Annotated in this window: 36 protein-coding genes (1 of these 36 cut by a window edge); 9 read left to right on the top strand and 27 right to left on the bottom strand. The window is 69.5% G+C overall.

Annotated elements, in window-relative coordinates; translation table 11 throughout:
* The 4 genes from E1300_RS02490 to E1300_RS02475 form a co-directional block, all read right to left on the bottom strand.
* Positions 1-206 (bottom strand): hypothetical protein (locus tag E1300_RS02490; protein WP_207399435.1); only part of this gene is annotated, 206 nt, incomplete at its 3' end.
* A 90-nt stretch (positions 207-296) separates the two neighbouring features.
* A complete protein-coding gene (locus tag E1300_RS02485) occupies positions 297-791 on the bottom strand; it encodes a hypothetical protein (RefSeq protein ID WP_131755195.1) in 495 nt (164 codons plus the stop codon).
* Positions 791-10,588, bottom strand: coding sequence for a polymorphic toxin-type HINT domain-containing protein (locus tag E1300_RS02480; RefSeq protein WP_165502643.1), 9,798 nt, complete (start codon positions 10,586-10,588; stop codon positions 791-793). Before E1300_RS02480 ends, E1300_RS02485 begins: the two co-directional genes overlap by 1 nt.
* 201 nt (positions 10,589-10,789) lie before the next feature.
* Positions 10,790-13,072, bottom strand: coding sequence for a DUF8189 domain-containing protein (locus E1300_RS02475; RefSeq protein WP_131755193.1), 2,283 nt, complete (start codon positions 13,070-13,072; stop codon positions 10,790-10,792).
* A gap of 488 nt (positions 13,073-13,560) precedes the next feature.
* Between E1300_RS02475 and E1300_RS02470 the strand changes: the two genes are divergently transcribed.
* The gene (locus tag E1300_RS02470) at positions 13,561-14,436 is read left to right on the top strand and encodes an alpha/beta hydrolase (RefSeq protein WP_165502642.1); all 876 of its coding nucleotides are present in this window, start codon (positions 13,561-13,563) and stop codon (positions 14,434-14,436) included.
* 16 nt (positions 14,437-14,452) lie between these two features.
* Here E1300_RS02470 and E1300_RS02465 read toward each other — a convergent pair whose 3' ends face one another.
* Together E1300_RS02465 and E1300_RS02460 are read right to left on the bottom strand one after the other, a co-directional pair.
* On the bottom strand, positions 14,453-15,118 hold the full coding sequence (locus E1300_RS02465) for a hypothetical protein (protein WP_131755191.1): 666 nt from the start codon (positions 15,116-15,118) through the stop codon (positions 14,453-14,455).
* Between the two features lie 571 nt (positions 15,119-15,689).
* Positions 15,690-17,243 carry a tyrosine-type recombinase/integrase gene (locus E1300_RS02460; protein ID WP_131755190.1) on the bottom strand — a complete coding sequence of 518 codons (1,554 nt, stop codon included), beginning with the start codon at positions 17,241-17,243 and terminating at the stop codon, positions 15,690-15,692.
* 188 nt (positions 17,244-17,431) lie between these two features.
* Between E1300_RS02460 and E1300_RS02455 the strand changes: the two genes are divergently transcribed.
* Entirely contained in the window at positions 17,432-17,758 is a 327-nt protein-coding gene (locus E1300_RS02455) for a hypothetical protein (RefSeq protein WP_242618901.1), read from the top strand.
* A 546-nt stretch (positions 17,759-18,304) separates the two neighbouring features.
* Here E1300_RS02455 and E1300_RS02450 read toward each other — a convergent pair.
* Complete coding sequence (locus tag E1300_RS02450; RefSeq protein ID WP_131755189.1) at positions 18,305-19,231, bottom strand: SDR family NAD(P)-dependent oxidoreductase; 927 nt, start codon at positions 19,229-19,231, stop codon at positions 18,305-18,307.
* An 80-nt stretch (positions 19,232-19,311) separates the two neighbouring features.
* On the opposite strand from E1300_RS02450, the gene E1300_RS02445 reads away from it, so the two are divergent.
* Positions 19,312-19,860 (top strand): TetR/AcrR family transcriptional regulator, encoded by a 549-nt coding sequence (locus E1300_RS02445; protein WP_207399434.1) that lies wholly within the window; start codon positions 19,312-19,314, stop codon positions 19,858-19,860.
* Between the two features lie 227 nt (positions 19,861-20,087).
* Here the strand turns inward: E1300_RS02445 and E1300_RS02440 are convergent, their stop codons facing one another.
* The gene (locus tag E1300_RS02440; RefSeq protein ID WP_242618900.1) at positions 20,088-21,005 is read right to left on the bottom strand and encodes a 5'-methylthioadenosine/S-adenosylhomocysteine nucleosidase family protein; all 918 of its coding nucleotides are present in this window, start codon (positions 21,003-21,005) and stop codon (positions 20,088-20,090) included.
* Entirely contained in the window at positions 21,002-22,765 is a 1,764-nt protein-coding gene (locus E1300_RS02435; RefSeq protein ID WP_131755188.1) for an AbeC-like domain-containing protein, read from the bottom strand. Before E1300_RS02435 ends, E1300_RS02440 begins: the two co-directional genes overlap by 4 nt.
* Before the next feature lie 91 nt (positions 22,766-22,856).
* Here E1300_RS02435 and E1300_RS02430 point away from each other — a divergent pair, with 91 nt between their 5' ends.
* On the top strand, positions 22,857-23,603 hold the full coding sequence (locus E1300_RS02430; RefSeq protein WP_131755187.1) for an NUDIX domain-containing protein: 747 nt from the start codon (positions 22,857-22,859) through the stop codon (positions 23,601-23,603).
* A gap of 250 nt (positions 23,604-23,853) precedes the next feature.
* On the opposite strand, the gene E1300_RS02425 is transcribed toward E1300_RS02430, so the two are convergent.
* From E1300_RS02425 to E1300_RS02360, 14 genes are all read right to left on the bottom strand, one after another.
* On the bottom strand, positions 23,854-24,570 hold the full coding sequence (locus E1300_RS02425; protein ID WP_131755186.1) for a hypothetical protein: 717 nt from the start codon (positions 24,568-24,570) through the stop codon (positions 23,854-23,856).
* Positions 24,571-24,940: 370 nt separating this feature from the next.
* A complete protein-coding gene (locus tag E1300_RS02420) occupies positions 24,941-25,831 on the bottom strand; it encodes an HpcH/HpaI aldolase/citrate lyase family protein (protein ID WP_131755185.1) in 891 nt (296 codons plus the stop codon).
* A gap of 9 nt (positions 25,832-25,840) precedes the next feature.
* A complete protein-coding gene (locus E1300_RS02415; protein ID WP_131755184.1) occupies positions 25,841-27,472 on the bottom strand; it encodes an AMP-binding protein in 1,632 nt (543 codons plus the stop codon).
* A complete protein-coding gene (locus E1300_RS02410) occupies positions 27,469-28,266 on the bottom strand; it encodes an enoyl-CoA hydratase/isomerase family protein (RefSeq protein ID WP_242618899.1) in 798 nt (265 codons plus the stop codon). The genes E1300_RS02415 and E1300_RS02410 overlap by 4 nt, the downstream gene beginning before the upstream one ends.
* 167 nt (positions 28,267-28,433) lie before the next feature.
* Positions 28,434-28,835 (bottom strand): Zn-ribbon domain-containing OB-fold protein, encoded by a 402-nt coding sequence (locus tag E1300_RS02405; RefSeq protein ID WP_131755183.1) that lies wholly within the window; start codon positions 28,833-28,835, stop codon positions 28,434-28,436.
* A gap of 25 nt (positions 28,836-28,860) precedes the next feature.
* Positions 28,861-30,033: a thiolase family protein gene (locus E1300_RS02400; RefSeq protein WP_131755182.1), complete on the bottom strand. Its 1,173-nt coding sequence runs from the start codon at positions 30,031-30,033 to the stop codon at positions 28,861-28,863.
* Positions 30,030-30,494: a hotdog family protein gene (locus E1300_RS02395; protein ID WP_131755181.1), complete on the bottom strand. Its 465-nt coding sequence runs from the start codon at positions 30,492-30,494 to the stop codon at positions 30,030-30,032. The genes E1300_RS02400 and E1300_RS02395 overlap by 4 nt, the downstream gene beginning before the upstream one ends.
* Positions 30,491-31,093: an FAS1-like dehydratase domain-containing protein gene (locus E1300_RS02390; protein ID WP_131755180.1), complete on the bottom strand. Its 603-nt coding sequence runs from the start codon at positions 31,091-31,093 to the stop codon at positions 30,491-30,493. Before E1300_RS02390 ends, E1300_RS02395 begins: the two co-directional genes overlap by 4 nt.
* Positions 31,090-33,597: a CaiB/BaiF CoA transferase family protein gene (locus E1300_RS52120; protein WP_242618898.1), complete on the bottom strand. Its 2,508-nt coding sequence runs from the start codon at positions 33,595-33,597 to the stop codon at positions 31,090-31,092. The genes E1300_RS02390 and E1300_RS52120 overlap by 4 nt, the downstream gene beginning before the upstream one ends.
* Positions 33,584-33,799, bottom strand: a complete 216-nt coding sequence (locus tag E1300_RS02380; RefSeq protein ID WP_131755179.1) for a ferredoxin — start codon at positions 33,797-33,799, stop codon at positions 33,584-33,586. Before E1300_RS02380 ends, E1300_RS52120 begins: the two co-directional genes overlap by 14 nt.
* 3 nt (positions 33,800-33,802) lie before the next feature.
* Entirely contained in the window at positions 33,803-35,002 is a 1,200-nt protein-coding gene (locus tag E1300_RS02375) for a cytochrome P450 (protein WP_131755178.1), read from the bottom strand.
* 33 nt (positions 35,003-35,035) lie between these two features.
* Positions 35,036-35,827 carry an SDR family NAD(P)-dependent oxidoreductase gene (locus E1300_RS02370; protein WP_131755177.1) on the bottom strand — a complete coding sequence of 264 codons (792 nt, stop codon included), beginning with the start codon at positions 35,825-35,827 and terminating at the stop codon, positions 35,036-35,038.
* 52 nt (positions 35,828-35,879) lie between these two features.
* A complete protein-coding gene (locus tag E1300_RS02365) occupies positions 35,880-36,728 on the bottom strand; it encodes an SDR family oxidoreductase (protein WP_131755176.1) in 849 nt (282 codons plus the stop codon).
* Between the two features lie 31 nt (positions 36,729-36,759).
* Positions 36,760-38,211: an aldehyde dehydrogenase gene (locus E1300_RS02360; protein WP_370784333.1), complete on the bottom strand. Its 1,452-nt coding sequence runs from the start codon at positions 38,209-38,211 to the stop codon at positions 36,760-36,762.
* Between the two features lie 94 nt (positions 38,212-38,305).
* On the opposite strand from E1300_RS02360, the gene E1300_RS02355 reads away from it, so the two are divergent.
* Entirely contained in the window at positions 38,306-39,550 is a 1,245-nt protein-coding gene (locus E1300_RS02355; RefSeq protein ID WP_131755175.1) for an NAD(P)/FAD-dependent oxidoreductase, read from the top strand.
* Between the two features lie 17 nt (positions 39,551-39,567).
* Positions 39,568-40,026, top strand: coding sequence for a nuclear transport factor 2 family protein (locus E1300_RS02350; RefSeq protein ID WP_131755174.1), 459 nt, complete (start codon positions 39,568-39,570; stop codon positions 40,024-40,026).
* Between the two features lie 38 nt (positions 40,027-40,064).
* Here E1300_RS02350 and E1300_RS02345 read toward each other — a convergent pair whose 3' ends face one another.
* Both E1300_RS02345 and E1300_RS02340 read right to left on the bottom strand, forming a co-directional pair.
* Entirely contained in the window at positions 40,065-41,072 is a 1,008-nt protein-coding gene (locus tag E1300_RS02345; protein ID WP_242618897.1) for an LLM class flavin-dependent oxidoreductase, read from the bottom strand.
* Between the two features lie 55 nt (positions 41,073-41,127).
* Positions 41,128-42,564: an MFS transporter gene (locus E1300_RS02340; RefSeq protein WP_165502641.1), complete on the bottom strand. Its 1,437-nt coding sequence runs from the start codon at positions 42,562-42,564 to the stop codon at positions 41,128-41,130.
* A gap of 169 nt (positions 42,565-42,733) precedes the next feature.
* On the opposite strand from E1300_RS02340, the gene E1300_RS02335 reads away from it, so the two are divergent.
* From E1300_RS02335 to E1300_RS52115, 3 genes are read left to right on the top strand one after another with little or no spacing between them, the layout of a single operon-like run.
* The gene (locus E1300_RS02335; protein ID WP_242618896.1) at positions 42,734-44,374 is read left to right on the top strand and encodes a flavin-containing monooxygenase; all 1,641 of its coding nucleotides are present in this window, start codon (positions 42,734-42,736) and stop codon (positions 44,372-44,374) included.
* A gap of 59 nt (positions 44,375-44,433) precedes the next feature.
* Positions 44,434-45,663, top strand: coding sequence for a CaiB/BaiF CoA transferase family protein (locus E1300_RS02330; protein ID WP_242618895.1), 1,230 nt, complete (start codon positions 44,434-44,436; stop codon positions 45,661-45,663).
* Position 45,664: 1 nt separating this feature from the next.
* The gene (locus E1300_RS52115) at positions 45,665-47,374 is read left to right on the top strand and encodes an alpha/beta hydrolase fold domain-containing protein (RefSeq protein WP_242618894.1); all 1,710 of its coding nucleotides are present in this window, start codon (positions 45,665-45,667) and stop codon (positions 47,372-47,374) included.
* Between the two features lie 47 nt (positions 47,375-47,421).
* On the opposite strand, the gene E1300_RS02315 is transcribed toward E1300_RS52115, so the two are convergent.
* Both E1300_RS02315 and E1300_RS02310 read right to left on the bottom strand, forming a co-directional pair.
* A complete protein-coding gene (locus tag E1300_RS02315; RefSeq protein WP_131755171.1) occupies positions 47,422-48,225 on the bottom strand; it encodes an amidohydrolase family protein in 804 nt (267 codons plus the stop codon).
* A 7-nt stretch (positions 48,226-48,232) separates the two neighbouring features.
* On the bottom strand, positions 48,233-48,537 hold the final stretch of the coding sequence (locus E1300_RS02310; protein WP_131755170.1) for an SDR family NAD(P)-dependent oxidoreductase. The gene runs 445 nt beyond the window's last position; the window shows 305 of its 750 coding nt (coding positions 446-750); the start codon falls outside the window, past its right edge; its stop codon occupies positions 48,233-48,235.

Below are 48,537 nucleotides of genomic sequence, written 5' to 3'. Positions count from 1 at the left end.
CGGCGGTGAACCAGCCGGGACAACGCCGCCAACCACAGCCGGTCGCCGTGATCCCACTGCGGCCGACCGCCCAGCTGACGACGCAGCACCTGGTTCTCATGCCGCAGCACAAGCAACTCGACGTCCTTGGACGGATCCGACCGAACCAGCACCGCCAACAAGCCGAACAGACACCTCACCAACCGGTACAGCAACGACAGCAGCACCTCGAGATGGTCCCAGCCAGATACGTGATCCCGTAACGAGACCCCAGGTCACAGCATGAATCGAGTTTCCGAGCGGCACAGGAAATCGACTCACTCGGGACCATTACTCGCATCATCGGTAAGCAGTTCAAGCCTGAGCGACTCAGGAGCATCTTGCAGAAGCCCGTCGGCCAGCCTCCTGTCCTTCGAGGAAGGATGCTGTTTCAGAGCCCACTTGAGCAGCGCCGAAGCGTTCGGTGAGCGATAGAACTCGCCCTTATCCACGACATCGTCTACAGGCGCCGCCTTGAACCTCCGCCACTCTTGCATCGCAGTGGCAGGATCATGCAACGACTCGACCAGTTCCACGTCATCGTGTCGCGCGCTCAATCGCATGCGACCACTCCTGGTATAACCGAGCACGACTGCTCGAACCTGCTCCCCTATCGCCGGCCAGACAGCGTCCGGCATCGGAGACTTCGCCATATCTGCCCTATCGATAAATCCGTTGTGGGCCGAGTCCATTGTCCGAACGATCAGCCCGTAGTGCTCATGACCGACGACTGAACAGGCGACCAGCGTGTACTTCGGCAGTTCACTACTCATCAAGGTACGCTTCCCGGAGTCCACGGCTCCCTCGGGAACTGGTTGAACTCGTGCATGAGTTCTCGTCTAATCAGGTACTCGATCTGTTCTTCGGTCAGCCCTTCCCAAATCTCGATATTATGCTCTTCGAGCCATTTTGAGGGAACTCTGACCAAGAAGCCTTGGCCGTGACTACCGCTGTGCGTCGTCGCGAAGTCATTTACCCTCGCCTCGTTACCGAAGTGTGCTGCACCGGTGAGTTCCTCGCCACTCTCACTCAAAGAAGGGAAATGGCTGGGATTCAGCCCTTCGTCAAGCTCGCTCGAACCTCTCTCTATCGGGGAGATGCGGTAGAGATTCGTCGTCTTGCAATTGTGGACGAGGACCGGGGTGGCGCCCGCTCCTACATAGTACGTGTGGAGGTCGGTGATCGTGAGGTTGTGGACGCGCTGGTCGTGGGCCGTCCAGTGGCGAATGGCTGCGATCTGGACGAAAGTGCCCGCGCTGGTGCGGAGCCACATGCCCGGCTTTAGCTGGCCGGCGTCGACCCATCTGTGGGCGTTCTCGACCCAGAAGGGGTGGCCGTCGGTGGCGGTCACGGTGCCGGTCTTGTTGCCGTGGGCGCCGTCGGTATCGACTGTGATCTTGACGAGGGCCTTCTTGCCGTGCCCGGAGATGAGGGCTGTGACGCTTTCACTGTGCGTCTTGCCCGTCTTGGGGTCGGTGGCCTGGACCTTGTCGCCTACCTTGACTTGCTCGATGGGTTTGTAGGTGCCGTCGGCCATCAGGACGCCGGTGCCGGCGACGAAGCTGTTCTTGGCGACGCAGGCCCGTGCGCCCTTGAACAGCCATTTGCCGCCCTTGGCCGCGCCTTCTTCGCCGACGACTTTGGCGGCACCGGAGCCGCCGGCCACGAGGCTGATGGCGTCCCAGACGTAGCCGCCTGTCTTGAACCAGCCGGAGTCGGGGTCCAGGCCGACCGGTTTGGCGATCGCCTCCTTGACGCCGGGGATCATCAGGATCGGGCCGAGCGGCGTCACTTCCAAAGCGCCCAGCGTCAAGCCCATGAGGAACTCGTCCAGTTGGCGTACGGCCTCGAACCAGGAGAACTTGCCTTGGCCGCCGTGGCCCCAGCCACCTGAGCCCTTGCCTTGGTCGCCGGAGCCCTTCTTGCCGGAGCCTGAGGATCCTCCCGAGCCCCCACCTGCGTTCCCGGCCGGGGTGCGGCCGGGGTCTCTCGGAGCGCCGCCGGCTCCTGGCTGGGCCTGGGCGGCGGGGCCTTGGTCTGCCACGACGTCGCCCGCATCGTGGACGGCCCGGCGCCTGATGTCCTGCTGGGAGTCGGTGGTGTCGCGGATGACGTCGCGGTTGACGCCGGTCCTGCCCGGAGCCTTGCCGGGGAATGGCGCGATGTTGTCGTTCGGGTCGCCGTAGCCGGGCTGGCGAAGCTTCTGCGGGAGCGGCATGGCGTCTTCCTGCGCGTTGCGACGCTCCCGGCGTTTGGCTCGGTCCGTCCTCTCCTTCTGGGCTCGGCGGCGGGCCGCCTCCTGGTCGGCTCGGGACGGACCTCGGCCCGGCGCGGTCGCCTGGCCGCCGCCACCGTTTCCTGCGCCGCTTCCGCCGCCGGAGCCACCGCTGCCGGGGCGGCCTCCGGAAGGCGGCAGGTAGTCGCGTGAGCTGTTGCTGCAGCCGCCCGCGGAGGAGAGGACATGGCTGTTCCTGCCACCGCCTCCGCCGCTGCCACCAGAGCAGGCGCCCGTGCCGCTTCCGCTGTTACTGCACGGGCTGTGGCTTGTGCTGGCCAGTTTCCAGCAGGGGACGTGGCCGGTGGGATCGGTGACGTCGAGGGGGGCGCCGGCACCGTAGGTGTAGGGATTGGCGCTCACCGAGGAGGCCGTCGGGTCGAGGCTCCAGGTGTCGCGGCTGTTGAACGCGCCGGTGGACGGGTCGTACCAGCGCGCTGCCATGTTGACTTGGCCGGAGTCGGGGTCGGTGTAGTCGCCCTGGAATCCGATGCCGGTCTTGGTGCCGGTGCTGGCGGTCGGGTTCCCGAAGGGGTCGTAGGCGGTGGAGTCGGTGAGGGAGGTGAGGGCGGTGTTGGGGTCGAAGGCGCCGATGACGTCGTCGTGTTTGTCGGTCAGGGTGATGCGTTTGGTCAGCCCCTGGGCGGTGGCGAGGGGTTCGTCGGACGGGCCTCGGGCGTAGCGGGTGGTGCCGTCGAAGACCGGGTCGGTGCCGAGGCCCGCATAGGTGAAGGCAGTGCCGTTGCGGGTGGCGAGGCGGTCCAGGCCGTCGTAGGTGTAGCTGATCTGGCCGGCAGTGAGAAGCCGGTCGAAGGCGTCGAAGTCGTACGCGGTCGTGGTGCCGTTGCCGGTCTTGGAGGAGACGGTGCCGCGTGCGGTGTAGGTGTAGGTGTTCGAGCCGTCGGTGAGGCGGCGGTTGCGCTCGTCGAAGGTCGCCGGCACACCGCCCGCCTTGGTGCGGTTGCCGGAGTCGTCCCATTCGTAGGCGGTGGTCGTGGTGCCGTTCGTCCAGGACGTCAGGCGGCCAGCGTCGTCGTAACCGTAGGTCTGCTGGCCGGCGTCGGCCGTTCCGGTGGTGGTCTCGCCGGTGGTGCGGTCGTTGTCGTCGTAGGTGTAAGCGGCTGAGGCGACGACCGTGCCCTGATCGTTCTTGAGGGTGTCGGTGGACAGCCGTCCGAGGTCGTCGTAGTCGGCGGTCCGGACGCGTCCCGCACCGTAGTCGATCTTGTTGGGCTGTCCGGCGATGTTGTAGTCGAGCGTGCGGGTGGCACCGGTGATGCCGTCCTGGACGGTCTTGAGTCGGCCGTCGAGGTAGCCGAAGTTCGTGGTGCCGGCCGCGTCGGTGCGGGTGGTCGCCTGGCCGTCGCCGTTGTAGCCCCAGTTCGCCGTCCCCGACGGGCCGTCCGCTGAGAGGAGCAGGCCGCGGTCGTTGTAGTCGAAGGTGTTGGTTCCCGATCCCGCGTTGACCTTGGTGAGGCGGCCGCCGGCGTCGTAGCCGAAGGTGTGCTCGGTGGTCGGGGACGGGGTGCCGGATCCGGTTTCGGTCAGGACGCGACCGGCGGCGTCGTAGCCGCGTTCGCGCACGACGCCTCCCGGCGCGGTGATCTTGACGCGGTTTTCCGCCTCGTCGTAGCCGCTGGTCCAGGTGCGCTGTGCCGGATCGGGCTGGGCGGACGTGGCCGGTTCCACGATCGACTCGGGCAGGCCGAGGGAGTTGAAGGTGTAGAGGGTGGCGTTGCCGCGGCCGTCGGTGAACCGGCTCCGGTTCCCCGCGGCGTCATAGCCGAACGTCGTGGTGATCGTTTTGGTGGCACTCACCGGCTCGACCTGCTTGACCAGGCGGTTCAAGGCGTCGTAGCCGAAGGTCTTGGTGTGGTGGAGCGGGTCGGTGACGCCGGTGAGGTTGCCCGCGGCGTCGTAGCCGAAGCCGGTGCGGCGCAGTTCGGTGCCGTTCGGCCTGAGGTCGGAGGCGCTCGCCAGTCGTCCGAGCGCGTCGTAGTCGAGCTTGCTGGAGCGACCGAGACCGTCGCTGGTGCGGATCCGGCGTCCGAAGCCGTCGTAGCCGTACTGGGACGTGGTGCCCGCTGGATCGACCGTCTTGGTCAGTTGATCGAGGGTGTCGTAGGTCCCGGTCGTCTTGGCGCCGCTCGGCGCGGTGGTGGTGAGGAGGTTGCCGGCGTCGTCGTAGGTGTAGCGGGTGGTGAAGGCGGCGGGTGCCGGAACTCTCTCCAGTTCGGTCGACGTGACGACCCTGCCCAGGTCGTCGTAGGTGGCTTCGGTTCGGGCTCCGTTGGGATCGGTCGTCGACAGCAGTTCGCCGGTGCGGGTGTAGGTGTACTGCCACTTGGCGCGGTCGTCGTTGGTCTTGGACGGCGCGTCAAGGGTCCGGAGGCGGCTCAATCGGTCATAGGTGTAGCGGGTGTCGTTCTGCCGCGGGTCGGTGACCCTTTCGATTCGCCCGAGGGGGTCGTAGTAGGTCGTGGTGGTCGGTGTCAGGGCCGTGGTGGAGCCTGGCGGGGTGTAGGACGGCTGGATCTGCTTGACGGGCTGGCCGAGGCGGTCGTACTCGGTGCGGGTGATGGCGCCGCGCGGATCCTTGACCTCGGTCGGCTCGTCGAAGCCGTCGAAACCCGTGACCGTTTCGGGCCTGGTCGTCGTCGGTGTGGAGCCACCGGATTCGGTGGCGACCGGCGGGGACGTCACCGCGGTCTGCCGGCCGATCTCGTCGTAGCGGTAGCCGGTGGTGAAGGCGGCCTTGTCGGCACCGTCGAGATTGCCGCGCGGGTCGGTCATCGAGGTGAGCAGGTCGCGTTGATCGTAGGTGAAGGACGTGACCAGTGCGGTGGTGCCGTCGCTGACGGTCTGCTTGGTGAGGCGACCTGGGGTGTCGTACCCGTAGGTGACGGTCTCGCCGATGGCGGGCATGGCCCAGGGCACGTTGGACGGCGAGCCGACACGAGTCTGCTGGGTGATGTTGCCGCCGGCGTCGTACTGGTAGGTCACGCGGCGCGCCAGCCCGTTGGGATCGAGCGTCGAGGACTGCAAGCGCCCTACGTTGTCGTAGACGTTCTGGAGAGTGGTGCGGCCGTTCGCGGTGACCTGTTTGATGGGGTTGCCGGCGCCGTCGTACTCGTTGCTGGACAGGACGATGTCGCGTTTGGTGCCGTCGGGGTTCTGAAAGTCCTTCAGTGTGGCGGTCTTGGGCAGGTCGTCGCCGTAGTAGGTGTACTCGGTGCGGTGCCCCATGGCGTCGGTGGTGGAGGCCAGCCGTCCGGCGTAGTCGTAGGTGTTCGCTTGGACGACGAGGTGGTCGCCGGTGCCGGGTGCGCCGCCGGGGTCGCCGTCGAAGTCGCGCAAGCGGACTTCGGCCAGCATGTTGCGGGCGGTGTAGGCGTATTCGTACCGGTTGTCGGCCGCGTCGACCATCGCCACGATGTTGCCGAAGGGGTCGTGGTCGTAGCCCGTCTCGTGGCCGTAAGCGTCGGTGACGCGTTCGAGCTGGTTGTGGTCGTCGTAGTCGTAGGTGGTGACGCGTGGGTCTCCGCCTGCGATGACGTCGGAGACTTGCGTCTTGCTCGGGTTGCCGTCGGTGTCATAGGTGTAGTCGGTGCGCTGCTGCTGGGCGGCGCCGGTGACAGCGTTGGTCGTGGCGGGTTCGGTGGTGCTGGTCAGGTTCGACTGGCCGTCGTAGCCGTAGTAAGTGGTGGTCCCGCTCGGGAAGGCATCGGAGACCTCGGTTTCGGACTTCCGGCGTCCGATGGCGTCGTAGGTGTAGTTGGTGACCAGCCCTGAGGGATCGGTCACCTGCATCAGGTCGCCGGTGCTGTTGTAGCCGTACTTGGTGATGGCGCCGCGCGGGTCGGTCTCGGTATAGACGAGGCCGGAGGGCATGACGCCGCCGCCGATCGCCTGCTCGGCGCCGCTGGTGTAGGTGTACTTGAGCGAGCCGCCGCCTTCGGGATTCGTCTGGGTGAGGACGCTGCCGGCGGTGGTGTAGGTGTAGCTGGTCTTGTACCGGTTGTCGGTGGCGCTGGTGGAGCGGCCGTCGCGAAACTCGATGGGCAGGTCGTTGCGCGGGTCGGCGGGATTGGTGACGGTCGGGTAGGTGTAGCGGGCGGTGTAGCAGACGTCCTTGGCCCGGCAGGCGGTACGGGTCAGAATGTTGCCGCGGCCGTCATAGGTGAAGGTGACCGCGTTGCCGTTCTCGTCTGTGATCTTGGTCGGGTTGCCGCGGTCGTCGTAGTCGAAGGTGCGCATCCCCATTCCGTCGGCGATGACGTAGATGAAGTCCGGGACATCGCCGCTGTTGCCCGGCAGCGTGGTGCAGAAGCTCGGATCACCCGGGTCAGGGGTGGTGCACACGTAGGTCGGGGACGGGGATGGTGTCTGTGTCGGAGTGGGTTGAGGTCTGTCTTCGTCGCGGACGTCCAGCCCCATCGGGATGCCGACCCGGATGGTATGTCCGGTGAGGGCGTCGGCCTCGTACAGGTAGGGCCGGTCGGCGGGGTCGCGGACCTCGACGGCGCGGCGCAGATCGGTGTCGCCGCCGTAGACCGCAGGAGTCTTGATCTTCCAGGTGCCGCCGTTGGTGTCGGTGTACTCGGACACCCGGTCCTGTCCGACGTCGTAGGAGGTCTCTGTAGCGACCTTGCCGGACGGGAGGGTCACCGTGGTGAGCTGGTCGGCGGCCTTGCCGGCCTGGGCGTAGTGCGCGGCGACCTGGACCGGGCCGAGCGGGTGGTGGTAGACGGCGACCTCGTCGATGGTGCCGGTGTAGTAGCGCCGCGACCCCGTACCCCAGTTCGGCCAGGACGCCGGGGTGGTGGCGTAGGCGGCGCCCAGTTGGTTGTAGGTCAGGGCCAGGTGATTGGGCGTCTGACCGGTGAGGGTGCCGACGGACTTGCCGTCCAGGTAGAGGGTCTGGGTGGAGCCCATCGCCGACAGCACCGCGTGGTGCCATTTGCCGTCGTTGACCGTGGTCGGTGAGGCGATCGGGGAGATGGTGCCGCCGCTGTAGAACTGACCGTACAGCTTGCCGTCGAGGCCGGTGTACAGGGTCGGGACGCCGATTGTCGGGGTGCCGTCCACGGCTTTGTCCTGGTAGCCGAGCAGCGGCCCGCCCGATGCGGTGGCGACGTTCTTGAACCACACCTCCACCGCCAGGTCCCGGCTCTGCTTCAGGGCACCGTTCGGCAGCGCCACTTGCGACGAGGTGCCGTTGAAGGTGGTGGCGGTGTCAGTGGTGCCGGTCAGCGCACCGGCCGCGCCCTGGGTGGTGTTCTTGTAGGTCGCGGCGTCCTTGCCGAGGTTCACCGCGACCTGGCTGCCCGCGCTGGCGCCCTCGCTCTCCCCCAGCCGCCAGTAGGACTCGGGCCGGTCGTCCATCACCGCAGTCCGGTAGTGGGAGCCCGGGCCGTAGGCGTAACTGGTGCATCGGGATTCCGGTCCGCATACTTTGGTGAGCAGGTCACCGGTGTAGGTGTAGTTCCACGTCAGAGCCGTGCCGTCCACAGGCGCGGTGCTGACCGAGGCGACACGCGCACCGGACCAGGTGAACGACAGATACCTGCCGCCGGCGGCGGTCGCTTTGGACAGCTTGCCGCTCAGGGGGTCGTAGGTCAGGGTGATGGCGTGCTTGGCGGCGTCGGCGATGCTGATGACGCGGCCGTTGCCGAAGGTGAAGACGTTCCCGGCGCGGTCGGTCAGCGTCCACGTGCTCGACGACACCGTCAGCGTCGCCTGCCGGCCCGGCGGCGGGACGTAGGTCCCGTCCGGGTTCTTGCCGAAGCGGACCTGCTGCCCGTCGGGATAGCTGATCACCACGTTGCCCGAGCCGTCGCCGTCCTCGGACAGGCGCATGTCGAACTGGGTGGACCATCCGGCGCCGAAGGGTGAGTCGCGACGGGGATCCAGACTGTTGTAGGTGCGCCGCACACTCAGGTCCGGGCCGACCGAAGCGACCGAGGCGTCGGTCGCCGAGGTGGAGTAGTTGCCCGACTGCGGGTCGAACTCGCGGTCCTGTCCATGGGTGAGCTGACTGGTGAGCTCGGGCTGCGGGACGGCGGTCTGCAGCATCACCCGCGGAGAGGGGACCTCATTACCGGTGTCCTTGACGAAGACCCGCCACAGATAGGTCTTGTTCCACGACAACTTCCCGGTCGGAACCGTCCAGGCGTAGGTGGGGACGTAACCGGAGTCGAAGCAGTTCACCGCGCTGCCGTCGGCGGCCTTCTCGCAGACCTCGTACTTGTAGCTCAGCGACGACCCGGTCGGGGCGTCCAAATCCACCGCCGTCGCCCATAGCTGCGGGGTCAGCGTGGGTGCCTGATAGCCGTTGGGGGGAGACAGCTCCTGGATCACGGGCGCGATGTCGATGATCTTGATGCGCAGCCGGGCCGGAGGCACCTGCTCGTCGGTGAACACCGGGCCGCCGGCGTGGGCCATCGTGAAGTCGATCGAGTACGTCCCCGGTGGCAGCGCCTTGATCGTCGCGTCGAGTGTCGCTTTGGCGCCGCGGGCCACGTTGGCCGTCAGGTTCGCCGAACGCTGCTGGGTGACGAGCTTGCCCTTGGCGTTGTAGACCCGGTAGGCCAGGTAGTAGGTGCTGGGTGTCCAGGTCTCGGCGCCGGTGTTGGTGACACTGACCTTGACCTTGCCGTTCTGCGCCTGGGTGACCGGCGGGTTGGGCACCGGATTGGTGATCGCGTACGAGGCGTTGTACGGGCTGTGGGTGACGATCAGCCGCGGCGGATTGTCGGTGTCATGGCCGGTGAAGACTCGGGCGCCCAGATCGTCGGCCGACTCGTCGCGCACCGACAGCCCGTAGTTGGCCTGGGTGCCGTTCACCCACCGCTGGATCAGATCGCGGCCGCCCTTGCCCAGGTTGAAGGTGACCGCCTTGGTGGGGCACTGCGACTTGGTCGCGCCGAGTTCGATGTGCCCGTAGGAGAACGACGTCCGCGCGATCGCGCTCCCCACCGACGGGCCGGGGTAGGAGAAGCCGGACTGTCCCTGCCATGCCTGGGTGACCGGGCGGACGCTCGCCGGCCGAGACCGGCACGTGCCGGAGTCGTAGTTGACCATCCACAGCGACGCCCCGAAGATCCTGTGGTTCTTCAGCCGGTCGTCCAGGTTCGGGAAGCCCAGATAGGCGGCCGAGTGGGAGCCGATCGCCAGGTCCTGGCCACCGCCGACCTGCCCGGAGTCGGTGACGGTCATGCTGGTGCCCGCCGTGTTGATCTCCACGCTCGGATCGACCTTGATCGGGAAGGCACGCGCCGGATCGGCCAGCCAGCCGCGGTCCAGATCGACGCGCAGCGCCGGGACCCCGTCCGCCGTCACCAGGCTGTAGGTCACGCTGGTGGAGGTGGCCGGTCGGGCCGCCGAGTCGTTCATGAACCCGGCCGGGACCAACGCCTTCGTGTGCCCGGCTGCGTCGGTGAACACGACGTGGCCGTCCGCGACCTTGACGGACAGGCCCTTCAAAGCGAGCGGAAAGGTGAACGTCGTGGGCGCCTTGGCCGACCGCAGGACGAGGGTCTCCTTCACGCCACCCGACCCGAGGTCGAGTGTCAGGTCGGTGTCCTGCCAGGTACCGGGATAGGTGACTCCGCGCTCGTGTGCTCGCCCGGGAACCGCCGCGGCGCCTTGCAGGCCGTACCCGACTTCCTGACCCGCTCCGAGCGCCATCCGCACCGTCTGCGCGCCGCCGGTCTGGGCCGCGAGCCGGATGTCCACCGAGTCGGCGGCGTTGCGCCAGCCTTGCGTCGCCGCAGCCCCGGTTGTCGGGCTCACTGGGACGAGCCGGGTGTCGACCGGCGCCCACGAACCGTCCGGGCGCCGGTAGTTCACCGGGCGGACCGAGACTTCGGTCGACTGCGTTCCATCGGCATTCGCATAGGTACGGGCGTAGGCGTCGCGCCGGTCGGGAAGCTCTCGGCTGGACTGGGAATCGAAGCCTCTGACCGGAGTTTCGTCGGGTACCGGGGACTTCTCGACGGTCGCGGTGTTCTGCGGCGGCCTCGGCGACTTGTTGGACGCCTGAAGCGGGTACCGCGCACGCAGGCTCGTCGGCTGCCCGGTGTTCCGCGTGGTTCCCTCGACGTGCGCGCGGTTCTCCGTGGCCGAACCCCATCGCTGCTTGGGGCCGTGCGGGCTCGGTGAACTGCCGAGCCCGGCGAGCGTCCCCACCGCGCCGTCCTGGATGTTCGCGATGAGCGACAGCACCACCGCCACGACGATGAGCCTGTAGACGGTGGCGGACCGTCCACCCCGCAGGGCGCCCACACTGAGCACCGGGACCGAGACGAGACGCCCGGGTAGAGAATCCGCGCGTTGCCGTGCTCGCTCAACGGTGAAGGATCGACGCGACCGCATCATGCCCAACTCCCGACCGCCACGCGACACCGGTCCGCCGTGGCTTCGTCCGAGGTCCTGCCGCACTGATTCGTGCACGCCTGCCGGCGAAGGCCGCCTCCAGGACGGCCTCCGCGCGTCTCAGCGGGTGCTCGGTGGCTTAGGCAACGTGTGGACGGTGAACGTCGGAGCCGCGGCCGCTGAACGCGCCGCCGCGTCGGTATTCAGGAGACCGATCACGGACTGCTGGCTTGCGGTCCGATACGTGAACGCCCAACTGTCGCCATCGCTGCGCGTGTAGGTGAAAGCGGTGGGATCGGTGGCGGCGGAGGGAGCGCTCGCGTTCAGGGCGCTGATCCAATCCCTCCAGGTTCCAGCCCCTTGGACCGTCTCACCCGTGCTGTAGATCCGGTCGTCGGTGCCGCGGACCAGTACCTCGGTCCGGCCGGTCGCCGGGCTCAGGACCGCCGTCGGCGATCCGGCAGCGAGTTGGTCGCCGACCTGGTCCCATGCGGCGGGCCAGGCACCGGAGCCGTCCTGCTTCTTGGTCATGATGTGTCCGTCGGCCGACCGCACCAAGACGCGCAGGAAGCTGCCGGGGTAGAACACCACCGCGGCCGTCCCGGCGAAGCCGGGACCGCTGATCGCGGTGCAGCCGGACACGATTCCGCGGGCGTACAGAGCGGTCCGCCACACACCGGAGGTGTCCAGGAAGAACAGCTTGACCCCGCTTGACACCGGCACCGCCACCGGTGTGCTCGCCGTGGACAGGCCGGTCACTCCCAGGTTGATCCAGCCGGTGTAGGTTCCGTTCGGGGCATATTGCGGTAGTGCCCACAGCGTTCCGGCCGAGTCGACCGCGAAGGCCACCAGCGTGTCATCCTGTCTGGCTACCGTGACGTGCGAGGCCATCGGCTTGTCGACGTTCACCCACGATCCCCACGTCGCCGGATCACGTGAGGTCTGCGTCAATGTCCAGACGTTGCCGGAGACGTTGTGCGCCAGCAGTTGCAACCGTCCGTCGGCCTGCTCGGCCAGCGCCGGCTTGCCCGTGTACGCCTCGGTCCCCTGCACCGCCGTCCACTGCGTCGACCCCAGCGCGGTCGGATTGACGACGCCGTGCCTCAACTGACCGATGGCGTCGGTGTAGGCCAACTGGATCAAGCGCTCGGATCCGCCACTCGTGGCTGAGGCCTGCATCACCGCGGTAGGCGAGTCACCCTCGAATGGCACAGTTCGAGCCGACGCCGGGGAGACCGCAGCCGCTGTGGAGCAGCCGGTGGGCGTGGGTGTGAAGTAGGCGAACACATCCACCGATACCGAGACCGCCGAATCCCCCGAGTTGTGGAGGACCACCTTGCCGTCGGCGCCGAGCTTGGCCGCGATGAACCCCGCATTGTAGACATTCGGGGTGGGGTAGCCGACCGTCCATGCGCCCGCACCGGAATCACCGGATGGACGCCCTTGGACCACGCCATTGTCGGCGCTCTTGACGGTGACGTTCATTCCAACGGCCGGCACACCGGACGCCGGGACTCCGCCATTTCCCAGGGGTGCCACCGTGTAATCGGCGTTAGCAGCGATCGAGTGCTCGCTGACGATACGAGTCGGCTGGACCGGGTGCGTCAATGAAGCCGTCACGGCCGCGTTCTTCGAGGCGTAATAGCCCGAGACGTACACCCAGGCAGTCGCCGCGACCGTCCCGTTGTTGGCGATCGTCACCTTGCCATCGGACCCGACGCCCGACAGCACGAGGTTGTCCAGGTAATTGCCCGCCCGCAGCGACAGGCTGGTGTCATCCGGCTTGCTCGCACCCGACGGGTAGGCGGTCAGCGATGTCGCCGCGCTGGCCGAACCGACCAGGGTGAACACCAGATGCGAGACACCCGCGGACGGCACACCGCCAACGCCGGTAGCGGCGAAGCTATAGGAGCCACCTGCCGGGACACTGACCGCGTTGACCGTCCGGCTCGGGCTGACACCAACGTAGGTTGAGCCCGGTGCCGAGCCGGCCGCAGTCAGGGTGTAGCCGTGCACCGTCGCATAAACCCGCACTGAGGTCGCCGGGCCCGTGTTGGCCAGCTTGATCTTGCCGTCCGCGCCGACCTTGACCAGCAGCAGGTCACCGTTGTAGCCGTCGGTCACGTACCGCGCGCCGCTCACCACCGGCTGCGCGGCCCCGGACGGGTAGGCGATCACTCCACCGGCCCCGTCGCTGCCCTTGGTGGCCAGGTTCAACCAGACCGAGTCCACGCCCGAAGCCGGGATACCCCCGACACCGGTCACATCGAGCGTCGCCGTCGCCCCCTTGGCGATATCGACATAGTTCGGGAACGGGTAGCGCAGTCCATAAAACTGACCCGCTGCCGCAGGCGTTTCCGGAACGGCAGCATCAGCCGTTCGGATTTCCACTGCCGACGCCATTCCCAACACCATCACTAGGACAGCGGCAAGCCAACAACGAACACCACGGCCTTGCATGAACGGCCTCCCGCCGCCGATTCATCGCGGTGGACACCGCGGCGTGATCATGACCACGCGGACACAAGATCTCCCAGCGAACGGCTCCATACAACGTCCTGACCACATCAGGTCAAGGAGTACGAAACCGGCATCTGACCCGTTACCTCGCCACTTTGAATAAGAGTTGGTGGGTTCCACGTGAACTGCCATGGAATGCAAGGTTAACGGGATCAAAATGGGTTGCCGATGCCTGCGGGAACATCGCCCGGCGCGCCTTCAACCACCCCTACGAGGCGTCCAATAAGGGCGTAGCCAAGATCCAGAAGCGTTGGCAGAATGCATCCGATCTCCGCCCAGCCATCGCCCTCCATATGCGTGGCGGTCCGCTACGCACGGGAGTCCTACCTCGTCAGCGCGGATCCCGGACTCCTCTCACGGAAAGTAACGTGATGCCGACCAGACGTCTCCGGAAGATCGCATGCGGGATAAGTGCCCTGGCGTCGGCCGCCACAGCACTAACGCTCACCACGGGAACCGCGCAGGCGGCCGTCTCCCAGCACGACTACCAGTTCGGCCCCACCAGCGCCTACAAGCTGCGCGCCCTCTGGACACCGGTCAGCAAGGGCACCCGCCCGGCCGTACTCGTCGTCCACGGCGGCGGCTGGACGAAAGGCCGCTACAACAGCCCGGACCCCGTCAAGGTCGCCACCTATCTCGCCGCCCACGGGTTCCAGACCTTCACCGTCGACTACCGGCTCTCCCAGAACGCCAAATGGCCCGCCCAGCGCAACGACGTCGCCCTGGCCGAATCCTGGATCCGGGCGCGCGCCTCCTACTTCGACATCAACACCACCCGCATGTTCCTGGTCGGCGACTCCGCCGGCGGCCAGATCTCCACCAATTTGGGCACCTACCAGCGCGCCAACAAGCACTGGCGCGGCGTCGTCGCCTTCAGCCCCGTCGCCGACCCCCGCCTGGCCTACGACGACGGCAACACCCCCACCTCCGGTGCCGCCCAGCAGACCCTCCGCGACCAGACCCTCGCCGTCGCCGGCTGCACAACCCCCTACAGCGGCGCCTGCGCCACCAAGTTCGACGACATGGCCAGCAAGACCGCCGTCAACGCCTACGACGTCCCCATGAAGCTCTACGTCGGCGCCACCGAATACGTCAGCCCCAAACACTCCACCGACCTGTGCGCCGCCCTCAAACTCCGCAAAATCGGCTGCGCCGTTAAAACCGTCACCGGCTCCGGCCACGGCTTCGCCGGCAACTGGGACACCAACCGCTGGGACGTCGTCCTCTGGCTCCGCAGCCGCCTCTAGAACGCGGACCCCGCGCTCAACGAACAGAGCCAGCGGCGTGACGGCGCCTGCGCTCGTATCTCCGGTACTCCTCAGCCAGGCGGTGCAGCGAGCGCGCGGACTCCTCCGTCGACACCGGCCCGCCGCCCTCGACTACGATCTGGCGGCCCAGATAGCCGTCCCATATGCGGATCATGGATCCCAGAGATTCGAGCAGCAGCGCCCGAGTGCGAGTGATCCGCCGGTGCAGCACAAAAAGGCGCAGCGAGTCGTACAGCGCGGCCGCTCGCTGGAAGAACCACAGGACCCGAAACAGCGCGGCCATCTCTTCCACCGACAACTCAACGGCCTGATCCGCCGCGTCGGCGCCCACTGCCTCAAAGGCCATACCGACGGTATGCCGATCCTCAGTGATCGGCGCCGTACCGGATTCGGCGGCCAGTACAAGTACTCTCTCGTACTGGGCGCGTCGGTCGGAAGTGAACCTGAACCCCGCGCCCACCGCGACGCCGACCAGCCCAGTGCAGACGGTCACCCAATTCGCCACTACCGACTCCCGGATACGGGACGGCACGCCTGTCCTACCGTTGAAGGCCATCCTCTCTTGAGGCACTACGCTCCACCAGATCGACGCCGAAACGGCCGGGACCGGACTCCTGCACTGCTCGTCCTCACATCGGAAGGACCCAGAGCCGGCGACCATGTCGGCTCGTTGTCGGCTCGGCGGTTTCGAAACGGCCTGGCACGGAGCGGGATGTGGCGGCACAGGGATGGTGCTGGATGCGGACAGAGCGGCACAGTCTGATAGTGAGAGCACTGTTCTGATACGAGAGCAGCCGACTTTCAATCCGTAGGGTGTCGAGCCGCCGGAGTTCTCTGCCGGCATCCGTATTCATGCAGGTAAAAGGCGGCATCATCCGGCAGGCCGCTTCATCGACACGAACCAAAGGCGACTGACGCTGCAAAGGCCCTCCACCGCTCAAAATGATCTTGCCCGTGGTTGAGCACCTTCCAGGCTGCTGGAAGCAACAGGGGAGCCAATTGGGGAGCCGCCGCTGGTGGACATCCCCGGACCCGCCGCGACTCTCCCAGGATGTTCCCGCAGGTAGAAAGCTCCCCGATCGCTTCCATCGACCTTCATCGACTGGTTCTCCGTGCCTGGGAGTCAAGAGGTCGTCGCAGTGCCTATTCGACGGTTCTCGTCCTGGTGATCGCTAGGCCAATGTCCCTGCTGAGCGCAGCCCGATCGGGGCTGCGCCAGCGGTCTTGTCTTGTCAGTTTCCTGTTGGGATCTGCATGGCGGTGAGGGTGTCGGTGACCAGGTGCAGGTCTGGGCGGGGGGTGGAGTTTTCGGCTGCGATCTGGCGGGCGAGGGCAGGGTCGATCATGGCTTGCATGCGGTTCATCATGGCCTCCATGCGCGCCAGCATCGCCTCTTGTGGGTCCGGTTGCTTGGTCTCGTAGCCCAGCAGCACGTTCATCGTGCTTGCGGCGGCCTCGCTTTCCTCGGCCAGCGCCCACACGTAGTGGGTGGTGGATGTCAGGTCGTTGTGGCCCAGACGGGCTTGGACGTCGGGGAGCGGGACGCCGTGTGCCAGCAGAAGTGAGGCGTGAGAGTGGCGAAGTTGGTAGGGGGTCACTTCGACACCGACGGCCTTGCGGGCTGGGATCCAGATGGTGCTCCATTCGCTGGGCGCCAGGTAGTCGTTGCCGTCCCGGCGGACCCGCTGGCGAGCCATCTTGCCCTTGCGGGCCATCGCCCGCACCCGATACGCCGATCGGTAGTCCCGGTGTGTCTGCACGCACGGTCCGCATCTGCAGCCGTGCTTGCTATACGTACTGATTTTGCAGTGAGCGACTCGTCGGCCGGTGACGGGTGAGATGAAGGTGGTCTTGGCGGCGGCCTCCATCTCTTCTGCGGTGCAGCGCGGGAGGTTGACCCACGCGGTGTCCGGCATGAACAACCGCACTGGGAAGATCAGGTCGCCTGTTTGCATGCCGTGTTCTTGGACGTGGGCGCGGATCTTCTCCACCAGCGGCCTGCCGATTTTGAACCGGCGGTGCTCACCGTTCTTGGTGTAGGGGCGGGTTATGAACCGGCCTCCGGTCGGGTGGAACTGCTGCGCCACCTCCACCGTCGACCGGCACACCTTCAGCATGCCGGTGTCGTAATCCAGGTCTCCCTCTTGGAAGGAGATCGCTTCGCAGAAGCGGACTCCAGTGGAGATGATGTACTCGGCGAACAGCCGCTGCGTCGGCAGCGGCAGCTTGCCGCACAGCTCCCAGAACACCGTCTCGTTGATGACTTTGATGTTCTTGTGCGCCGCCTGCTTCCCGACGTTCAGTCCCCGGACGGGGTTGTCGCTGCGATAGCCCAGCAGGATCGACAGGCCGATCATCGCCGAGAGCACCGACCGGCAAGCCCGCCGCGTGTTCACCGTCCGCTCCGCCTCCGCCAGCCAGGTGAAGTACTGGACGGCGCGGGCGGAGTCGAAGGTCGCCACCCGATCGGACTTCAGGTACGGGCGGACATGATTGATCCAGGTGCCGAAGTAGGTCTGCATCGTGTTCGGCTCGACCCGGTGCTGCCGCTGGAAGACCGGCCAGAACTCCTCGAAGGTCATCGCGCGCCTTTGCGCCATCGTCATCTCCCCCAGCACCCCGCTCTCGCACCTGTCCTGCTCCCGGCGCGCCGCGGCCGATGCCTCGAGTTCGTCGTCGTAGGTGCCGGCCGATCGGGGAGTCCCGGTCGCGTCGTAGTACATCCCCGTGTACCGGGTTGCCCCGGTGCGCTTGCTGACCTTCCTTGCCACGTACGGCTGCGGCATCAACTCCTCCTCTCAACCGGAGAACGAGTTAGCAAACCGGCTAGCGGACTGGGCGATACAGCTCGACATCGACCACTACGGCCATTGACTGGAGAGCGCGCCATATAGCTATCATAGCTTAAAGTTGATGGAGCGGCCGAGTCTGGGAGGGCTCCGGTAATGTCGCTGCACTCGATCTCCTACGCGCCATGATGCGCGAACCGCAGTCGGTCGAGGTGTTCTTCGACGAAGTCGGTCTCGCCCAGGGCGCCGACCCCCGCCTCGACGCCGCCATCCTTCGCTGCAAGGACGCCCTGGCCGACACCGCGACCATCGAACTGCGCGCCCGCCGCGTCGCCGAGCAGATGGCCCTCGTCCTCCAAGGCTCCCTGCTGACCCGGCACAGCCACCCCGCCGTCGCCGACGCCTTCTGCGCGTCCCGCCTCGCCGGCGACTGGGGCACCGCCTTCGGCACCCTCCCACCCGGCCTAGACCTAGCCCCCATCCTCAACCGAGCCACCCCAAAAATCAGCTGAGGCCCGCCCCGAGATCACGTTTTCACCTCCACCAAGCCAGCAAATCGCCCCAACCACCGAGGCCCCGAACAAGATCATCCGCTAACGTACTCGTTAGTAGCCAAAAAAGCCCACCCCAAAAGGGCACCTCGGAGCGGGTTTGCACCCAGCGAATACCAGGGCGAAGCGGGCGATATACCGCTCACCGACCAGCTCCCCGCCATGAGCCGCGGGCCGGTAAGCGCGCCGCGCTCAAGGTAAGCAGTGGTGTGCCAAGTGGGCGGCAAAACCGCGCCAGTCCTGATGGGATTATGGGCGTCCCGTTGCGACTCGGCGGTCTCCGGTCATCAGCACGAGCGAGCCTGACCGGCCAAGTAGGACCGCCAACGGCCGACGGAACAGGTAGCGGCGTGAGAGTGTGATGTCGGTCGTGCTGGACGCCGTCGAACGCTCGGGCGGGCTAGAGCTCTCGCCCGATGTCTTTGCCGAAGAGGCACTACTTTCATGCAGTCGGAGTCCTTCTGCCCGGCGAGTGCGGGGCGACGGTGTCGGTGGAGATCGTGGCCGTCAGGCGCGTTTGGCGCGGTCACCGTCCAGGTAGCGGACGCCGGTCGCGTCCTCGGACAGCTGCCAGAGGCGCTCGGCCAGGGCGAGGTCGTCGGCGGGTGGTACGAGCGTGTCGAAGTGGATGCGGGTGTCCTTGCGGCGGGCGGAGAAGCCGAGGAGGTGCCCCGTCCGCGCCGCCGGGCTCGTGGCGGCGAACGCCAGCGGCAGCGCGCCCTGCTCCATTGGACGGCTGAGCAGCGCCTTGCCGACCGCGAGCAGTGCCTTCTGTGTGAAGCCCCGGGCGCTGTCGTGCATCGGCGTGGAGGCCATGCCCGGGTGGGCCAGGAAGCTGCGCACGGGGCTGCCTGCCCGCCGCAGCCTGCGGTCCAGTTCGGCGCCGAACAGCAGGTTCGCGGTCTTTGACTTCACATAGACGGCACCGGGCGAGAACGAGCGCTCGGCGGCGAGGTCCTCGAAGTCGGTGTGGGGGCGGGTGCGGCGGTAGAGGTTCGAGCCGACGGCGACCACCCGCGGGTCGTGGTCTGGGCGGAACAGTTCCAGCAGCAGGCCGGTGAGTGCGAAGGGGCCCAGGTGGTTGGTGGCGAAGACCCGCTCGTACCCCTGCGGCGTCAGGGCGCGTGCCTGCGCGCCGGTGCCCGCGTTGTTGAGCAGCACGTCGATGCGACGCCCATCGGCGTGCATGCGGTCGGCGAAGCGCCGCACCGAGTCGAGGTCCGCCAGATCGACCTGGCGGACCTCGATGTCGCCCTGCATTTCAGCCCGGACGCGTTCGCCCTTGTCGGTGTCGCGTACGGCCATGATGACGCTCGCTCCGCGGCGGGCGAGCTGACCGGCGACCACGAGGCCGAGCCCGCTGGTAGCGCCGGTGATCAATGTCGTCCGGCCCGTCTGGTCGGGGATGTCGTCGAAGGACCATGTCAGTGCCATGCTCGGGTCCTATACGTAAGGGGATAGATTATCCGTTCGGGGCTAAGGTATCACGGCAGCGGATGGTTTATCCTCTTAGTGTGACGTTGCGTGCTGACTCTGCCCGCGTGCGGGCACGGATGCTGGCCGCCGCTCGGGCACGCATCGCCGCCGGTGACGTGGAACTGCCGCTCAACGCCATCGCCAAGGACGCCGGCGTCGGCGTCGGCACGGTGTACCGGCATTTCGCCAGCCGGCAGGCGCTGCTGGAGTCGCTGGCGGCGGACAGCTACCGGGAGTTGATCGCGGAGGCCGCGGCGGCCGCGGACAACCCGGACATCGCCCGTGGCCTGCGCAACCTGTTGCGCGCCGCGCTGCGCTGCCAGCTTGCCGATCCCGCGCTCGCCGCGGTCCTGGCGGCGCCTGAGTGTCAGTGCGCCGAGACCCTGGCCCTGGGCCGCGAACTGGGCATGCTGTCGATGCGCGTGCTCGACCGCGCCCGCGCGGCCGGGGTCGTCCGCGCGGATGTCGTCGCGGACGACGTGCGCCGGCTGACGTGCGGGCTGCAGCATGCGGTCCGCAGCGGCGACGACGACGGCACCGCAATCGACCGCTACTTGGAGATCGTGCTGCGCGGCCTTCGGCCGTAGCCCACGAAGGGGATGGCGATCGCGGGACCTCCGAGCCGTCGTGCTCACGGGAGCCGGCGGATCGTTCAGCGCCGACCTGCGCCTGGTGCCGGGCACGATCACGGACGGTCGGCGGTCGATGCGAAAGCAAACGCCTAGTCATCGGCAGGAGCAGACGTTCGGGCCGCGTTGTTCCGGGGCCAGTATCGGAGTGCTGGCCCATCCGTCTCCTGAGCCTGGGGTCGCCTCTACGCGTCCTCGTGAGTGACAAGGTACGGGAGTAGCTGGCGCAGCGTCATCGCCGCGTGCCAGGCTGCTACGGGTTGATGGTCGTCGTTCTTGTTCGGGCTTGCGTCGTCGGAGATGCCGCGGATGACCAGCCAGCCCTGGAGACGATCGGAGATCGCCGACTGCTCGTGGCAGGCTTGGCTGAGCCCGCCCGCTTCCATGTCGACGGCGAGGATCTTGTCGTTGAAGCGGGACAGGTAGCTGATGATCTCTGAGTCGTGGTCGGCGATCACCGCATCACCTGAGCCGATGAGGCCGCTGAAGACCCTGGGCGTCCTTTGTGTGCCGCCGGGGTCGGTGATGGTGAAGCAGGCCGGTTCGCCGTGGTGGGTGAAGAAGGCGTTGACCGCGTGGCCCACGGCGGCGGGCGCCTCGCGTTCTTCGCCGCGGTGCTGGGTCTGCTGCGGCAGTTGCTTGCGGAGGTCGTAGTAGACGACGCGGGTGGCCAGGAGCACGTCGCCGAGCCCGGTCTTTGGGCGGATGCCTCCTGCGATGCCGACCAAAACGACCGTGCTGGGGTCGTAGTGGCGGCGTAGGTGGTCGAACGCGATGACGGTGGATCGCTGCCCCTGACTGAGCGCTCGGGTGGCCACCAGCCGTGCGGGCCGGCCGCCTTCCAGTTCGACCTGTCCGATGTCGAAGTTCAGGCTTTTGGCACGTTGGGGATGCAGTCCCAGTGCGAGACGGACGGCTTGGGCTTCGACGGCGAGAATGGTGATGATGCCGACGTCGCACCTGGGCGTGCTCTCGCGGTGGTCGGCTGTGGGCGTCGCTGGCTTTATCTCGACTGCCGCTCCTTGACCCACCGCTGACTGCTTGATCTGTGTGGAACCTCCGAAGGTGGCCACGCCCTCGTTGTGCATGTTCTCCGGTTTCATGAGTTGCCTCCCTGCTGCGGGTACGCGTCGGCCTGCGGCTGCATCTTGATGACGGTGGAACCGGTGCCGACGGCCGAGTTCTTCATCTCCAAGCGCCCGCCCATATTGAGCACACCGCTGTTGTTGATGATGTTGGCGGCCTTGCGTTTGAAGGCCGCGGTATCGACCTCGCGGTCGTCGAGGAAGTCCTCGGTGGCCTTGAGCAGGCGTTGCTCCACGAGTTTGATCTCGTCTTGAATCCGGGTCTCGTCGAATCGTGAGTCTTTCCAGGACAGCGAGGTTTCCTCACGGATGCTGATCCGGCTGCCGACCAGGACGCGGCGGCGCGGCACCAGGGTCCGGTCGCGGCCTGCCGGGACGGCTCGCGCCAGGGTGACGGGCGCTGTGGGCAGGCGCAGGACCTTCGCTGTCTCTTCGGGCAGCCGCCATAGCGCAAGCAGTGCCGCTCGTATGACCGCTCCGATGCCGCTCTCCCCGTACAGGTCGATCACCTGGTAGCGGGGCGGTGTCCGGGTCAGGGCACAGGCGGCGAGATCGAGGCTGAGCGAGCGGCCGCGTACCGCGGCTCGCAGAAAGACGGTGGTCACCAGTTCCCCGTTGGTACTGACCTGCATCTCCAGGAAATGGTGAGCGCTATGGTGCGCGTCATCGATGACGTGTCGCAGCTGTGCGGCACCTGGGCGTCCTTGGAGAAGGTCTTTGTACGTCGGGACGTCCCGCTCATCGAGGAAGACCCGGTCGCGGACATACAGCCGTAGCCGGCGCGGATCGTCGGGGTCACCGGCGCGGCGCATGGCAGCGCGCAGGTGGTCGACGAGCTCGTGGGTGCGGAAGGGAGGCTCCTCGTACTCCCGCATGCGCATGTCCTCATCACCGGGCCGCAGCAGTTGGACGACCATCGGAGGAAGCCAGCGATGCACGAGCTGCCCACTTCCGACGAAGATGGTCGGCTCCCGCTCGAACGGGTCGAAGTCCTCCCACTTGTCGTCCTGGCTCTTGGGCTCAGGCCGGTGATACACCACAACGGTGTGGGACTGCTGCTCAGCGATGGCGGACTCGCGACGACTGAGGCGGCCGCCTCTCAGACGTGCCGCGTGCTCGATCCGGTTGAGCGAGAGCTGCCGCAGCACTGCGGCGGTCGCGACCACCATGGCGATGGCCAGCAGAAGGACGCAGGCCCCTTCGATCGTGCGGGTGGGTGATCTCCCTGCCCAGCTCGCCGACACCACCGAGGCCAGGAAGAAGACCGAACAGAGCACCGAACCGGACCGCAGGACCCACAGCTGCCGCTGAAGCCGCTCCTCGTCCTTGAGCTCGGAGGAGTCCCATATCGTTCGCTTGAGCAGTCGAGCGGCCAGTTGCCGCCTCTTCAACCGCATCGCATCCGGGGCGGCTGCTGCCGTGGCACGCGCGAAGAAATGAACTCCGAGCCAGCACAGGACGGTGACAAGGACGGGCTTGCCCAAGATGAGCCGTCCGAACACCAGGACAAGGCAGACCATGCCTTGCTGTGAGGTGTCCAGCAGCCAGGATCGCCAGGCATGCCGGACGACGGGGACCAGGTCGAACCCGTAGGACGGTGCGACGCGGTGGTAGCGATCGCTGTAGACGCGGTGCAGGACCGTGCGGCGCAAGGCCCGGTCAAGGTAAGTGCCAGCGCACAGGTGCCTGGTCGCCGCGGTGTCCCGGTTGGCGTGGCCATCGGGCGCCTTGCTCAACGACACCGGCGTGACGGTCGGGGAGATCGGGTCGGTGATCATCTCATCCCCCGGGAACTGGATCCCTTTAGGTCGCCCTGACCTTAAAGCGTGGACGCGTTAAGGTCAATGTGACTTTTTACGGAGAGGTGCCATGACCGAACGAGCCAGCACCCGCGACCACGCACGGGTCGCGGTCACCGTCGACCTGCTCATCTTCACCGTGCGCCAAGGCGCACTGCACGTGCTGCTCATCGAACGCGGCCATGCCCCGTTCGAGGGGCAGGTGGCGTTGCCCGGAGGGTATGTCCGCACCGGAGAGCACCTGGACGCGGCCGCGTTGCGCGAACTGCGCGAGGAGACCGGCATCGACGGCAGCCGCCTGCACCTGGAGCAGCTGCGCACCTACGGCGATCCGGACCGCGATCCTCGCGGCCGCGTCATCACCGTGGCCTACCTGGCGCTAGGCCCCGACATGCCGGCCGCCCAGGCCGGCACCGATGCCCGCCACGCCGAATGGACTCCGGTGAAAGCGATACTCGAGGGACGCATCAACCTAGCCTTCGACCACGAAGTGATCCTGCGCGAGGGACTCGAGCGAGCACGGTTCCAACTCGAATACACCACGGTCGCCGCAGCGTTCTGCACCGAGCCATTCACCATCGCCGAGCTCCGGCACATCTACGAGGTCGTCTGGGGCCTGACATTGGATGCCAGCAACTTCCGACGCAAGGTGACCGGCGCACACGGCTTCCTCATCCCCACTGGAAAGCACCGCACGCAAGAGATCGGCCGCCCCGCCGCCCTCTACCGGCGCGGACCGGCACAACTGCTGTCGCCCCCACTGCTGCGCTCAAGCGATGTACACCGCTCCTCGCCCAACCTGCTGGTGCTCCACTGACCCGTCCACCGACAGATCGCCGCACACGATGCCGGCGATCGAGCGATCGGCACGCGCGATCGTGGTCGGTCGGCTCGCCGTCAGTGAGGTGATCAGCACTGCGATCAGCGAGTTCCAGCACCAGATCCAGACGCGTACCGGCAAGACCGATATCGTCCTGAGGGCTGGCCGATTTGACGGGCGATACCTCTACAGCAGTCTGGCGCCGAACTGGATCCCGTCTGGCCATTGGCGTGTTGCGGAGGTCCGACTACTCGTCAGCGGCGTTGCCCGGCTTGCACTTCCACGGTCGGTCGGGGATGCGGCCACAAGAATCTCGGACGGCTCCCGTGCTGGTGACTTGCAGCGCGCGACCGTGATCGTTCACCTTGAGAGATCCACTCTTTCCGGCGGACAGCCAATTGATCTCCGCAGTCCAGGCGCAGGTGCAACTTTTGGCCACTAGGCGGAGTACGAAGGTCTCGGCGTCCTCCAAGCTGACCTGATAAGGAAATCTCGCGGGGCGGCGTTCCTGGATGGGAGGGTCGATCTCCTCCGTGAGGTCGGTGTTGAGGACCGCCTTCTGAGCTGGCGGGGACTTGTCCAGGTCGATCTCCATGTATCTGAAGGTGTCGATGCCTCCGCATTGGCTCGCGTGGACGAATGTCCCGGTAGAGATGGGTAGGCGGGTGACGTGAATGTGCAAGCCGGTCAGTATGACTGCCGCTGAAGTCGTACCCTGCATCTCGATGTAGACCTCGCTGCCGGAGACTGGGATGGCACCCTCTTTCCGCAGCCATGGCGTCCAATCTTCCTCTACGTCGGGGCTTGGCTTTATCTGTCTGCAATCCTTCGGGATGACATAGCCATTGCAGATGTCGGTGACTGGTTTTATCACAGCTTGAATGGGAAGCCGCTCAGGCGGCGTGAACGGTTTCGCCAGATGTTGAATCCAGAGTGTGAGCATTGCCGCAAGGGAGGCGGTCATTGCGGCGGCGACGATCGCCCATATCGCAAGCCACGTCCGCCTGGCGCGAGAGGGCCTCAATGAGTGAGAGATCCGAGGAAGTCGCGGTGCCCTTGAGCGCATACGAAATGTTAGCTGAGAGTGTGGAGACCGCTCAGTCTTTGGCCACATCGCGCCTAGGTCATGAGATCTTGGCCGCTGCTGTCGCCATGGCCCTCACGATCTCGGAGGTTCCTTGTTCGGAGTGGCGGCGTCGGCGTCGATGTCGCCGCTCATGGGGGCGAGGGGCTTGATGGGCGGCGGCCATGGGTTGAATATGTTGCCCGCCGGGCGGGGCTGCCGGTGGCCCACGACTGGTGGATCGGCAGGGCGGTGGCCGGGCTGGGTGGTTTTATGGTGTTGGGGTGCGGCGGATGAGGCGGGCGTGGGCGAGCCAGTCGCGGGCCTTGTCGGCGTGGGCCAGGTCGATGTGACCGCCTCGGAAGCGCACCGCCCCGTGACCGGCTGCTGTGGCCGCCTCCACGGCGGCGACCAGTTGCTCGTGGTAGGCGACCTCTTCGTCGCTGGGCGTGAACACGTCGTTGACGACCGGGACGTGCGACGGGTGGATGACGACCTGTCCGCGGAATCCGAGTTGGAGCCCGTAGTCCGCGAACGCTCTCAGGCCGTCCAGGTCGGCCAGGTCCTCCCAGAGCGCGGTCAGCGGGTGAAGGTCGTGCTGGCGGCAGGCCAGCAGGATGCGGCTGCGCAGATAGAGCGTCTCCGTGCCGCCGGGCGACCACCGGAAGCCGACGGCACGGGCGATGTCCGCGTGCTGTGACGTGGGACCGATCATCGCTCCCACCCGTGGCGACGCGCCGGCGATCTCCATGCAGTTCGTGATGGCCTCGACCGTCTCGACCGGGATGATCATCTCCAGCCCGGAGGCGCCGTTGCGCGTCTCGAACCAGTCGGTGAGCGTCTCCCAGCGCAGCACGTCGACCGCGTCCCGGATCTTCGGGGTGAACAGGCCGGACAGCTCCGGGCAGACCACCTCTTCCAAGTCCGCGCCGGTAAGGCCGGTGCCCAGGGCGTTCGGCCGGACGAACAATCCTGCGAGCGGAGACTCGGCCCGCAGTTCGGCGAGGGTCGCCCGGACGATCGTGCGGCTCTGCGATTTGAGGTCGTCCGGCACGGAGTCTTCCAGGTCGAGCACGATGGCGTCCGCGCCGGAGGCGAGGGCCTTGCGCGCCCAGGCGGGCTTGTGGCCGGGGACGAAGAGGACCGAGCGGTAGGGGTGCATGGCAGCCTCTCAGCGGCGGTCGTGCGTGTCCGGGGTGACGCCCGCGGCGCGGAGCTTGGCCTTCTGCACCCGCTGGGAGGGCGTCTTGGGGAGTGAGTCGACGAAGCGCAGGTAGCGGGGGACGGCGAAGGCGGGGATCCGGCTCTCGCACCACGCCCATACGCTGTCGGGTGTCGTCTCCTCCCGGACGATCAGGTAGGCCATGACCTCGTCCTCACCCGCCTCGGTGTCGGCGGGAACGGCGATGACAGCGCATTCGACCACGGCGGGGTGGCTGAGCAGGGCGGTCTCGACCTCGTAGGAGCTGATGTTCTCGCCGCGCCGGCGCAACGCGTCCTTGTAGCGGTCGACGAAGTAGAACCAGCCGTCCTCGTCTCGGCGCAGCGCGTCGCCGGTGTGGAACCACAGGTTGCGCCAGGCCTCGACGGTCCGCTCCGGCATGTTGAAGTACCCGTTGCTGGAGATGAACGGGACCTTGGGGCGGACGACGAGCTCGCCGATGGCGCCGACCGGGACCTCTTCGTCGGTCTCGGGGTCCACCAGCGCCACGTCGAACCACTCGTCGGCGGCCAGACCCGCGGCGCCGGCCGGACGTTCCGCCCCGTAGGGGGACAGGATCGGCGCGGACGTCTCGGTCAGCCCGAACACCTCGACGAACGCCTCGATGCCGAACCGCTCCTTCATCGGATCCAGGATCGAGGACGCGGTGGGCGCGGCGAAGACGCAGCGCAGGAGGTTGTCGGCGTCGTCCGGGCGCCGCTCCTGCTTCCAGACGAAGTCCATCATGACGCCGATGAAGTTGGTGACCGTCACCCGGCTCTCCCGGATCTGGTCGATCCAGCGGCTGGCGCTGAAACGGCTGCGCAGCACGAACCGGGCGCCCGCCACCAGGGCCGGGTAGGCGGCCATGAACTGGGCGTTTCCGTGGAACAGCGGCGTAACTGCCATCCATGCGTCGTCAGCCGTCAGCCGGGTCAGGCACACGCATTCCTGGGCGAAGAAGTACATCTGAGCGTGCGGCATCGCGACGCCCTTGGACGGCCCGGTCGTGCCGGAGGTGAAGAACACCGAGGCGAGGTCCTGCGGCCTGACGTGCGGCAGTTCCGCCTCGCCACCTGCGAGGAGCTCATCCCACGGCGCCGCATCCCAGCCCGCGGCGCGCAGCGCCCGGATGGCCTCCGCCTGCCGTCCGGTGTCGATCACCCAGAACTTGCGGATGCCTGCGGCGGCCTCGGCGACGGTGACGAACCGTTCGGCGTACACGTCGTCGATGACGGCCATCGTCGCTTCGACCGTGCGGACCTGATGGGCGAGGAAGTCGCGCTCGTAGGCGGTGTTGATCGGGACCTCGGCCAGACCGGCGACGGCCGTGCCGAGCCAGGTCCGGATGAACCGCGACGAGTTCGCCGCGACGATCACGACCCGGTCGCCCGGCCGCGCACCCGCGGCGAGCAGGGCGGTGCCGACCGCCTCGGCCTCCGCCAGCACTCGCGCGTAGGACCAGGTCTCGTTCTCCTCGGGCGCGTCCAGCCAGACGGCGTCCGGTCGGCGTGCGGCGTGGTGCCGCAGGACGGCCGGCAGCGCCCAGTCCCCGCGGTCCTCGAACACCGAACGCAGGTCGCGGTAGTACTGGAAGGTCACTGCTCGGCCCCTTCGTGTGGCGCGGGGGCGCTGCGGCCGCCGCGGAATTCGGGTGCGCGCTTCTCCAGGAACGCCCGCGCGCCCTCGCGCATGTCCTCGCTCCCGATCGCCTGCAGGAGCATGCCCAGGCCGGAGTTCATGTTGTCGGCGGACTGGTGCCACCACTGGTTGGAGCTGATCTTGGCGATCTCCAGGTAGCGGGGGCTCAGCCGGTGGATGCCGCCGAGCCAGCGGGCGACGGCCTCCTCCAGCGCGCCGTCCTCGACGACCTCGTTCACCAGGCCGAAGGCGAGCGCCTGGTCGGCGGTGTAGCGGCGGCACAGCATGGCCATCTCCTTGGCCCGCTTCTCCCCGATCTGGACGGCGAGCAGGTTCGTCGCGCCGAGCACCCCGGCCGAACCCACTCTCGGCCCGGTCTGGCCGAACGTCGAGCGCCGCGTCGCGATGGCGAAGTCGCAGGCGACCACCAGCTCGTTGCCGCCGCCCGCGGCGGCGCCGTCGACCGCCGCGATGACCGGACGCGGGCAGGAGCGGATCGCGTTCACGAGGCGGAGCGAGGCGGTGAACAGGGCTCGCAGCTCCGCCGGATCGGGGTCGTCAAGACGATCGAGCGCCCCTCCCGCGCAGAAGGAGCCACCGGATCCGGTCAGCACGACGGCGTCCGCCTCGGCGGCGTCCTCCACGGCGGCGGTCATCGCCCGGGCCATGTCGAGGTCGTAGGCGTTGCGCCGGTCCGGCCGGTCGATCCGGATCCAGACGACCGGACCGCGGTTCTCCACGTCCACGGCTGCCACAGGCACCTCCTCGTCCCACCGGCGGGCGCCGAGCCCGCCGATGGCCAGAATCTATGCGGTTCATAATCATAAATCAACTCCCGGGGGCCCGGTGGCTCCAGAGGGGTTCTCGGGCATGGCGAGGTACCCCCGCCGCCGTGGTGGCGGGGGTACCTCGCGTGGTTCTCCTAGGCCGAGACGCGGCCGACGGGCATCGCCTCGCCGCCCTCGGGACGGACGAAGTCCACCCGGACCGCCATACCGGCTCTCAGCCCGGGGGCGGCGGCGTCCACCAGCCGCAAGGTCAGCCACGGGCCTTCCGCCGTCTCGACGATGCCGATGACCTGGTCGGGGGCGGTGCGGCCGTCCTCGCCGCGCCGTCCCGGCTTGACGGTCCAGCTCACGAGTTCCCCGACGCCGGCGGCGGGCCGCCACTCCAGGTCGCGCGCCTGCGTGACCGAGCACACCAGGGCGGCCGGCTCGGACCATTCGCCGCTGCTCGGCGAGTAGCGGAGCATCAGCCTTCCCGCGGCCGCTCCGTCGAAGAACGGGGCCGAGAACTCGTCCCGGACAAGGGGGATCAACGTCATCCCTGCGCCTCCTCTCTTGGCACGGCTACGCCGACTTCGGGTGCGGGCTCAGGATGAGCGTGGAGTGGAAGTCCAGGACGCCGCCGTTGCCGCTGACCATGATCAGGTCGTGCTTCGGCACCTGCCGCTCTCCGCCGTCCCCCCGGGCCTGGATGATCGCCTCGGACAGCGGCGTCATGCCCCACATGTAGTACGAGGACAGCTCGCCGCCGCCGGTGTTGGTGGGATGGCTGCCGCCCGGGGCGATCGCGCCGCTCGCCACGAACTCGCCGCCCTCGCCCTTCGCGCAGAAGCCGTAGTCCTCCAGCGTGACCAGCGTGGTGTAGGTGAAGCAGTCGTAGATCTCCCGGACGTCGATGTCCCCCACCCCGATGCCCGCCATCTTCAATGCGTCCGCTCCCGAGCGAGCCGCGCCCGTGACCAGGCCGAACTCGCTACCGCGCCGGTTGGCGTAGCCCGGGTGCGCCTGCCCCCAGCCCCACACGTGCACCGGCGGGCGGCGCAGTTCCGCCGCCCTCGCCGCAGTCGTCAGGATCACCGCGACGGCGCCGTTGCTGACCAGGCAGCAGTCCAGCAGCCGCAGGGGGTCGGCGATCATCCGCGACTCCTGGTGGTCGGCGAGGGTGATCGGCTCGCGCTTCTGCGCGCGCGGGTTCATGGCCGCCCACTGGCGCGCGGCGACCGCGACCGCGCCGAACTGCTCGCTCGTCGTGCCGAAGGCGTTCATGTGGCGGCGGGCCGCGACCGCGTACCGCTCTGGCGCCGCCTTGAGCCCCGCAGCGGCCGGCAGCGCGCCGACGCCCTGCATCGCGCGCTTCTGCCCCGCATAAGAAGCGCCTGCGCTCTTGCCCTCCTTCAGCGGAGCATCGGCGTAGACGCACGCCACGACGTCGGCCATGCCCGACTCGATCGCCATAGAGGCGTACTGCACCATCTGCCCGGCCGAGGAGCCGAAGCCCTGGATGGTCGCCAGGACGCGGGTGTCGCGCATCTGCAAGGCGGACTGGAGCCTGAGGTCGATGTCGTTGCCCACGCCGGGGTTGACGAGCAGACCGTCGATGTCGGGCAGCCCGAGACCCGCGTCCTCCGCGGCCCGCCCGATCGCGTCGATCGCGAAGTCGGCGGGCGTGCGCCCGTAGATCCGCCCGAACTCGGTGAGGCCGAGGCCGGCGATGACCGCGGTGCGGTCCGTGCTCATCGGTCCTCCTCCTCTCGGCGCGGCAGGACGACTTCGACGACGCCCGGCCCGACCGTGACACCGGTGGAGTTCTCGCAGCGGATCGCGATCTCCACGACACCGCGTCCGTCCTCGATCCGGGTGTCCTTGACCTCGGCGCGGACGTGCATGGTGTCGCCCACGACGTTGAAGGACCGCATCCGGAAACCGCGGATGGCCCGGACGGTCCCGGCCAGGCCCATCCAGTCGCGGACGCAGCGTTCCCACGCCGTCAGCAGGAACTGGGTGTTGGCGTACATCTCCGGCGCGCCGGTCCGCTGGGCGTACTCGGTGTTGTGGTGGATCGAGTTGAAGTCGCGGTTGGCGCCCGCGGCCATCACCAGCCGGTACACGGTCAAGGGGTACGCCACGCTGGGGAGCGCCTCCCCCACCGCGACGTCCTCGAACCGGCGCCCGTCCAGCGCCGGTGCGGCCTCGGTCATTCGCCCTCCTCGCCATCGCCGGTCGCGCGCTTGGGCACGTAGGCGTAGGTGCCGATGCGGATCCGCGCGACCACCTCACCCGGCTCGGTCACGATGTCGCTCTCCCATGTCATGAACGCGCCCCGGCCGACCGCCGTCTCCTTCGGCGCGCAGGACACGAGTCGCCGGCCCCGGCGGCCGATGCGCTCGCCCGCCACCACGGGGCGCAGGAACTCCACCTCGATGTCGGTGCCGAAGAAGCCCGTCGTCCTGGGGCCGATCGGCATGTCCTGGTTGTTGATGGCGCTCCGCACCGGCTGGGCGTTCCGGTCGTCGCTGTCGAACAGCGTCTCCCCGGGCCGCCACATCGGCGGCAGGGTCCACGACATCAGGCCCGTGTACGGCATCGTCACGTCGTCGAAGCCGGCCCGCACCGCCGCTTCGCGGTCGGTGTGGAGCGCGCAGTCGAACTCCAGCGGCTCCAGGTAGCGGCGGATCGCTCCGCGCTCGACCGGGTCGGCGCCCCAGGTCGTCTCTCCGTCGGAGAAGTCCTGGCCGACCGCGTCGACCACCGGCCGCCAGTCCGCCTTCCAGTCGCTCTCGATCGCCTCCTCGGTCACCGGAGCGCTCCTCCCTCTAGCAGTTCACTGACCCGCGCGCGGGGATAGCCGAGGACGTCTCGCAGGACGGTCTCGTTGTCCTGGCCCAGAGTCGGGGCCGGACGCCTCACCACGCCGGGTGTCTCCGACAGCAGGTACCGCGGGCCTTCGACATGGGCTTCGCCGTGCAGGGGATGGTCGAGGGACACGATGTGGCCGCGGTGCGCGAGCTGCGGGTCGGCGACGAAGTCCGCGCTCGCCTGGGACAGGTGGCCGGGGATGCCGGCTGCTTGCAGGGTCCGCTCGACGTCGCGAGCCGGGCGTTCCGACGTCCAGGCCGTGATGGCCGCGTCGATCTGCGCCGCGTACGCGGCGCGGCCGCCGGCGGTGCCGAGGTCGGGCCGACTCGCGAGGTCGGCGCGGCCGATGACGCCGGCCAGCCGCCGCCACTCCGCCTCGGTGCGCACGGCGACCGCCGCGAACCGCTCGCGGCCGTCCTCCGGCAGGCAGGGGTAGACGCCGTGCGGGGACAGCAGCTCGTCGCGGTTGCCGTTCCGGCGTGCGATCGTGCCGTCGAAGCCGTAGTGGGCCACCTGGGGCGACAGGAAGAACACGCCCGCCTCGATCTGCGCCACGTCGATGTAGCGGCCCCGGCCCGTCCGTCCGCGGTCCTCGATCGCCGCGAGCAGGGCGACGAGCGCCAGCCGCGGCGCGACATAGTCGGTGTAGGGGCCGAAAGGCCCCAGTGGGAGGCGGTCCTCCCACCCGACCAGGCCCTGGAGACCGCTGAGGGACGAACCGACGTTGCCGTATCCGGCCAGCCGCGCCCATGGCCCCGTCTGCCCCGCGATGCTGGTGCTCAGCATGATCAGGGACGGGTTCCCGGCCGCGAGCGCCGGGTAGTCCAGGCCCCACTTCGCCAGCAGGCCCGGAGAGAACGACTCGACGACCACGTCGGCCCACCGGGCGAGGTCGCGGACGACGGCGCGCCCGTCCTCGCTCTTCAGATCGACCGTCAGGCCGAGCTTTCCGGCGTTGCAGTTGCCGAAGAGCGCCGAGTTCTCCTTCCCCTGGACGCCGCCGTAGAAGGGCTGCATGAGCCGCGCCGTCTCGACGCGCGTGCCGGACTCGGCGCGGACGACGAGCGCCCCGAAGTCGGCGAGCGCGCGTCCGATGAGCGGACCGGCCACGACCCAGGACAGGTCGAGGACCTTCAGCCCGGCCAGCGCGGACACCGGCTCGCCGGAGCGCGGTGCGTCCGCACGGCCCAATGCGTCCGCACGGCCCAGGACGGGCCTGGACTCCTCCCCGGCCCTCCATTCGGCGAGGATCTCGGCGGTATGCTCGCCGATCCGGGGAGCCCGGCGCCGGACGCGCGGCCCGTCGGCGCCCGTGACGCGGGCGATCCGGCCCGGGATCGGGACCCTGCGGCCGCTGATGTCGATCTCGTCCCAGAAGCCGCGGGCGGCGAGCTGCTCGCTGTTCGCCACGTCCGCCATGTCGAAGATCGGCACGCACAGCAGGCGGTGCTCCATCGCCGCGTCGAGCACCTCGGCCTTGGTCTTGGTCCGCAGGAACGCCCGCACCGCGGCGCGCGCGTCGTCCAGGTCCGCGGCGGTCAGGACGCCCTCGGCGACGCGGTCGGGCACCGTCCTCCAGTCCCAGGACGCGATGGGCTCGTCCACCGCGCCCTCGGACGCGAGCCAGCCGAACAGGTTGTTGGTGAAGGCTCCGGCCGCCGGCCCCATCGACAGATGGAGTTCGACCATCCCGTCCTTGACGTGCCATTTCTTCATGGCGTTGGGGGTCGCGGCACCGCTGCCGCTCTGGTCGGACCGGCCGGCGGGCTGCCGGTGCCACTCGGGATTATCGTCGCCCACCGCGGCGGCGAGCACGCGGGCGAGCGTCGCCACACCCAGGCTCGCCTGCGCCGAGACGTCCACGATCTGCCCGGTGCCCGTGCGCGTCCGGGCGAGGACCGCGAGCAGCGTGCCCGCCGCCGCGTCCGCCCCGGCCTGGAGGTACGCCTGTGGCGCGCTGATCCGCAGCGGCGGGCGGTCGCCGTCGCGGTGCGGGTCGAGCGGACCGCCCGCCGCCCAGACGACCAGGTCGCAGTCGGCGTAGCCGGCCTTCGGCCCGGACGTTCCGAAGGCGCTGATCATCGTGTAGATCAGGGACGGGTGGCCGGCCCGCAGCGTCTCGGGGTCGAGTCCGCGTTCACGCAGCCAGTCCGCCCGGTAGGACGTGATGAACACGTCCGCGGCCGCCGCGAGGCCGCGGACCAGTGCCCGGCCGGACTCCGCGTCCAGATCCGCCGTGAGGCCGCGCTTGCCCGCCGCGTACGTCTCCCAGAACATCGAGGGGTGCCCGTCCCCGGCCGCGATCGGCGGTGCCGACCGCGCCGGCGAGCCGCCGGGCGGTTCGATCTGCACCACGTCGGCACCGAGGTCGGCGAGCAGCCGCCCGCAGAGCAGTCCCCGCTCGTCGGTCAGGTCGAGGACGCGCAGGTGCTCAAGCATCGGCATCGACGGCGTCCCGGAGGGAGATCGCACCCTCGGGGCAGGCGTCCGCCGCGTCCCGCGCCTCCTCCAGCAGCCCGTCCGGCACCTGGAGCGTCTGCCCGCGCTGTGCGACGAAGCCCTCGTCGTCGTCGGAGAGCATGTCCGCCGCCGCCGTGTAGCAGCGGCCGTGCCCCATGCACTTGTCCGCGTCTATCGACAGGAACATCGTTCACACCGTCCATTCGAGGGGGAGGTTCGGCATGGTCAGCTGGCCGCCGCGCTCTGTCAGCGGCACGCCGGGCGCGATCCTGTAGTCCGGGATGCGCGCGTGCCATTCGCGTAGCACCACGGCCAGTTCCAGACGCGCGAGGTGCATGCCGAGGCAGCGGTGCGGACCGGCGCCGAACGCCAGGTTCTGGTTGACGCCCTTGCGCCCGATGACGAACTTGTCGGGCTCGGGATACTTGCGGGGGTCGCGGTTGGCGGAGGCGATCCCGAGCCAGACGACATCGCCCTTCTCCAATTCCAGGCCGTGGAACTCGCCGGGATCCTGCACTTCGCGCCCCGCCTGGAACACCAGCGGATAGAGCCGGAGGAACTCCTCGACGGCCGCCGGGACCACCTCGGGTTCGTCGATGATCCGCTGCCGGTCCTGCTCGTGGCGGGCGAGATGGGTGAAGATGAAACCGAGGGCGCTGCGGGTGGTGTCGAGGCCGGCGAGCATGAGCGTCATGCAGATCGTGAGGATGTCGTCCTGGGCGAGCGGCTCCCCGTCGATGCGCGCCTCGACCAGCCGGGAGACCATGTCCAGCTTCGGGTCGCGGGGAGCGGCGCGGCGCTCGTTCACCGCGGCGTCGAAGTACTCCAGGATCTCCCGCTTGGCGGCGGCCGCCGCCTCCGGGTCGCCGCCGAAGAAGCCGGCGAACAGCGTCTCGGACCAGGGCAGAAAGAACTCCCCGTCGCTCATCGGCAGGCCGAGCAGGGCCAGGAACAGGTCCGTCGGGTAGCGGATCGCGAATTCGGCGACGAAATCGCACCCGCCTTTGGGCTTGACCTCCTCGACGAGTTCGACACACCGTTCGTGCGCCAGGGCCTCCATGCGCTTGACGGCCGCCGGAGAGAAGAACGGGTTGAGGACGCGCCGCAGCTTGGCGTGCTCCTGCCCGTTCAGGTCCTGGGGCAGCAACGCTATCCCGGCCTCCGGATTGAGAGCGCTGCGCGCGCGGGTCGTCCATTCGGCGTGCTTCTGGAAGCCTTCGAGCACGTCCTCATAGCGCTGCACCATCCAGAATCCGCGCGGACGCGTGGCGTTGTAATGGAAGCGGGCGCTCTCGCGCTCGGCGTCGAGCAGCGCGTAGTGCTCGTAGAGGGCGGAGTCGTCGCCGTATTCGGTGTGGCTGACGGGACAGCCCCGCATCAGCTCGGTCATCGCAGGAAACTCCCTGTCACTCGGAGCACACGTTCACTGGGAGCGCATACCGCGCCAGGCGGTGGTGCCTCCGTCCACCGGGAAGATGCCGCCGGTCAGGAAGGAGGCGTCATCGGAGGCGAGGAAGCACGCCACCTTGGCCACCTCGCCGACCTGTCCGAAACGCGGGATCAGGTGCGTGCCGGTCATCGCCCTGAGCTGCGCTTCCGGGTCCGCGGCGGCGGCGAGATGGGCCCGGCTCATCGGCGTTTCGATGGATCCGGGGCAGAAGGCGTTGCACCGGACCCCGGGCGCCAGCTCGATGGCGGTCGACCGGGTGAGCTGGATGACGGCGCCCTTGCTCGACGGGTAGGCCGCCGACGGATAGCCCGTCATCCCGGCGACCGACGCCGCGTTCACGATCGAGGGCCCGCGGCCGGACGCCAGCAGATGCGGCGCGGCGGCCTTCGTCGCCACCCAGACCGCCTTGACGTTGATCGCGTACACCCGGTCCCAGGCGTCCTCGGGCAGCGTCAGGAACGTGGCGCCCGGCGCGACCGTCCCGTCCAGCACGCCGGCGTTGTTGACCAGCGTGTCCAGCCCGCCGGCCGCCGAGACGGCGGCCTCGACCATGCCCCGGACCTGCGCCGCGTCGGCGAGGTCGACCGTGATCGCCCGCGCCGCCGCGCCCTCTCCCCGGACGGCCTCGGCGGCCTCCTCGGCGGCGGCCGCGTCGATGTCGGCCACGCCGACGAAGGCGGCGCCCTGCCGGGCGGCCTCCACGGCGATCTCCCGTCCCATGCCGGCGCCGGCGCCGGTCACCAGCATCCGCTTGTCGGTCAGCACGTCGCACTCCGTATCGTGTCGTGGTCCCCCGCCGCCCCGGGGCCCCGGGCGCTCAATCCCGCCCCTGCGTCCGGCGGCCCGCTTCGAGCAGCCCGATCGGCTCGGCGTAGCGGCCGGTGGCGAACGGCGACGGGCCCCCCGCGCCGGTCATCCCGGCGTCGACCGGGAGAACGGTCCCGGTGACGAAGGAGGCGTCGTCGCTCGCGAGGTAGAGCGCGCCGGCGGCGACGTCCTCGGGCAGCAGCGGCCGGTCCATGTAGGCGGTGCCGCTCAGCGCGGCGTCCGCCCCGCTGAGGTCGGCGGCTCCCCCGGCCACCAGCTCGGCGGTCATGGGGGACACGACGGCGCCCGGCACGATCACGTTGCAGCGCACGCCGAAGCGGCGCAGTTCGGCGGCGACCGAGTTGGACAGGCCGATGATCCCGGCCTTGACCGCGCTGTAGACGTGCGGGCCGACCCCGCCGAGGACCCCGGCCGGACTCGACGTCGAGATGATCACTCCGGTGCGCCGCGGCTTCATCACCCGGGCGGCGTGCTTCATCCCGCAGAGCACACCGCGCAGGTTGACCGCGATGGTGAGGTCGGCGTCGGCGAGCCGGGTCCGGTCGATCGGGCCGAGCGCGCCCATCACGCCCGCGTTGTTGAACATGATGTCGAGCGCGCCGAACCGTTCGACGGCCGCGTCGACCAGCGCGGCGACGTCCTCCTCGCGCGTGACGTCGGCGCGCTGGAACAGCGCGCCGTCTCCCAGTTCCCCTGCCAGCGCCTCACCGGGCCCCTCTTGCAGGTCCGCGATGACCACCCGGGCGCCTTCGGCGTGGAAGCGGCGGACCGTGCCCGCGCCGATCCCGCTCGCGCCACCGGTGATGACCGCGACCTTCTCCGCCAGCCGTCCGGACATGCCCCTCCTCGTGTTCCTGAAGCGCGGACCGTCAGGCCCCGATGGCGATGGACTTGGTCTCCAGGTAGGCGCGGAACCCCTCGGGTCCCATCTCCCGGCCGACGCCGGACTCCTTGTAGCCCCCGAAAGGGCTGCCGAACGCCTGCGGACGCCCGTTGACGCTGACCATGCCGGTGCGGACCCGCCGGGCGAGGGCGAGGGCCCGCTGGTCGTCGCGGCTCCAGACCGACCCGGAGAGCCCGTAGCGGGAGTCGTTCGCGATGGCCACCGCCTCGTCGTCGCCCTCGTACTCGATGACCGCGAGGACCGGGCCGAAGATCTCCTCCTGGGCGACCCGCATGGCGTTGCGGACGTCGGCGAGCAGCGTCGGGGGCACGAACCAGCCGCCCGCGAGGTCGCCGGGGAGAGCGACCCGCTCCCCGCCGACGACGACGCGGGCCCCTTCGGAGCGCCCGGTCGCGATGTACCCGGCGACGCGGTCGCGCTGCCGCTCGCTCACGAGCGGGCCGACCATCGTCCCGGGGTCCGCCGGGTCGCCGACCGGCAGGCCGCGCAGTGCCTCGGCGAGCGCGTCGACGATCTCGGCGCGGCGGTGCCGCGGCACCAGGACCCGCGTCTGGGCGATGCAGGCCTGGCCGTTCACCATGAGGGCCATCGGCAGCAGGGCGGGCACGACGGCGTCCAGGTCGGCGTCGTCGCAGATGATCGCGGCGGACTTGCCGCCGAGCTCCAGGGTGACGCGCGCGATCCGCTCCGCCGCCACGGCCATGATCTTCTTCCCCGCGGCGCTGCTGCCGGTGAATGCGATCTTGTCCACGCCGGGGTGCGCGACGAGACGCGCACCGGCGTCGCGGTCCCCCGGGACGACGCTGAGCACGCCTTCGGGGAGCCCGGCCTCGGCGAACGCGTCGGCGAGCGCCTGGACGGTGAGCGGCGTCTCCGGAGGCGGCTTCAGGACGACCGAGCAGCCGGCGGCCAGCGCGGGCGCGACCTTCAGCGCCGGCGTGCTCAGAGGACCGTTCCAAGGGGTGATCGCGGCGACGACGCCGACCGGCTCCTGGGTGACGAGGCTGGTGTTCGCGCCGTCGGAGCGGCGTTCGTCGTAGCCGAACCGCTCCGCCAGGTCCGCGTAGTAGCGCAGGTGCCGGATCGGATTCGGGACGTGGGCGCGCTCGCTGAACCAGATCGGGCAGCCCAGCTCGGCCGTGATGCTCCGGGCCAGTTCGGGCGCCTGCTTCTCCAGCAGGTCGGCCGCCGCCCGCAGCACCTCCGCGCGCCGCTGCGGCGCGGTGCCCGCCCAGAGCCCGGAATCGAACGAGGCGCGCGCCGCCGCGACCGCGTCGTCGATGTCGGCGGGCGAGGCCAGCGCCGCGCTGCCGACGGGCGCGCCGGTCGCCGGATTGCGCACGACGGCCGTGCGTCCGCCCCGCGGCGGGACACGGCGCCCCCCGATGAACAGCTCCGGGTATTCGCGTATCGGCACCGCCATCATCCGCACTCCGATCCTGCTCAGACGCCCCCGAGAGGGAATATCTATGATAATGAAACATAGGGTATTCGCGACGGGAGGGTCAAGGATGAGGAACGCCGGAGGCGGGACGATCGTCATCGTCGGCGCGGGGCTCGGCGGCCTGCGCACGGCCGAGCGGCTCCGGCGGCTCGGGCACGCCGGGCCGATCACGCTCGTCGGAGACGAGCCGCACCGGCCGTACGACCGGCCGCCCCTGTCCAAGGGCCTGCTGACGCAGCCGGAGGACCCGGCCGAGGCGGCGCCCCTACGTACCGCACCCTACGCCGACCTGGGCATTGACCTGCGGCTCGGTGTGCGCGCGGCGGCGCTGGACATCGCCGGGCGCCGGCTCGTGCTGGACGGCGGCGGCGAGCTGCGCTACCGGAAGCTCGTGATCGCGACCGGGCTCCGGCCGCGGATGATCGGGGCGCTCGCCGCGGGCCGGGCGGGCGTGCACACGCTGCGCTCCTTCGAGGACCTGCTGTCGCTGCGCGCCGGGCTCCGCGGGGCCCGGCGCGTCACGGTGGTCGGCGGAGGCGTCCTCGGCTGCGAGATCGCGGCTTCGGCCCGGACACGGGGAGCCGAGGTCACGCTGGTCGAGACCCTGGAGCAGCCCATGCTGGGGGCGCTCGGCGCCCAGGTCGGCGAGCTCGTCGCGGGGCTCCACCGGGACCGGGGCGTCCGAGTGCTCACCTCCACGCGGATCCGCGGCCTCGACGTCCTGGACGGGGTGAAGCGGGTAGTGCTGGAAGACGGCTCCGCCCTGCCGTCCGACCTGGTCGTGGCCGCGGTCGGTGCCGTCCCGAACACGCAATGGCTGGAAGGATCGGGCCTGGAACTGGCCGACGGCGTGGTGTGCGACCGCATGGGCCGGACCTCGGCCGAGGACGTCTGGGCGGTCGGGGACGTCGCCCGGATGCCGCACCCGTACGGTGCCGGGACGGTCCGCCTGGAGCACTGGACGAGCACCGCGGACGGTGCCGCGCTCGTCGCCAGGAACCTGCTGGCCGCGCACGGCGAAGCCCAGGAGGCGACGGAAGTGCCCTACTTCTGGAGCGACCAGTACGAGGTGAAGATCCAGTGCCTCGGCCTCCCCTCTGCGGACGACACCCTCACGGTCGCCGCGGGCGCACCGGCCTCGCACCGGTTCCTCGGTCTCTACTCGCGCGAGGGCAGAGTGACCGGGGCCGTCGCGATGAACATGCCCGCGGCCGTGGCCCGTACCCGGGCCGCGATCGCCTCCCGCACCACGCTGGACGAACTGCTGGACCAAGCCCCATGGGACCGCGACCGCGCCCGGACAAGGCCCTGACGACAGGAGAGACCACCATGGAGAACGAGCCGGACCTGGACGATCTGCTGCGCCGGCTGCGGCGGCTGGAGGACATGGAGGCGGCGCGCAACCATCTCCACCGGTACGCCGCGGCGCTCGACACGCCCGCACCCGACTCGATCGCGGCGCTGTTCACCGAGGACGGTGTGCTGCGCACGCGGCTGGGCGAGTTCACCGGACGCGAGGCGATCGCCGGGTTCTACCGGGACCGGCTGGCCGCCGACCCGTCCGAGAAGCGCCACTTCATCACCAGCCCCCGGACGACCTGGGCGGCACCGGGTGTCGTGGAGATCGCCTCGTACTTCCTCTTCACCGCGCGCGCCGGCACGTCGGTGCTCGGCTGGGGCACCTACCTCGACCGGCTGCGGATCCAGGCGGGCGCCCCGCTGTTCACCGAGAAGACGATCGAGATCCACATGGGCACCGACCTGGCGAAGGGATGGGCACGGTCGTAGGCGAAGGGCCGCCGATCCGGAGGCCCTAGCCGAAGGCCCTAGGCGAAGGCCGGCAGGACCTCGTTCTTGAAGATCTCCAGGGTGCGGAGGACCTGTTCCTGGCCGAGTTCGTACCACTGGGCGCGCAGGATCACGTACGTCAGGCCGTCGGCCTCCAGGGCCTTGAGCGCGGCGATCGCGCCCTCCGGGTCGGTGAACAGGTAGGACGCGTCGGCGACCTCCTCGGCCGCCTGCCCGCTTCGCAGGTGCCGGTAGGCCTCGCCCTTCTGCGGCGCGTTGTACTCGGCGTACTTGCGGGTGAGGGCTCCACGGGCGGCGACACCGATCGAACGCGCACGCTCCCTGTCGTGGTCGAGCACCAGTTCGCGGCGGACGACCAGTTCGGAGGGCCCGCGGCCGAGGCGTTCGCGTTCCTCCCGGTAATGCCCGAGGACGGTCCGCAGCCGCTCGGGGGCGACGTGCGGTGGAACGATCCAGGCATCTCCCAGCCGGGCGGCGCGCTGCGCACCGGTCCGGTGCGGGCCCGCGCCGACCCAGATGGGCGGTCCGCCGGGCTGGACGGGCGGCAGGCTGATGCGTTCCCCGTCGATCCTGAAGTGCTCGCCGTCGAACGTGGCCCGCTCGCCGCTCCATAGCCGCCGGACCAGCTCCACCGCCTCCTCGTAACGGCCGCGCCTGTCCTCCATGGGGACGCCGAACGACGCGAACTCGTTCTCGCGGTAGCCCATGCCGAATCCCGCGACCGCACGTCCTCCGGTCAGGTGGTCGAGCGTGGAGAACTCTTCCGCCACCGCCACCGGATGGCGTAGCGGAAGGATGAACATGTTCGTGCCGAGGCGCATGTCCCCCGCGTCCGCCGCGAGCGCCGCCAGGAGCGGGAGCGGCTGCAGCGTCGGCATCCCGCCGAGGTAGTGCTGCAGGACCCAGATCGAGGAGATCCCCGACTCCCGGGCCGCGCGCACCTGCTCGCGCATGAGCGCGACGCGGTCCGCCGGCACGACTCCCGGCGGGAAGTCGTTCATGACGGCCAGTCCGAACTTCAGCACCTCGGAACCTCCCTGGGCCCGGAGCACCGGGCGGTCGCGGATACGGGACGTGGTCTCACGCGGGCGTGCGCGGGCGGATGGCCAGCACGAGCAGTCCGCCGAGAACGGCGATGCCGGCGCCGATCCACCACCCGAGCTCGAAGCTGCTCTCGGTCGGCACGCTGCCGGCGCCCACCTGGACGACGTCCGCGGTGAGGACGGCGGTGACCCCGGCGCCGGCCGTGGAGGCGCCGACGGTGCCCGCGACCTGGCCGATGCCCGCGGAGGTGGCGGAGTGCTCGGGCGGCAGCGCCTTGATGAAGGTCATGTACGCGGCGGCCACACCGGTTCCGTAGCAGGCGCCGAAGACCGCCGGCCACACCCAGAGTTGCCACTCCGCGCCATGCGCCACCGCGAGCAGGGCCATGCAGAGGGCGGCGCAGGCGAACGCCGCGAGCGCGAGGGCCCGCGAGGAGACGACCTTGTTCAGCGCACCGCCGGCGGCTCCGGCGACCGTGATCCCGGCGCACATCGGGACCATGATCATTCCTGCCTTCAGCGCGCTGTAGCCAAGGCCGAATCCGGTGGCGGCGGGGGCGGTGGCGAACGCCGGGATGCTGAAGTCGATGATCCAGACCAGCATCGCGGAGAGCAGGAAGATGATCCAGCCGGCCAGGAAGGTGCGGTCCCGCAGCGCCCGCGTGTTGATCATGGGCTCGGCCGTCCGGTCCTCCACCCTCCACCACACGGCCAGGGTGACGAGGCCGGCGGCGAGCGGCGCCAGTACCGAGGCCGAGCGCCAGCCCCAGTTCGGTCCCTGGCTGAGCGGGACGAGGACCAGCACGAGCGCGAGGCCGAGCAGCAGGCCGCCGACCCAGTCGACGCGGCGGACGACCCGGTCGGCTCCGCGGGGAACCGTGGCCAGGGCGGCCGCACCGGCCGCGGCGCCGAGAGCGGCGAGGATCCAGAAGACCGTGCGCCAGCCGACGTGCAGGGTCTCGGCGAGCAGGCCGCCGAAGACGAAGCCGAGCCCGGCGGCAGCGCCCTCGGCCGCGGCGATCCAGCCGAGCACGAGGCTGAGCGTCCGGCCACGGTAGTGGGTGCGGGCGATGGCGAGCGACAGGGCGATCGCGCCCATCGAGAAGGCGCCGAGGAAACGTCCGGCGAGCAGTGCCGGCATGTTCGGCGCGACGGCGGCCAGGACGGCGCCGATGGTCAGCGCGGCCATCGCCGCGGCGAGCATCGTGCGCTGGCCGTAACTGGAGGCGAGCGGAGGGAAGATCCCTGACGCCACGGCGCCGACGACGGTGCCGGCGATGACGGCCCAGTTCAGCAGGGCGCCGGAGGCGTGCAGAGCCGGGCCGATCTGGTCGAGCATGCCGAGTGGCAGCATGGTCCCCAGCGTCGCGAGCAGCACGCAGAACGCGATCGTGCCGGCGAGCGGGATCGACACGGGATCGCTCGCGGAGCGCGCCGGGGCCGAGAGGGGCACATCGTGTGCCGTGCCTGCCATGGACCACCCCCGTGAACAGCAGCGATTGAGGCGTATCATGCGACTAGTTTTGTCGCACGTCAAGGCCCGCGCATCGAACCTCCCCCAGGCGAAGACCTCCTTGACGGAAGGTCATCCGGGACAATACATTCGATCCATTATCAGGGTTAGAGTGTGGGAGCCGCCGGCCGTGAGCAGCCAGACCGAATCGCACGCACGTCCCGGACCACCGCCCGCCGAGCTGGACGTGCTCGTCGTGGGCGCGGGCTTCGCCGGCCTGTACGCGCTGCACCGCCTGCGCGAGCTCGGCCACCGCGTCCACGCCGTCGAGGCGGCGGGCGACGTGGGCGGCGTCTGGTACTGGAACCGGTACCCGGGAGCGCGCTGCGACATCGAGAGCGTCGACTACTGCTACTCGTTCTCCCCCGAGCTGGTCCGGGAATGGGACTGGACGGAGCGCTACCCGTCGCAGCCGGAGATCCTGCGCTACATCGACCACGTGGCCGACCGCTTCGGCCTCCGCGAGGCGATCACGTTCGGCACCCGCGTCACCGCCCTGTCCTTCGACGAGGACGCCGACGCCTGGACGGCCGAGACCGAGCACGGCGACCGCGTGACCGCCCGCCACGTGATCATGGCGACCGGCCAGCTCTCGGTCGCCAAGCCGCCCGAGATCGACGGGATCGCGGACTTCGCCGGCGAGTGCCACCACACCGGCGACTGGCCCCATGACGGGGTCGACCTCGACGGCCGGCGGGTCGGCGTGATCGGCACCGGCTCGTCCGGTGTGCAGGTGATCCCCCGGATCGCCGAGCGCGCCGGTCACCTCACCGTCTTCCAGCGCACCCCGCACTTCGTGGTGCCCGCCATGAACCGGCCGCTGGACCAGGAGTACGCCGCCGAGCTCAAGACCCGCTTCGAGGAGTACCGCGAGCAGGCCCGCAACCACCCCGGCGGCACCCACCGCGTGCGGCGGCCGGACTCGGCGGTGCAGGCCGACCCCCGCGAGCTGCGCGAGAGGTTCGAGGAGTACTGGCGGCGCGGCGGGCCCGACATCCAGGCCGCCTACCGCGACCTCACCACCGACCTGGCCGCCAACGAGAAGGCCGCCGAGTTCGTCCGCTCCAAGATCCGCGAGCTGGTCCGGGACCCGGAGGTGGCGGAGCGCCTCACGCCGCGGGGATACCCGTTCGGCAGCAAGCGCCTGGTCCTGGAGATCGGGTACTACGACACCTTCAACCGGGACAACGTCCGCCTGGTCGACACGCGCACGGCACCCATCGAGCGCATCGAGGCCGGCGGCGTCCGCACCGGCGGGGAGCGGCCGGAACTGCACGAACTCGACGTGCTGGTCTTCGCGACCGGGTTCGACGCGCTGACCGGCGCCCTCCTCAAGATCGACATCAGGGGACGGGGCGGGATCTCCCTCCGGGAGAAGTGGGCGGCCGGCCCCCGCACCTACCTCGGGCTGTCCACGCACGGCTTCCCCAACCTGTTCTTCATGGCCGGGCCGGGCAGCCCCTCGGTGATCAGCAATGTGCTGGTGTCCATCGAGCAGCACGTCGAGTGGGTCACCGACCATCTGGAGTACCTGCGCAAGAACGGGCTGAGGCGCTCGGAGGCCGTCCTGGAGAAGGAGGACGCCTGGGTCGACCACGTCAACGAGGTCGCCGGCGCCACCCTCTACCCCCTCGGCAACTCCTGGTACCTGGGTGCCAACGTGCCGGGGAAACCACGGGTGTTCATGCCCTACGTCGGCGGTGTCGGCCGCTACCGGCAGATCTGCGCCGACGTCGCGGCCCGGCACTACGACGGGTTCGAGACGCGCTGACCGCGCGGACCCGGGCCCTGCGAAATCCTGTACGTGAACGTCGACTGGAGGTTCGGCGCGTGCGCGACGAGTGTTCTCCCCAAGCCGCCGGCCCCCTCGCCGGCGTCCGCGTCATCGAGCTGGGGTCGATGTACGCCGCACCGACGGCGGGACGGATGCTGCGCGACTTCGGCGCGGACGTGATCAAGGTCGAGGACCCGTCCGCGGGCGACTTCGCCCGGCAGTGGCAGCCCGCGCACGAGGGGCTCGCCATCGGCTTCTCGCGGCTGAACGCGGGAAAGCGGTCGGTGGGCATCGATCTGCGCCGGCAGGACGGACGCGAGCTCGTCCGGCTCCTGGCCCGGGACGCCGACGTCCTCATCGAGAACTTCCGGCCCGGCCGGATGGAGTCGTGGGGCATGGGGCACGAGGAGCTGTCCAAGGACAACCCCGGCCTCGTGATGACCCGCGTGAGCGGGTTCGGCCAGACCGGCCCGTACCGGGAGCGACCGGGCTTCGGCACCGTCGCCGAGACCGCGAGCGGATACGCCTTCCTCAACGGCTGGCCGCACACTCCCCCGACCGCGCCGCCGTTCGGCTTCGCCGACTCGATCGCCGGGATCTCCGCCGCCTTCGGGACCGCGATGGCGCTGTACCGGCGCGGCGTCGACGGGCACGGCGGCGAGATCGACGTCTCGCTGTACGAGCCGCTGATGTTCATCCTGGGCGACGCGGTGCTGAACTACACCGCGTCCGGCGAGATCATGCAGCGGCACGGGAACGCCTCGGGGGCCGCCTCGCCGCGCGGTATCTACGAGTCGGGCGACGGCGGCTGGCTGTCGATCGCCGCCTCGAACCAGACGATCGCCATGCGGCTGTTCCGGGCCATGGGCCGTCCTGACCTGTGCACGGACGAGCGGTACGCCACGAACCGGGCGCGCATGGCGAACAACGAGACGCTGCAGAAGATCGTGGCGGACTGGGTGGGGTCCAGACCGCGTGCGGAGGTCCTCGCCGTCCTGGACGAGCACGAAGTCGTCGCCGCGCCGGTCAACGACGCGCGGGACATCGCCCGCGACCCGCATTTCACCGAGCGCACCCTGGTCAGTCTGGCCGGAACCGTGTTCGGGGAGGCGATGATGCCCGGACCCGTCCTGCACGTGAAGGACTACCCCGGCCCGGTGTACGACGGTGTGCCCGCCATCGGGGAGCACACCGAGGAGGTGCTGGCCGGAGAGCTGGGCTTGGCCGCGGACAGGCTGGCCGAGCTGGCCGACGCCGGTGTGATCAGCACGCGGCCGGGAGCCTAGCGTGGACGGCGAGACCGCGCGCCCCACCGCGGCGACCGGATCCTCGGCGGCGCCCCCGCTGCACCTGCTGACGCCGGCGGAGGCGCGTGAACGCGTCCGCCAGGGCGACGCGCTGTGCTCGGGCGGCCCCCGGCTGCACACCGTGGACGACATCACCATCCCGGTGGACGGGGCGGCCGTCTCCGCGCGCGTCTACCGGCCGGGTCCCGGCACCGCCCCGTGCACGATGGTCTACTTCCACGGCGGCGGCTGGGTGACCGGTGACCTGGAGTACTCCGACGAGCTGTGCCGGCACCTGGCCCACGACACCGGCTGCGTGGTCGTGAGCGTCGGATACCGGCTGGCGCCCGAGCACCCCTTCCCCGTGCCGTTCACCGACGCCTACACCTCGCTCGCCTGGGCGGCGGACAAGGTGGCGGCGGGCGGGCCGCTCGCGGTCGGGGGCGACAGCGCGGGCGGCAACCTGGCCGCGGCCTGCGCCCTGCACGCCCGGGACCGCGGCGGCCCGCGGCTGGAGTTCCAGCTCCTCGTCTATCCGGTCACCGATCACGATTTCACTCGACCGTCGTACACGCGGTCCGCGGCGTTCCCTCTCGGAGCCGAAGCGATGCGGTGGTTCTGGGACCACTACGCCGCCGATCCGGCCATCCGGGACGATCCGGCGCTCTCGCCCCTGCGCGCGGCGAGCCTCGCCGGGCTGCCGCCCGCGCACATCGTCCTGGCGGGCCGGGACCCGCTGCACGACGAGGGCGCCGCCTACGCCGAACGGCTCCGTGCGGCGGACGTGCCGGTGTCGCTCCGCGAGTACCCCGCTCTCGGGCACGGGTTCTTCAGGCTGACCGGCGCCGTGGACGCGGCGCGCGACGCGCTGCCGGAGCTCACCGCCGCGGTCGCCGCGGCCCTCGCCCCGGCCCTCGCCCCGGGCACGACCGCGCGGCCCGGCCGGGCGCGCCTCCCTGGAAGGCAGATCCCGGGAACGGCGGGCGTCCGCCCGAAGAAGACCGCCGAGCTGCTCGCGCAGCGCATCGTCGCGGACATCGACCGGCGGGGCAACACCGTCGGCGACCGGCTCCCGCCCGAGCGGGAGATGCTGCTGGCCTACGGCGTCGGACGCGGCACGCTGCGCGAGGCCCTCCGCTTCCTGGAGTTGCAGGGCGTCATCTCGCTGAAGCCGGGCCCGGGTGGCGGGCCGGTCGTCCAGCGCCCGGACGCCGGCAATCTCGCAGCGGCGCTCACCCTGCTGCTGCAGTTCAGCGGCGCGCCGTTCAGGACGATCGCCGAGGCCCGATCCGGGCTGGAGCCGATGATGGCGCGGCTCGCCGCCGAGCGCATGTCCCCCGGGCACCTGACCGACCTGCGGTCCAGCGTCGACGTCATGGGCGCCAACCTGGCCGACCAGGCCGTCTTCCTCGAAGAGAACAAGCGCTTCCACGATGTCATCGCGCACGGGTCGGGCAACGCCCTCTTCGGGCACATGGTGGACGCGCTGCTCGGCATCCTGGACGGCTCGGCGATCGGCATCGACTACCCCGAGGCGCGGCGATCGGCCGTCCACCGGGCGCACCTGCGGATCTACGAGGCGATCGCGTCGCGCGACCCCGCGGCCTCGGCCGGGGCCATGACCCTGCACATCGACGAGTACATCCGGTACGCCGAGCGCAAGTTCCCCGAGGTGCTGGCGGCTCCGATCGTGTGGGGCGCTCTGTCGTGACCCCGGGGCTCCCGGACTCCTGGCCGGAGTCCGGGAGCCCCGGACGCTCATCGCGCCCAGGGAGACTCAAGGCGGAGCAGCCGCGCCATCGTCCCGCCGAGGACGGACTTGGTCTCGTCATCGGTCAGGCCGAGCGCCTCGATCGCCGCGATCTCCTCCGCGGGATCGGTCATCGGCCAGTCCGAGCCGAACACGATCCGCTCCGCCCCGTGGTCGCGGATGAGGCGGCGCACGCGCTCCGGCCGCAGCAGCTTCAGGCTCGGCGGCCAGGAGGTCTCCAGCACGACGTCCGTGCCGCGCAGCGTCTCCTCGGCCTCGTCGAGGATCCGGTAGCCGCCGAAATGGCAGGCCACCAGCCGCAGCGCCGGGAACGTCCGCGCGATGTCGGCGATCATGCCGGGGTTGGACAGCGCGTTCGTCCGGGCGTCGCCGCCCGCACCGACGTGGGTGATGACGGCGATCTCGTCGCCGAACGCGTCGAAGATCTCCCACAGCCGGCGGTCGTCCAGCGCGAAGTTCTGGAACAGCGGGTGGACCTTGACCGCGGTGACGCCGTGCCGCCGCAGGCTTTCGAGGTTCTCCGCGACGGGCAGCTCGACGTGGACGGTGCCGAAGCCGATGTGCCGCCCGGTGGCGAGCCCGGCGACGAAGGCGTTGACGCGGTCGACGTGCCGGGCCTCGTTCGCGATGCCCAGGCAGCAGCTGACGGCGACGCCCGCCCGGTCCATCGTCGCGGTGAGACCGCCCACGGTGCCGTCGCCTCGCGCGGAGAGGCCGGGCACCCGGTTCCCGCCGAGCGCCGCCGCGGCGATCGCGTCGGGCCAGACATGGCTGTGCGCGTCTATGATCATGGTCGCCTCACAGTTTTCCGGACTCGCCGCCGTCCACCACGAAGATCGCGCCCGTGGTGAACGAGGACAGCGGGGACACGAGCAGGCAGGCCAGCGGGACGAGCTCGTCCGGTTCGGCGATCCGCCGAGCCGGGATCCTGGCGACGCGCCGCTCCAGCAGGTCGGGCGAGTCCAGGACGGCGCGCTGCGCGTCCGTCCGGAACGCCCCCGGCGCCAGGCAGTTGACCTGCACGTTCTTGGCCGCCCACTCGGCGGCGAGCGCCTCGGTCAGCCGGACCACCGCCCCCTTCGAGGCGGAGTAGCCGGCCAGGT

The organism is Actinomadura fibrosa (genome assembly GCF_900659615.1).
Lineage (GTDB): Bacteria > Actinomycetota > Actinomycetes > Streptosporangiales > Streptosporangiaceae > Spirillospora > Spirillospora fibrosa.
Note: the sequence above shows the minus strand (reverse complement) of the source record. Positions and strands in the feature narration are given on the sequence as shown.

Excerpts from the sequence above, each read along its gene's own strand:
- E1300_RS02485 (WP_131755195.1), bottom strand. The coding sequence starts at position 791 with ATGAGTAGTGAACTGCCGAAGTACACGCTGGTCGCCTGTTCAGTCGTC.
- E1300_RS02475 (WP_131755193.1), bottom strand. The coding sequence starts at position 13,072 with ATGGCGTCGGCAGTGGAAATCCGAACGGCTGATGCTGCCGTTCCGGAA.
- E1300_RS02470 (WP_165502642.1), top strand. The coding sequence starts at position 13,561 with ATGCCGACCAGACGTCTCCGGAAGATCGCATGCGGGATAAGTGCCCTG.
- E1300_RS02465 (WP_131755191.1), bottom strand. The coding sequence starts at position 15,118 with ATGGTCGCCGGCTCTGGGTCCTTCCGATGTGAGGACGAGCAGTGCAGG.
- E1300_RS02460 (WP_131755190.1), bottom strand. The coding sequence starts at position 17,243 with ATGCCGCAGCCGTACGTGGCAAGGAAGGTCAGCAAGCGCACCGGGGCA.
- E1300_RS02455 (WP_242618901.1), top strand. The coding sequence starts at position 17,432 with ATGATGCGCGAACCGCAGTCGGTCGAGGTGTTCTTCGACGAAGTCGGT.
- E1300_RS02450 (WP_131755189.1), bottom strand. The coding sequence starts at position 19,231 with ATGGCACTGACATGGTCCTTCGACGACATCCCCGACCAGACGGGCCGG.
- E1300_RS02440 (WP_242618900.1), bottom strand. The coding sequence starts at position 21,005 with ATGAAACCGGAGAACATGCACAACGAGGGCGTGGCCACCTTCGGAGGT.
- E1300_RS02435 (WP_131755188.1), bottom strand. The coding sequence starts at position 22,765 with ATGATCACCGACCCGATCTCCCCGACCGTCACGCCGGTGTCGTTGAGC.
- E1300_RS02430 (WP_131755187.1), top strand. The coding sequence starts at position 22,857 with ATGACCGAACGAGCCAGCACCCGCGACCACGCACGGGTCGCGGTCACC.
- E1300_RS02425 (WP_131755186.1), bottom strand. The coding sequence starts at position 24,570 with ATGACCGCCTCCCTTGCGGCAATGCTCACACTCTGGATTCAACATCTG.
- E1300_RS02420 (WP_131755185.1), bottom strand. The coding sequence starts at position 25,831 with ATGCACCCCTACCGCTCGGTCCTCTTCGTCCCCGGCCACAAGCCCGCC.
- E1300_RS02405 (WP_131755183.1), bottom strand. The coding sequence starts at position 28,835 with ATGACGTTGATCCCCCTTGTCCGGGACGAGTTCTCGGCCCCGTTCTTC.
- E1300_RS02400 (WP_131755182.1), bottom strand. The coding sequence starts at position 30,033 with ATGAGCACGGACCGCACCGCGGTCATCGCCGGCCTCGGCCTCACCGAG.
- E1300_RS02395 (WP_131755181.1), bottom strand. The coding sequence starts at position 30,494 with ATGACCGAGGCCGCACCGGCGCTGGACGGGCGCCGGTTCGAGGACGTC.
- E1300_RS52120 (WP_242618898.1), bottom strand. The coding sequence starts at position 33,597 with ATGCCGATGCTTGAGCACCTGCGCGTCCTCGACCTGACCGACGAGCGG.
- E1300_RS02380 (WP_131755179.1), bottom strand. The coding sequence starts at position 33,799 with ATGTTCCTGTCGATAGACGCGGACAAGTGCATGGGGCACGGCCGCTGC.
- E1300_RS02375 (WP_131755178.1), bottom strand. The coding sequence starts at position 35,002 with ATGACCGAGCTGATGCGGGGCTGTCCCGTCAGCCACACCGAATACGGC.
- E1300_RS02365 (WP_131755176.1), bottom strand. The coding sequence starts at position 36,728 with ATGTCCGGACGGCTGGCGGAGAAGGTCGCGGTCATCACCGGTGGCGCG.
- E1300_RS02355 (WP_131755175.1), top strand. The coding sequence starts at position 38,306 with ATGAGGAACGCCGGAGGCGGGACGATCGTCATCGTCGGCGCGGGGCTC.
- E1300_RS02350 (WP_131755174.1), top strand. The coding sequence starts at position 39,568 with ATGGAGAACGAGCCGGACCTGGACGATCTGCTGCGCCGGCTGCGGCGG.
- E1300_RS02340 (WP_165502641.1), bottom strand. The coding sequence starts at position 42,564 with ATGGCAGGCACGGCACACGATGTGCCCCTCTCGGCCCCGGCGCGCTCC.
- E1300_RS02315 (WP_131755171.1), bottom strand. The coding sequence starts at position 48,225 with ATGATCATAGACGCGCACAGCCATGTCTGGCCCGACGCGATCGCCGCG.